The sequence below is a fragment of the Gemmatimonadaceae bacterium genome (genome assembly GCA_036496605.1).
Classification (GTDB): domain Bacteria; phylum Gemmatimonadota; class Gemmatimonadetes; order Gemmatimonadales; family Gemmatimonadaceae; genus AG2.
In genome coordinates, this window is sequence record DASXKV010000050.1 from 1 (window position 1) to 57,671 (window position 57,671).

The following is a 57,671-nucleotide window of genomic DNA, read 5'->3' on the forward strand; positions in this document are numbered from 1 at the left end:
CGGCCGTCGCCGTGACACCGGCATTTCCGGTGGCGACGGCCGTCACCGAGCCGGTGGCCGAGACGGTGGCCACGACGGTATTCGTGCTCGCCCAGGTGATCGTGCGCCCGGTGAGCACATTTCCGCTCGCGTCCTTCAGCACCGCTGTGGCCTGCGTGGTTTGCCCCACGATCAGATTACTCGTGCCTAACGACACGCTCACCGTCGCCACGGCGGCCAGGGTCACGCTCAGGCTGGCCTGGCCGGTGATGCCGCCACTTGTCGCAACAATGTTCGCGCTGCCGGCACCGACCGCCGTCACGAGACCCGAGCTGTTGACCGTCGCAACGGCGCTGTTCGAGCTACTCCAGGTGATCGTGCGCCCAGTCAGCACGTTGCCAGTCGCGTCCTTCAACACAGCCGTGGCCTGGGTCGTCTGTCCGACGGTGAGGCTGCCCGAGCCCAACGACACGCTCACAGAGGCTACGGTCACCAGCGTCACAGTCAGGCTGGCTTGTCCGGAAACGCCTCCGCTCGTGGCGACGATGTTCGCGCTACCCGCGCCCATCGCCGTCACCACACCCGTGCTGTTGACGGTCGCAACGGCCGTGTTCGAGCTCGCCCATGTGACCGTTCGCCCGGTCAACACGTTGCCACCGGTGTCCTTCAACACCGCCGTCGCCTGCGTCGTCAGTCCGACAGTTAGGCTGCCCGAGGCTAACGACACGCTCACCGAGGCCACCGGCACGACAGTGACGGTCAGGCTCGCCTGTCCGGTGACGCCTTCACTCGTGGCCACGATGCTCGCGCTACCCGTGCCGACCGCTGTCACGACTCCCGTGTTGTTCACGGTCGCAACAGCCATGTTCGAGCTGCTCCAGCTGATCGTTCGCCCCGTGAGCACGTTGCCAATGGCGTCTTTCAGCACCGCCGTGGCTTGCGTCGTCTGACCCACCGCGAGGCTGCCGGCGCCTAACGCTACGCTCACTGATGCCACTGGCGCAAGCGTGACGGTGAGGCTGGCCTGTCCGGTGACGCCTTCACTCGTGGCGACGATATTCGCGCTACCCGCGCCCGTCGCCGTCACGACTCCCGTGCTGTTCACGGTCGCAACGGCTGTGTTCGAGCTTGTCCACGTAATCGTGCGCCCGCTCAACACGTTGCCATTCGCGTCCTTCAACACCGCCGTCGCCTGCGTCGTCTGCCCAATAGTGAGGCTGCCAGAGCCTAACGACACGCTCACGGACGCCACGGGCGGCGGAGGAACAGCGACAACAGCGACGGTCGCCTGTCCGGTGACGCCCTCACTCGTAGCAACGATGTTCGAACTGCCGATACTGACCGCCGTTACGACTCCACTGCCATTCACGGTCGCAACGGCCGTATTCGAGCTACTCCAACTGATCGCCCGACCCGTCAGCACGTTGCCGCTGGCATCTTTCAGCACTGCCGTGGCCTGCGTAGTCTGCCCCACACCGAGGCTGCCCGTCAACGACACGGTCACCGATGCGACAGATGCCGGGCCCGCGGCAACAATACCAACCGTCGCCTGGCCCGAGACGCCCTCACTCGTGGCAACGATCGTCGCGCTACCCGCACTCACGGCCGTGACGACTCCGGCGCTGGTCACGGTGGCAACAGCCGTGTTCAGGCTGCTCCAGCCGATAGTGCGACCCGTCAGCACGTTGCCGCTTCCGTCTTTCAAGACGGCCGTAGCCTGTGTCGTCTGGCCGACGTTCAAGCTCGACGAGCCTAACGAGACGCTCACCGATGCCACCGGTGCGGGAGGCGAGACGATGACACCGACGTCCGCAGATCCCGTGACGCCCTCACTCGTTGCGATGATGCTCGCGCTACCTGGGCCGAGCGCTGTCACGCGACCCGTACTGTTTACGGTCGCAACGGCAGCATTCGAGCTACTCCAGCTGACCGTGGGTCCGGTCAATGTGCTTCCACTTGCGTCTTTGAGTACGGCGGTCGCCTGAACCGACCCGCCAATCTGTACTGATGACGCGCTGAGTGACACGACAACGGAAGCGACCGCCACCGGGGTTTCGATGGGGCCATTATTCGTATAAGTGACGGAGCTCTTGTTTGCTTCGGAGCACGCGGTGATGACCGCGAAACCGAGGAGCAACATCCGGGGGGTTCGCATAAACCGACCTCCTCTCAGCTGTAGTTCGGCGGCCCGACTAGCTTGGCGCGATTCATCGCGCTGTAGCCTCGTAGCTTTGCGTCGCCGGCTTTCGCCGGGTTTGCCCTTGTCGCTCACCTCGAGTTGAGGCCGTGCGATCCTGCCGTTCGGCTCGTGAATCCTTCACCCGCTTTGGCGCGGGGGGCTCACGGTCAACCTTCCTCAAGTGGGAGTTTGAGTCCCGGGATTTCGTCCACCTGTAACTCAGGTGACTTGGCTTACTGAACAAAGAGGCTGACCATTTTGGCTATTTCGTAAATCCCACGACTGCTGCGTGGATGCCATATACAGTCATGCCGATGTTTTGCGCTGTGACCTGACTCGCACTCGTTGTACAAGAAATCTCACGAAGCCAGCAGAGACATTTGTTCTGATTGGATCTGTGACCAATCGCCCATTGTGTTCTCGCGAAGCGGATGAGATTGCAGAGGTGACGAGTCTTCGAGAAACGTGTGATCGCGCTTTCCTGATCAGCGCATCTCGTATAGCTGTTCGTACTCGCCGATCGTTGCACGTAGATCAAATGCAGTCTCCACACGCATGCGCGCCAACACTGCATCATCGCGACGACGCACCGGGTCGCATAGCGCCTCGCGCCAGGCGGTGCTGAGGACCCGCGCATCACCGGCAGGAACCAGGCGATGCGTGAGTTGATCACCGAGCACAGCACGGTTGCCGCCGACGTCGGTTACTACGGGGCACAAACCACTGCTCATGGCTTCGAGGAGACTGATCGAAGTGCCTTCGCTCCGCGAAGACATGGTGAACAGCGTGAACGTCGATAGCAGAGACTGGATGTCGTTGCGCCAACCCAGGAAATACACGCGACCGCGCAGCCCGCGATCCTCAATCGCGTGTTCGAGAGCCTCTCGCTCTGATCCATCTCCCGCAACCACCAGCACGGGCGGCTCGTCGGCGTGCCATTCAGCAACGAGAGTCGCGAAGGCGTCGACCATGATGTCATAGCCCTTGATCGGCTCGAGTCGCCCGATGCTACCCAGCACCGCAACATGCGATGATATCCCAAGCTCACGGCGAAGCGCACCGTCATCCATTCGGGGCCGGAGCACGCTCGTCTCTACGCCGTTGGGAATGACGCGCACTCGGGTGGCCGGCGCAATGTGGGTTGCAACAATTTGCTGAGCGAGACGCTCTGAGACTGCAACGATGACATCCGTGCGCCGAGCGGCGAGCGCGTCAATTGCGCGATCCATCAGTGGATCGGGCTGCGCGCGCCCATGCTCTGTATGGATGATTCTCCTTACCCCCGCCATCCTTGCCGCGAGACTGGCCTTGAACCAGACGCCACTGTGCGTGTGAACCACGTCCGGTTCAATGCTCGCGATCTGCCGCGCAAGCGAGCTTGGTCGAATCATGGACCAGCGCGACATCGGCTTGGCTAGATGAAGTTGAGCCACCTCTCGCAAGCCGTCGGCGAAGCGCCCGAGGTACTGGAGCGCTAGCACGTGGGCGTCAAACCGAGCGCGGTCGAGGCCTCGTACAATGTCGGCGAGGAGACGCTCCATGCCGCCGTAATTCAAATTCTGAATGATATGGAGCACTCGCGTGCGGCTGAGTGCCGACTGGCTCGAGTTCATGTCGGTCAGATTACTCCACCACCACCACTAGTTATGCAGTACCAAACGCGCATTGGCCATCTCGGCATAGTTCGAGGTCGCGCAACTTAGAAGAAGGAAAGGAAATCGCCAGGCTTACACGAAACGTGAGCGACGTCTCGATAAGACCGCCAGAGGTCATCCTGTTGTGACAGCGCAACAGCTCACCCGGAGATCGTGTCACTGGAGCTCATCGTAGGCCGCCACAGGCCGATTCGTGTCACGCAAGTTGCGTCGCAGTATAAACTTGACAGCGTTGTGATCAGCCAAGGCACCGGCCTGGGAGTTGCTTCCGAGGCGCACGCGGCGCGCCCTCGAGAAGGACGAGCCCTCCCTCATACTGCCTCAATTAGTTGTGACCGATTCCTCGGGATCAAAGCAATTTCAGATGGGCCGCGTCGGCCGCCACACGCTGGTCTACGGCGCGGGCATGATGCTCACAAGGGCGGTGAGCTTCATCATGCTTCCCGTCTACACGCGTTTCCTCACACCTGCGGATTACGGTGTGATGGAGTTGATCGGGATGACGCTCGATATCATCTCGATCGTCGCCGGGGCGAAGCTCGCCCTCGGGATATTTCGGTACTACCACAAGGCTGAAGGGGAGCGCGAAAGAAACGCAGTCGTTTCGACCGCACTCGTCGCGCTTGGCTCAAGCTATGGCGTCATCGGGGCCATCACCTATGTGATCGCGAAGCCCCTCTCCTTACTGGTTTTCACCTCTCCGCAGTACGCGCCCCTCATACAGCTCGCCGCCATCACGCTTGCGCTGCAAAGCCTCCAGTTGGTGCCGTTGTCGTATGCGCGTTTACGAGAACGCTCAGGCCTCTTCGTGATCGCCAATGCGCTCAAATTGGCTATGCAGCTCGGCTTCAACATCTACTTCGTGGTCTATCACGGGATGGGCGTGCGCGGCGTCTTCCTCGGCAATTTGGCGGCTTCTGCCATAGTCGGCGCCTGGCTCTGCGCCTATGTAGTCCGCGACGTTGGATTGCGTCTCTCGCCGGTCGCGACTAGGCAGTTACTTCGTTATGGAGTACCGCTCATCGGGACGCAATTCGCAACCTTCATCGTGACCTTTGGCGACAGATACTTCCTCCAGCGCGCGGGCACCATGGGCGACGTGGGTCTTTATTCTCTCGCCTATCAATTTGGATTCCTCCTGGCAGCCATCGGCTACATCCCGTTCGAGATGGTCTGGGAGCCGATGCGCTTCGAGATCGCCAAGCGCGGCGATCGCGACGACGTGTTCGCGCGTGGCTTCCTGTACATGAACCTCGTGCTGCTCACAACGGCGGTAGGCCTCTCGCTATTCGTTCCCGATGTATTGCGCATCATGACGACTCCTGCGTTTTACAGCGCGGCGGACCTGGTGCCGGTAATCCTGATCGCGTACGTGTTGCAAGGCTGGGCACAGATCCAGGACATTGGCATTCTGATGAGCGAGAAGACGGTGTACTCTACTCTCGCGAATTGGGCGGCCGCGCTCGTTGCCCTCGCCGCTTATGCACTGCTGATCCCACGGTATCACGGAATGGGTGCGGCGGTGGCCACCGCTATCGCGTTCGCGACGCGTTACGGTTGGATCTATTTCTTCTCACAGCGCCTGTGGCGTGTGGAGTACAACTGGTCGCCTGTCGTGCGTCTCTGCGCGGTCAGCGTCGTCGTCTGCATAGCGGGCGCCCTGCTCCCGCGCGCCAGCCTCGTTACGTCGTTAGGCCTGCGGATGGGCCTTCTCGCCGTGTATTTCTTCGCGGTCTGGCACGCGAGCGTGCTCTCAAACGACGATCGTCTCCTCGTCCGCCGATGGATTCTTTCCCCGCGACTCGCGCTCACGATGCTGCGCGCATGAGTTTCGCGCTCTCGTCCTGAGCGGCAATCCCAGCATGCTGACACTCGTCATGTACCACTATGTGCGGGATCTACCGCGCTCGCGGTACCCGGCGATCAAGGGACGTCGTACCGACGAGTTCGAGGCGCAACTGGACTATATCCAGCGCCACCATTCGGTCGTGAGGATCCAGGATGTCCTCGCGGCGGCGCGCGGCGAGCGTTCGCTGCCGGAGTTACCCTGCGTACTCACGTTCGACGATGGATTGAGCGATCATTTCGAAACCGTCTTTCCGCGTCTGATGGAGCGCGGCATTCCGGGCGCCTTTTTCCCGTCGGCGCGGCCGATTCGTGATCAGGTCGTCCTGGATGTTCACAAGATTCATTTCGTGCTCGCCTCGACGGCTGACCACGATCTCCTGTTGCGCGACGTCTCGCAGCTCATCGCCTCTTTGCGGCGCGAGCACGATCTGCCGAGCGAGAAGGAGCTCATCGCGCGATATCGGCTGCCTAACAAGTATGATTCGACGACGACCGCCTTTCTCAAACGACTATTGCAACACGCGCTGCCGAGCATCGTTCGCGAGCGCGTCGTCGATGAGCTTTTCCGCCGTCACGTCGCGGTGGACGAGGCGACGTTCTCACGTGAGCTCTACATGGACAGGAGCCAGCTACGCTGTCTCCTGAAGAGCGGCATGGAAATCGGCGGGCACGGCGATCATCACGAGCATATGGGTCTCTTGTCGCCCGAGCGACAGGTCGCGGAGTTGTGCGCGAGCCGCGCCTTCCTGAACGACGTGTACGACGAATCCGTAAGTGAATGGATCATGTGCTTTCCTTATGGAAGCTTTTCAGCGGACACGCTCGACCTCGCCGCTCATCAAGGATGTCGAGTCGCGTTGAGCTGCAAGGCAGAGCTCGTGGCTCTGCCGCTAAACTCGATTAGCACGTCGGTGCTCGTTCTCGACCGGCTCGACACGAACGATATCCCCTGCAGCGCAACCGCCTCGCCGTGCGAATGGACACTCCGCGCACGGCGTGAGCGTTAGGCTAAATCGCTTGCAGTCGCCCGCGGTCCGGTAAGACCGGCGATGCCGCAACGGGGATGCCACTGCCGTTGCCGCCAACCTGAGTCAGCGCGCCGATGGCGGCACCGAGTGTGAAGTCTCGAAATTGCTTCTGGCATGGAGTCGACCACGTGTCGGAGTCCTCGAGCCGCTCCATGAACAATCGCGCGCTCTGACCAGTTCCGAAGTGCAACGACGGCACAGCCGTCGGCAGATCTGACAGCGCCGCGACTATTTGCTCCTCATCCTCCGAGACGTCGATGATGCTCTGGTAGCGAAAGCGATTGAGCTGACGGGTACCGATATTGACGGTCGGGACGCCGTACACTGGCGCTTCGTGCACACCGGAGCTCGAGTTGCCGACGATTGCCTGCGCGTGGCGCAGAAGGGTCAGATAGTACTCGAATCGCATCGATGGCAACAACGTGAAGCGCGGATGCCCGCGTACCGATTCCAGGACTTCCATGATCGATTCGGTCCCGCTGTCATTGTTCGGATAGATAACGACATAGTTGAGTCCCGACCGTATCGCGCCTGTCACCACCGCCTGGGCGTGCGTGCGAATTCTTTCGACCTCGGTTGTGACGGGATGGTAGACCAGCAGCGCGTACTCGTCGTGCGGGATATCGTAGCGCTGCTTCACCTCGGTCAGCGTCGGCAACGTGTCTGACAGCATGATGTCGATGTTCGGCGATCCGATGACGTGCACGGATGTGTCGAGTTCGCCCATCTGAATCAGGCGTCGTCTCGCTTGTTCATTCGACACAAAATGCAAATGTGACAATTTCGAGATGGCGTGACGCAGGAGCTCGTCGATCGTGCCCGATATTTCGCCGCCTTCGACGTGTGCGACGAGAATATTGTGCAGGGAGCCCACGATCGCGCCGCCGAGCGCTTCGACGCGATCACCGTGAACGACGATCATGTCGGGCCGAAACTCACGCACATAGTGTCCGAGGCCGCGAATGGTGTTCGCCAGCACCACGTCCATCCCGCGCTCGGTGCTGTCTTGATTGATAAAGGTAAATATGTTCGTGATGCCGGCATTACGGATTTCGTTCACCGTCAATCCGTAGCGCTTGAGCATGTGCATACCGGTCACGAATACTTCGCAGATGAATCCGGGCTCATTCTGCACGGCACGCATGAGCGGCTTCATTTTTCCGAAGTCGGCCCGAGTGCCCGTGAGAAAAAGGATCCGTCGCTGTGGACCGAGTTGGTCCGAATGAGAACCAAAGAAATCAGCCGACATCGGCCCACGCGAGCTGAGTATTCGACGGAATCGCCGCGCGGCTCCGGCGGCCGATGAGATCGTCGAAATGTCGAGCCTTGATCTGGCCAGTGCCGGGTCGCTTCACCCAGATGTTGCTCTCCGTGAATTCCTCTCCTTCGGCGATCGCGCGAATCGAGACGACGGACGCGTACGCGAAGTCGATCGTTGGTTGCTCTTCCGGGAGGATGCTCTTGTCGCCGCCGAGCGCCTCGAAGATCGCCCGCGATCCGCTTACAAGATCGCGCAGCTCGTCTGGATCGAGCGAGATCGGAACGTCTGGACCGGGCCAATCCTTGCGCGACGTGAAGTGCTTCTCGAGAATGCGAGCCCCCAGTGGGATCGCGGCAAAGCAGGTGTAGCTGCCTAACGAATGGTCGCTCAATCCAACGACCGCGTCGGGAAACGCAGTCGCGAGATCGGTGATGCCGCCCAATCGGACTTTGGCGTAGGGGGTCGGATACATCGACGTGCAGTGCAGCAGCGCGAATGGCACACGCGCGGCTCGGAGGATGTCGACCGCCGGTTCGATCGACGCGAGGTTGTTCATTCCCGTACTCAGGATGACGGGTTTCCCAAACCCGGCGATGTGCTTGATGAGTGGATAGTTATTGCACTCACCCGAGCCGATCTTGAACGCGGGGACATGCATGCGCTCCAGGCGATCTGCCGCCGCGCGTGAGAAGGGCGTGCTGAGATACATCAGACCCTTGCTCTCAGCGTACCGCTTGGTCTCGATCTCCTCCGCCTCCGTGAGTGCGCAGCGCGACATGATGTTCCAAATGCTCTCGCGCGCATTTCCCGGTATCACATCATTCGGAATCATCTCGTCTTCAATGACGTGTGACTGAAACTTCACGCATTCGCACCCAGCGGTGTGCGCGTCGTCAATCATCTGGAGCGCCCGTTCGAGGCTCCCTTCGTGATTGATGCCGATTTCCGCGATAACGAGCGGCGGATGATCGAGGCCGATCATGCGGCCGGCGAAGTTGAACTCGGTCTTCATATCGTGACGGCGTTTACGGAGCGAGTTTTGAGAAGTGCTTCAGCAATTGCGAAATCGAGGACGCTGTCGATGTCGACGGATGACTCGGCGTCCATGAGATAGGGACGCGCGCGCCCACCCCAAATCGAGCGTTGGTCGACGAGTACGTCGCGCCAGGTGACGTAGACGGCGCCGTTCTCGCGGTACGCGGCGGGGAGCCGTTGTCGCGGCGTACCGGGCGGCGTGCCGGGAATGAGCGGCGACAATTCTTCGCCGCGTACATTGAACATTTTGTACGGCGAGTGCTCGGCGAGACAGACGCCAATGACGGAGTCGAAGGTCGCCGTCAGCCGCTCGATCGCCGCCGCAAGATCTTCCGATCGGCGAAGGGGCGATGTGGGCTGCAGCGTAACGACTCGACTGGGAAGATGTTCTGAGTCGAGTTGTTTCAGAACGTGCAAGAGCACCGGGAGTGTCGGCGTGTCGTCTCGAGCGAGCGACAGCGGTCGTTCCATGACCTCCGCGCCAGCAGCTCTGGCAAGGCTCGCGATCTCCGGATCGTCCGTCGAGACGATGACGGAGTCGATTTGCGAGGTAGCCTGCGCCTGCTCAATGGAATGCACGAGCAACGGCTTCCCGGCGAGCTCGCGGACATTCTTTCGGGGAACACCCTTCGATCCACCACGCGCAGGGATAATCGCGAGTGTACGACCGTCGGTGTCTCGCGATGGACGATGCGTCACGTGATGCTGAATCCTGTATCTCGAAAAGGAAGCGACAGCTGGAGGTTCGTTCTGCGTGGCTGTCAATTACGGCCCGGCCACAGCAACGCGGCACGCCGCGTCTAGATCTGTCTGTGGAGGAAGCAAGATCCGGAGCCGCTGGGGGGGCAGCGTTCTTGACCGGACATCTTGTTGTCAGATCACGGGATGGGCGTTACGCCGGCATGACCCGCTTTCGTACTGCGGCGATCAACTGTGGCGCTGATGCAACGACCGAACGATGGCCGCTACAACCGAGGCAGTCGCTCGCAATCTCTTCCTGCGCTGCGATCAACTCACACGGCCGGCGGCGGATGCTCGGGCTCACCAACCGCTTGCCAGCCGGCGCGACCCTGCCTGAGATAGGAGTTTACGCGATCGAGGCCGGTGACGATTGCGACGAACTGCGCGCGGTTGGTTGGATAACCGAATCGTGGCACGTTGAAGCGCGCGTCGGATGCACCAGCGCGCGCGACACTTCTGGCAGCATAAGACGGTCTCGTTGTGACAGCTGCGACGAGATCGGTGGCGCGCAGGATACGCACGTCGCGCGATGAGAACACGCCGTTCGGGTAGCAGAAGACAGGAACTGTCGCCTCGCACTCCGCGCGGAGACGCTTCCAGCTTTCCGATATCTCCCACTCGGCTTGGCTCTCGGAGATCTGCGAAAGCATCGGGTGTGTCACGGTATGTGGCCCGAACTTGACGCCGCGGCTCGCGCAATTCCGCACATCGGTCCACGACATGGCGGCATAACGCGGCGGCGGTGTACTTGGAAGACGCACTTCCAATCGGTCGGCCAGGAGCGCGAGCGCGTCCAGCTTCGCCTCGTTTGGGATGGCTTTTAACATCTCTACGATCTCCGACGCCGCCACCGCTCGCTCGGACGGTGAACTCCAGCTTCGCGCAACCTCGTCGTCACCCAGCTCGACGCTGAGACTGCCCCGCTTTGTGGCGTTCATCGCGTACTCGACTTTGTCCCACCAAAACCACGAGGGCTTGTCGATGGGCCCCGTAGTCAGAAATACGGTTACGGGACAATCGAACTCCGCGAAGACCGGCGCCGCAACAGTGGCAAATTCTGCATGCCCGTCATCGACGGTGAAGAGCACGAGCGGTGTTTTTCCGCTGCTTGCGAGCTGTGAGCCGGACAGGAGTTCGCCAAAGGATGTCAGGCGAAAACGATGGCGCCGCAGGAATGCGAGGCTTTCGCGAAGGTTTTCCGGCGTCACGCCCGCTACGCCGCGATCGGCGTCCGCGAATCGGTGAAGCATGAAGACGATCGCCACGTCGCGAACGAACATCCGCCAATATGGAACGCGAACAGTGCTTGCGATGAGCGCGAGTGCGGCGCGCTTGGCGTGCACCGTCATGTCAGGTATCCATTGCGGGTTCTTGCTCGGGAGCGCCCAGCAGTAGTGCGAAGCACGTGCCAATGATTTTGCTGCCTAGCGACGTTGGCCAGGAGCCGCGCCTGTGTGGCTCGCATGCCACGAGTTGTCGCGAGCGTCTTTGTGCCGAACGATTGAGCCAATCGATAGATGCTCGCATGGCAATCAATTGGTTCGTTCGTCAGAGTGAGCATTGACTAATCTTTCTTAGTAATCGATCGGCACGACAATCGCGCAAAACGCATGTCTAGGCCAACCCCTAGGCCTGAAAGAGCGAGTGTAGGTCTCCCCTCCACTGCCCCTTACCAGGACCGCTGACCAGGCCATGGTCAATCAGTTCTTGGGACCCCTTGCGCCGCCGTCCCGCCCAGATGTGAATCGGTCGAGGTTCAGTCACGTTGCGCGTGTAAACTCGATCGATGTGGCCCGCGGCGCGGCGATGTTCTTCGTCTGTCTATCGCATTTTACTGGCGCTTACCTCTGGCAGACCGGGATGAGGGCCAACGATTTCCTGGTGACGGTGAGCATGATCGCGTCGCCGAGCTTCGTTCTCATCAGCGGAATGATGTTCGGCTTTCTTCGCGTCTTGAATCCAGTGGATCTGCCGCATCTGCGAATTCGTCTTCTGGATCGTGGCGTTTTCCTGTTAGTGATTGGGCATTTTCTACTCGCGGTGTCCCAGCTTCGGCGGAGTACGATGACCGAGGCGTATTACGGGAGCTTTCTGACTGATGCTCTGGCCGTGGCAATCATGCTTGGGCCGCGCATAGTCGACGTAAGTCGCGGACCGCTTCGAATCGCCATCGCGATATCGCTCTATTGCGCATCCTGGCTCATGCTGGCTCGCTGGCACCCGAGCGGGTCGGGTGCTTTGCTCATTCAGCGGTACGTCATCGGTTCACTGCCTTCCGAAATCGCGGCTCCGCGAACACTGGTTTTCCCCCTGCTGCCATGGCTGTCAGTCTATCTACTGGGCACGGTACTCGGCGAGCACGTTGGATATTTCTATCGCCGTCGTGAAGCGCATCGGGCACGACGCCTGTTCTTGCTGGTCGGTAGTGGGTGCATGCTCCTCGGTACAATCACCTATGTCGTCACCCGATACCTCGGGCCAGTTCACTCGTTGGTGTCGCGCTCAATGCTCGCAGTACTGTTGACGAGTCCAACTCTGAAGTTCCCACCCGGTCCGGCGTACATCGCCTATTTCGGCGGTTCTGGGCTGGTGTTCATGTGGCTGGTGCTCGAGCTGGAAGCACGCCGACGACTACCGTTGCTGACGGAGTGGCTGCGCCGCGTCGGTTACGCTTCTCTCCCCGTGTTCTTACTGCAGGGCTTTGTGTACTCCGCAGTCGTTCGATCCGCGAATCTGCCCTACAGCGCGTGGTGGCCACTGCTCTTTCTGTTCTCGCTCGTACCGATGTGGGCGCTCGCTAGCGTATGGTCTCGTGCGGATGCGAATCGACTGCTGACGGTAGGTATCACTGCCTGGCTCGAACGTCAGTCGCACCCGGCGGTCGTTCGAGCTTCTCGTTTGGCCCGAGTTTCCCGCCCTGGACTCAAGGCAATCAGCAGTCTAACGGCCTACGTTCGCGCGCGATCCTAGTGGCTAAGGGAGCATAAGGGGTAATCGTGCTCCTCTCAGCGATTCGTAGTCCCCGACTGGCGTTCGCACACGGCGAGTCGCAGACGCTATTTACCGTGGCCACGATCGATAATTGAAGACGGCGGAGCGCTCCGCTGGTTCATCCTCGGCAGTCGTGAGCATGTCGTCCTCGTCGTGTATCGCGTATCCGGGAAGATACGCATACTCCGTATTCAGGCCGCCAGCGGGCTGTATGTCGTTGATCACTGCACCGACTACGTTCACGGGGAATCGTTCGAGCGATTCAAGTCTCTGTCGAGCAATCTCGCCGTCGGTTTTCGCGAGGCGGACGACAAACAGGGCGTTTCCCGTCGACACACAGAGGGCGTAAGGATCCATCCCGGCAGCCAAAGGCGGGCTATCGATCAAGATGACATCATAGTCCGCCTGCAACGTCTTCATGAGCTGTTGGAATGCCACCGATGTGAGAAGCTCCGGCGCCGAGGTAAGCCGCGAGCCGCTAGGCAGAAGCGTTAGGCTCGGCTCAGACGTCGGGCGAAGGCATTCGTTCAGCGGGACAGTGCCGCGCAGTACGTCCACAAGACCAGGTCGCCGATCGGTCGCGAATGTCGTGTGCAGACGGCCGCGTCGGAGATCTCCATCGACGAGCAGTGTTCTGAACCCGCCGCCAGCGAAGGAGAGCGCGAGGTTGGCGCTCACGAGAGATTTTCCCTCTCCCGGGCCAGCGCTCGTGACGGTCAGCATCAGCTGACGGTCATTCGTCGCTGCGTAGCTGACGTTCAAGCGTAGCAGTCGAAAGGACTCGATCAGCTGCATCACGTCGAGTGGCTTCGGAGTGCGTCGCTGCGCGGCGTGCGGCACCGCACCAATGACGTTCAAGCGCAGATTCTGAGTGACCTGATGGGTGTAACGAATACGCTTATCGAGCCGATCTAGCACGAGGGCAAGAAGGACCGCCGCAAGCAATCCGCCGGCGATGACCATCAAGCCCAATTGTCGGCCGCGGTTCAGGATCGGGAATTCGGGCATGGCTGCTGAGTCCAAGACGGCAAGATCCGGCTCGACGCTCAGCTCCGCGAGATGCGCTTCTTCATAGCGCCCTTGGAGCATTCCATACAGCTGCCCTCGGGCCTCGGCGTTACGCGTCAGCCGAACCTCTTCGATGGTGCGCGACGGAATCTCTTTCAGACTGGCGGACCCGGTGCCGACCTCGCTGGCGAGATCGGTTTCTCGCCGCCGCAGCTGGTCGACGACCGTTGTCACTGCACGAGGGATCTCGCGGTCCTTGAGCTGAGCGATGGCTGCACGAGCGTCCTTCACACCCTGGTAGCTGTCGGTAAATGCCGCCTGCGCATTGCGAAGCTCGGTGCTGCGTTTTGTGTACTCCTGAAGGAGACTGCTGATTTCCTGTGTATTAATGTCCGTCGGCAGCACCTGCCACATGGCAGATACGTCGACACGGCCTGCTTTGACATCGTTGAGCGTTTCCTCTAGTACGCCGCGCTCATGGGACGTGTTCTCGAGCGTGAGCTTGAGATTGAAGTAATTGGTAATTGCCGGATTGCGCGTGATGGCCACGCCACCATTGATTGGCGTTCCTGCCTCCGACGGAAGCGTGATCGTCTCCATTCGGAAGCGCTCGAGTGCATCGTCCGCGGTTTGCAGTGCCTTGCCTGCATACGCCAACTGCGTTTCAAGAGCCTCACGCACGTCCGTCAGATTTCGGCGCTTCAACTCCCCGGCCGTCAGGACAAGATGGCGAACGACGGAGTTGAGCGTTCTCGTTACGAGCCAGGCGTCCGGACCCGCAACATAGACATGCATGATGTTCCCCTCTCGTGGGACCACCGAGCGAATCTGCTCACGGAGTTGTTGCGATGCCTGGCGCGGGGTATACAGAGCAAAGCTGACCGTTCCAGCGTTCAGGAGGGCTGTCGTGTCGGGAGACCAACGAAGGCCAACCGCTCCACCGATGGAGTCCGCTATCGTTCCGCGCTCCACGATTTGCTCGTGCCCTGCTTTTGTGATGCTCAGGGTGTAGCGTCTCGTGACGCTATCGACGTTCAACGTATACAGGCCGGGACGCACCACGTCGTTGACGTCCACGATCGAGAAGAGCGAGTTGTTTCGTGGATCGAGAGGTCGGACGTACGTGTGCAGTTCGCGGACAACCTGTCCGAGTACGGCATAGCTAGTCAAAAGATCTCCCCAGGAACTCGAGGGCAGCAGCGCGGCAGCGCGCACGGGCCCGGCGCGTTGCTGGCCATCTTCCGACGGTGAAATCCAGACCTTCGCTTCTGGCTCATAAACGGCCGAAAACCGGCCGTGGATCGCGAAGGCAGTTATTCCAGAGACGATAGCAATCGAGAGCAAGAGCCATTTGTATCGCAGCATCGCTGCGACTGAACGGCGGAGGGCAAGTCGCAAATCATTGCTAGGATCCTCTGCGTCCGGCCCAGCGTAGGCCGGCTCCATCGATCGTTGAGCAGGAGGGACAGCCCGTTGTATCGAATTGTCTTTCCGATGTGGCGCTTCTGAATTGAGCATTTCCAGTCCAACGTCAGTATGGCGAGCGCGCGCTGTCTGGCCGCGCGAACCTCGTGATGCATAGTTCGACGATGGGACAGGCAAGACTCAGCCCGCGCTCCAAGGTGTTGTCGCCCTTGGCCAAGCGCCCTGGCCAACGGTGACAGTGTAGTTCCGACGCGACAGCCTTGTCGCGCATTCGCCGCTTCTGGCTATTCACCGAATGGCGGTTATTGAACGGTGTACCGGTTCTAGCGAGAAAACGATTGATTTGGACGCTTCAGCGCTAGGCACACCTTTCGCGAACGCAGAGCCCGCTCTCCGCTTCTTCACGCGGATTTTCGTAGGCGCACACCAAGCACGGCCCACTACTAGTAACCAATCAAACTTTGTTACTTGATCGAGCTTTTCCGGCTACCCATCTCAACCGAGCGGAACTCAGCGCCGATCGCACGCACCGCGTCGGCCACGATCTCGCTGCGTCTCGACGCCGTCCAGCAACTCGGCTGCACTGCCAGCTAATCAGCGACGCGCAGAGCTGGGATTTGTACCGGGCGCAGATCGATGACCTGCTTTCGACCACGTCTCTCTCGAATGCCCATTCCACCACTGCCTGGCATCGCGCCTGGTGGCAGTCATTTGCCGGTGATCGTTCCTTACACATAGGCTTGTGGTGGCAGGGGGCGGAGCTCGTCGGATACGCGCCGCTCATGCTCACGACCGAGCATCTATGGGGCGTCCCCCGCCAAGTCCTCCGGTTCGTAGGGGAGGGCATATCGGACTATGCGGATCTCTACAGCAGAGACGATCGACGAGACGTCACCGTCGCGATGGTGAAGGATATCGTCGAAACCTGGGACTGGGACGAGCTGCAACTTTCCAACGTGCGCGCCGGGTCGAGAACGATTCCCGCATTCGAACAGTGCCAGTCTCGTCGATACTTCGCACGCGTTGGTCCGGTTGAGCGTTGTCTATACATCGATCTTCGAAACCGAACCTTTGACCAGTACTACCGAGGCCTCAGTCGAAATCATCGACGCGAGCTGCAGAAGCGTCGACACAAGCTCGATGCGCTCGGGAAGTGGTCCGTACATTTCGAGCAGAACGCGCCGGCGGAAGCGTTGTTCGAAGAATTCCGCGCGCTACATACCGCGCGCAGCGAAGCAATGGGGTGGACATCGCTGTACGATCTCGCCGGATTTCGCGAGTTCTTTGTTGAGCTCATGCAATCAAAGCGACAGGACATCGAGGTACTCTGCTCGACGCTACGACACGAACAGAAGTTGATGTCGTACACACTGGGCTTTGTTCACAGGGGCGTCTACCACCACTGGAACATTGGTTTCGATGCAGCCTACGAAGCCATTGCGCCCAATAAGCTCCATCACCAGTTCCTCATCGAGGAGTGCTTTTGTCGGCGCTATGTGGAGTTCGATTTCATGCGCGGCGCGTACGAGTACAAGTACAAATGGACCGACGCTGTCCGCGAGAACTACGGCATCCGGTTCTTGCGGCGGCATGGATGGCGACGTGTCATGAACTCCGTTCTCTGGCTCCAGGAGCGCACGCCAGACTCTCTTGCCTCACGGCTCATTGATGGGACTCGAGCGGCCTTGCAAACGCTGAGAGTTGGCGACGCAAAAAGCGCGAAAGTGACAGCGCCAGCAGGCGTACGGGGAGTGCAAACGTAGAAGAACCCAACTGAGTTGTGGTGCGGGCGCGTGCGAATTGTGGGGGCTGATCCACATCAGGTAGTCGCGATATCGCCAGCGGTCGGTTCTCGAGACGCAGAAGCGACGACCTTGCAAAGAGTTATGCGTCGAGCGACGACCGGTGGGATGCGAGCATGCGGAGTGCAGAGGGAGCGGCCGAGCAACTCTCTGTCCGCCCCGCTACTTGAGGCACATGGAAGCCGAAGCCGCCTTCGCCTCCGCATCTGCTGAGCCGTTCGTCCCGCACTATACACCGATTCTCGCGACGCGACAACGCAGGAGCGCACGCGAGCCGGCGGCCCTGTGCATGCCCAGGCGGCGAGTCGAATGGGCGAATCGGGCAGTCAATATCTTGCTCGCCGTGCTTGCGCTCATCGTGCTGAGCCCACTGATAGCTCTCATCGCCGCCCTTATCAGACTGACGTCGCCGGGTCCGGTGATTTACACCCAGGATCGGGTGGGTGTGAATCGCAGACGCCGCCGCACGCAGGCTCTTTACGATCGCCGAGGAGTGGACGCGGGAGGCCTCGTCTTTACGATTTACAAGTTCCGCACGATGCGTAACGATGCGGAGCGGTGTTCTGGAGCCGTGTGGGCGACGGCCAATGACCCCCGCATAACCAGGATTGGTCGGATCCTGCGTCAATATCGCATCGACGAACTTCCCCAGCTGCTCAATGTCATTCGCGGTGACATGAACATTGTCGGACCGCGACCCGAGCGGCCAACAATTTTTGCAGATTTGCGAGCGCGAATCACGGACTATCAACAGCGTCAGCGTGCGCGTCCGGGCATTACCGGCTGGGCCCAAGTCAACAGCGCGTATGACGCCTCTCTGGACGACGTTCGCGCGAAAGTGCGTTACGATCTGGAATACCTGGAGCGCCAGTCGCTCGCCGAGGACGTCAAGATCATGCTACGTACCGTCCCGGTGATGTTGTTCAAGCGCGGGGGCTTGTAGTCCGCGCCATCGCTCGATCGTGGGCAAGTGGCGATCGCAATCGTCGATCGCCTCGCTCGGTGATCAGGAAGCGAACGAGGACGTCGGCGACTCTATCTGCAGTCGGCTATGTCCTTCTGCGAGCCGCGCCGCAATTGAGGTAAATCTGAACTCGCGAAGCAATCGGTCGAGGCGAGCCTGAGTGCCCTTGAGTCCGCGATAGTGTCGGAGCTGGCTCAGCGGACCTACACGAACGCGTGGCTGTTCCGCGTCGAGCTCCCACGGGTGAATGTAGAACACGCCCGGAACGCCTTGGGTATCGTGCTCCCGAAAGGCGCGCTGCACAATCGAGTAAGGAAACTGGCGAAAGTATCCGCCGCCGGCGGCGGGGATGCGGAACGATCCCCATAGGCTCGTCGCGAGTGGAAACTCGATCAGGGTTCCGCTGGCACAGTGCAACAAGTGTGGAATCGGCGGAGCACCGGGCCAACCATAATTAGAGCGGCGAATCGGGAAGATGCTCGAGTCGTAGACGTATCCCTCCTCGAGCAGCACGTCGAGCGCAAACTGCGAATCAGGAGTGATCGAGAAGCTCGGCGCTCGGTAGCCTGTCACCGGGCGTCCGCAGATGTCCTCGAGGAGACTCTTCGAAGCACGGATGTCTTCGCGGAATTCCTCAGGCTCGAGTGAAGTCACTCGATAATGCCACCAACCATGTGACGCGACTTCGTGCCCTGCCTCTGCAATGCGTCGCACGACGTGAGGATGGCGATCAGCGACCCACCCCAGTATGAAGAACGTCGCCGAGGCTCCGTGTTCGCTCAACAACTCCAAGACAGAATCAACATTCCGAGCAACTCGGCTCGGTAGGTCTTGCCACTCGGTACGACGGATCACGCCTTCGAACGCGTGGACCTGGAAATACTCTTCGACATCAACTGTGAAGATGTGCGCCGTCGACATGTGTAATCGGGAGTCGTGCTGCGATCACGATGGGCCTGAGGACGCCCGGCACTTTTGCACAATGACGGCCAAGCCAGGTCGCGCGGCTTTCGATGTGCGTCGATGTGCTATCTCGATAGGCTGCAATCACTAGCGCACAGAGTCGCGAAGGGCCGGTCCCACATCTCACATGGAGTGTTGTGGCAATCCAACAGCGAATTGGCGGACGGATACCGCGGCCTCGACACGGCCAGAAGCTGTCGGAGCGCAGAGCGCATCGGAGATTCTCTTACGCGATTATCTCGGACAGGTAACGCCCCGTTCGTCGAAGCTGCAGGAGCGCGGATTCCGGTGACCCATCCTCGGCGAGACGCGTTTTCTCGTGAAAGGCAGACAAAAGCTCCAATGACACGAGCCAAGGACGAACAGCACCATGGCCGCAGCGCTCTGGCTGCATAGCCATTGTCCAAAGTGCCCGATTGAGTCGCGCTGAGGGACAGCCGGCGTCATTGCGCGCCAGTTCCCTCACGAAATGCCGCGTCAGAGAGCGTCGCACGAGTTCCGGCAAACGAGGCCGCAATTGATGCAAGACTCCGTCTGGTACTGGTAGCGCCGATAACTCACGACCGAGCCGTAGAGTCCAGTAACAGCACGTTGAAGCACCCCAGCGCGACGCAGTCCGTGCAAAATCGGACCAGTCGAGCACTCCTTTGGTCGCGAGAGCCGCCAGATCCCGGAACGCATGCCATGCCCCCAGGTTCAGCATGTGGCCCCACGCGAAGTGAATTGCAATGTGGACGGCATGATGCGATGGGTGCATAACGAGGGCATGACCGGCACCCACCTGCACGCGACGGGCGGCACTCCATAGTTCGTCGCGTGTGAATCGAAAAGGATGGCCGGCAGCCATGAGCGCGCGATGAATCTCGAGACGCAGGCCGCTCGAGACCGCGTCCCTCAACGGCGGCAGATGATGATGCGCGTCGTAGCTCCGGTCACCCGGCAGTTCCGGATCGAGCTGCCATCCCGACTGGAGCATGATCGAGCGCGCGTCGTCAGCGCGATCGGGCGGCACGAGCAAGTCGATATCTCGCATGGGCCGCGCAGCGAAGGAGCAATAAACGGTGTACGCCAGCGCTCCGCCTTTCAGGAGTAGCGGCTCGATGCCGGCTCGGTTCAAAGCAACGACCGACTGCTCCAGTCGCTCCTGCAGACGTCGCATGCGGAACTCGCGATCGAGCGAAAGAATCGCCACTTGGCGCTCGACGTTGACCGGAATCGTCTTGCCGGCATCGCCGGCAAGACACTTCCGGAGCGCGATGAGCGCATTTTCCTCCGACGCAAACTGGACGAGCCGGTTCCAGTCTCCTACGCTGCCGAAATCGATCGAACGGCGTGTTCCTCGGCCAGGCTGAGCGAGTCGGAAAACGAGATCCGACTCGACGTCCTCGGCTCCGGCAGGCGTCAGCTGCCCCGCGATGTCAGGGTCGTTAGCCTTGCGAATCCAAGGGAAGCGGCGGGTCATCTCGAAGGACGCGAGAGCGGATTGAGTGGGAGCGCGCATCGCGGTGCGTTGCGAGTCTGCCGGGGGGATGGCAGCAACGGTGCCGGTGGTCGGTCAGGCGTGTTGCCTTGAGCCTAACGGCGAATGATATCGAGAAGACGTTGCGCACTGATGAGTTGACGACCACGTCCACCAACCCGGAGAGCAGATGGCGCAATGGAGGGCAGTTCGAACTGTGGCAACACCGCAACGCATCCAGCAGCGATCGCAACGGTCATTTCGAGAGCGCTCGCCGCACAGACCGCGTCATACAAGGTCAACCAGCTTGAGGGATATCATCTCGCCTAAGAAGGCGAGAACGGCGCTTTCGCACTCGGGCTCGTGGATGTCGCAGTATTCGGCGAGCAGCGCGTCGCGCACCTCGAGCACCGTGCACGGCGCCTGAATAGTTCTCCAGATGTTGGCTGCGACTTCATTTAGGCCATAGTACTCTCCGTCCCGCATACTCAGGAGGACAGCCTCGTCCGCCACGTTGCAGAAAACCTGCTGCGGCGACGCGCGCACCACCGTCTCGAGACCGAGACCAAGGCTCTGCATGCTGCTCACTATGCTCATTCTACGCTGCTCCACTCGATGATCTGGCTCACAAGCGGACCCAATCGGGCGACATCTCGCACGGGATACAGCGTCCATACTGGCACGGTTGCGGCCAACGCTGCGGAGGCAGCGAGCTGAGTGCCCGCGCCGCGAAGTCCGACGAGAGAGGGCGGCAACTTTGTCTGATGGGCCAACGCGATCGTCGCTTCACTAGGCGAAAGCAAGTTGCGACGCACGGTTGGAACGTCGGGCGCGCCCTGGACGGGTGAGAGAGCGTATATCGCGCGAAGTGGGGTCGGTTCGGCCGCCACGGCATGGCCGGCAAAGCCAGTTGCCGTGGTCTTCACGCCAGGAATGAGCGTTTCGCAGATCGCACCTAACGGCAACGCGGTCGTCATATCCGCCCAGAGGCGTACGCTCGCGACGCCAGGGCGAATGGTCGCGGGTGGACCGGCGCTCACGACAAGCAAATCGTCACCGATGAGTCGAGCGCCAGCGGCTGTCAGGGCGACCGCGAGCGTGGATTTGCCAAAGTGCTTCGGGCCGACGAACGCCACGGCCGAATCGCCAATCGCGACTGCGCTTCCGTGCAAGCACAGGAAGCCCGCAAGCTCCAGCGCAAGGGAAATTGCGGGACCGATGATGATGCTCCGCACCAACTCGGGTAACGCGTCGGCACGATAGTACCAGACGATTCTCGACCCGTCGCGAGCGATGTCGAACGTCCCGGCGTGCGAGTACACGAGTCGCAGCCCGTTGCACGAACGCCAGAGCTCATATCGCTCTTCGCGAATCTGTCGTTCACCGACTAGAACCCATTCCTCAGTGGACGGTGCGCGGTCGTCCACGACAACCGACCAGTCGGGCAACCCGCCAATCGTCGAGATCGACAGTTCGGGAAATTCGATCTCGGAGCGCAGTGTTCCGCCAAACACTGAATAGTCGCGGATGCCGGCAGGCTCGCGAATCGTGGAGGCGTCAACTGGAGGCAAGATGGCGGCAGTCGTCACAGCTCAGCGGAGTTCAGCGTGTGATAGGGAGTGTACGTTCGCGTCGCTCGGAAGCTCTGGAAGACGCACGAGAGAATGAATGCCCTCCCCGCCGAGGATAGCTTTGCCGTCCCGCTCGACCCATGCATGCGCGCGCAGCGCTCCGTCAGTGGTGCGCGCGACGCCGAGGCAGAGTTGGACGTGGTCGCCAATGCAACCGAGTAGGAGCTTCGCGGCGATCGCCTGCGTGAGACAGGTCGCGCGCGGAATTCGCCGAGCGACAGCTTCGACAGCCCAAATCATCGCCGAGTCGCTCGTTATGCGCGTCGACACTCGAGAGCCAGATTGACGCCCGAGCCGGCCAACCAGGCGGACGATTACTGCCGGGGGCAGAACCCAGAGCGCGATTCGGATGGCCGCAACCAGAGGCGCGGCAAGCATCAGTGCGCCCCACTGCCGCAACTCGAGCTGCCTTATAGTTCGCAATCGAAGCATCGCGCTGATGTGCGATCTGTAGAGTCCCATCACGAGGGGGGCCGCTTCTCACCGTTACGGCGCTGTGCGCGCCATAACGGTGAGTGCGTTGCTATCGGTGTTCGAGGTCGGCTACGACGCGGAGCAGACGATTGCCTGCCCCTCGAACGTGAAGCCGTCAGACGTGCCAAAGGTCTTGTCGCAGCCTCCTTGGGTCGCTGACTCGAACGTGCCGAACCGTCGGACCTCAGGTGAGGCCCATTTTCTTTTTCCTGCTGCTGCCATTGTTACCCTCCGTCAGGGGTGGATGTGACCGCAACGCGTGCGGTTATTACGCGTGACGAACGGACGGCAACGCGAGCCCACGGCCGCATCGTCCTCGCCCACTGACACGCGTCCTGTTGGTCCCCGAGTCGACGGCAGCGCATTCTCATGCGGCTTCCGGCGAAAGCGCCCCGACGTCGGAGCGCGCCCGGTGACTGCGGTCTGCGAACTGCGACAACCATTCTCCAAGCACTATGGTGCGGAAGAGCGTCAGATCCTGCGCATTCCTGGCGTCTTGCGCGTTCGCCGCCTGATATTGGCTACGGAGCGCGCACAGCCGATCGATGCGTACGTATGGCGCGAGTGCGGCCTCGTCGAGCATTTCAGACATACTTGCGTCGACCGCACGGAACTGTCGATGAAAATTCGGGGAGAGGTTCGACTTCGTCGTTCGCCACTGTATGGCGGGCGGCAGAACTCCATTCATGGCTCTGCGAAAGAGCAGCCGCGGCCAACCTCCGCCGAACTTCTGCTCCTCTGGCAGACCAACACAGAACTCGATGAGGCGCCGGTCGAAGAAGGGGTAACGCGGCTCAACGCCAAATGCCGCAGCCGATTTATCCGCGATCTCCAGTGTCAGCTGATACAGCGGCTGCGAGAGCCCCTCGACATGGGCTTCTCGCTCTGAACGAATCGCGGGGCGGGCGCGCCCTAACGAGCGCGAAAGCATTGGCCGAATACCGCGTGTCAGGGCGAGATTAGCGCGGGACAAACCAAAGCGTCGGCCGACGTTCCGCGCGGCCTCGAGCCAAGACACATAGTGTCCCTCCCTCGCCAAGTCCTCCAGGTGAGGCAGGACATAGTTATCGACGGCACGTTGCGCGGACTTGCCGTGGTGGGCGCTGAAAGCGAGAAGCTCGGCCTCGAGCGCGTCCCATTGGCGGGCACGTGCCAGCCCCGTTAGGCGGCCAAATCCATGGCCGACGGCGGAGTCCCCATCGAAGCCATCGAGAAGCACGCGAACGCCGGTCTCGCCGGCGGCTTCGTACATCCCCCAGTGCAGGTACAGATTCGGCGCGAAATATGGCTCGTCCAGATGCCAGATGATTTTGCGCAGATCGCGCAATGGGCTGATTTGGTCGCCGCGCACGAAATGCGGACGCACGCCCCCAGACTGTACGACTGAGTCGACGAATGAGCGCTCATCGATGAGACGAAGCTCTCGCTCGGGTAAAGTCGGAAAGATGACCGAGAAGGTCTGCAGTGGCGGCGCCGTGCGCGATCGGAGGTGCCGTGCCATGCACACCACCGACGAGGAGTCCAACCCACCGCTGAGCGTGGCGCCGATAGCTTTCGCGCATCGCGATCTGGCGCTTACCGCTCTTGCGAATATGTCGCGGAACGCTTCCGCAAATTCCTCGTCAGTGCGATAACGCACGTCAGCCGCGGATTCGGGACTCCAGAACCGTCGCACGATCACGCGATCGCGCGTGACGACCATCGTGTGCGCCGCCGGCAGCCGCATGAGATCACGATACATCGTTCGCGTTCGCTCTTCGTGCCGACCGCTCATGAAGAGAGACACTTCGTCGGGATCGATTGTCGGCGTTACGTCAGCGAGAGTGAACAAGGATTTCAGCTCAGTCGCGAACGCAAATACCCGATCGTTTCGGAAGTAGTAAAAGGGCTTGACGCCCATTGGATCGCGCGCGCAGAAGAGCGTGTCCGCGCGGCTATCCCAAATGGCGAACGCAAAGTCTCCGATGAGACGATCGACGCACTCGCAGCCCCACCGTTCGTATGCAGCGAGGATGATCTCGCTGTCGCTCGCGCGATACGACAGTGAAGGTCGGAGCGTCGAAAGCAGCTCGTCCCGATTGTCAATTCTGGCGTCGGCGACCAGAACGAATTGGCCCGGGGAGCGCACCACGGGCTGAACTTCAGTCACCGATTCGAGTGTCGTAACGAGTAATCGATGGGCGACGGCCACGTCGTTTCCAGACCACAGGCCATCTCGATCGGGTCCCCGGTGCGCGAGCGCGGCCGACATCGCTGCGATCTTGTCGCGCGCTGCCGGCTGACCATCGAGGTGGAAGATCCCGCAGATGGCGCTCATGGTGGTCTTGCTCGAGGATGCTCGTTACGCATATGCCGATGAACCGTGACTCTCGGGCCGACGCGGCGCACCGCGCGGGTGCCACGCAAGTGAGAAACCATCCAGAGTCGGATCGCTATGCGCTTTCAGGGTTTGGAGTTGGAGCAGGCGCGACGTTCCGGCCGCAAACAAATGAGGCGCGATCGCAACAGTGACTGTCGAAGCGGGGCTGCGATCGATCCTCTATACTTCGCGCGAATGAACGCTCTTTTGACCGATTTCGATCTGGTCGTCCACGGTCTCCGGCTGGCGATCTTCGCGGCAGCTGTAGCCATGGGTGTGATCGCACTCGTCGATTGGCTGGTGCGGACGCGTCGAATCAGTCCGTTCAACGGCGTCGCTCGCTTTTTTCGACGAAGCGTGGATCCGCTGATGGTGCCAGTCGAGCGGATGGTCCTGCGCGCGGGCGGTCAGCCGGCGTCAGCACCCTGGTGGTCTCTAGTGACCGTGGTCCTTGGGGGGATCGTTCTCCTCTTCCTACTCGGCATCGTTCGGACGCTCCTTGGTCAGCTGGCCAGCGCGGTCGGCGATCCGCGCTTGCTGCCGGTCATGATCGTGGCCTGGGCGTTCAAGCTGGTCGAGTTGGCGCTCATCGTCAGAGTGTTGTCATCCTGGTTGCCCATCTCGCCATACTCGCGGTGGGTCCGCTGGACGTATGCTCTTACCGATTGGATGCTTGTGCCGCTGCGACGGATCATTCCGACACTCGGAATGGTGGACATCACGCCAATCGTCGCCTACCTGGTCCTCGCGTGGATCCTCGAGCCAGCGGTGATTCGCATTGTCGCCAGCGTCATGGGGCTCTGATCACGAATGCCCCGCTTGGCATTGCGAACCGATCGATGCGACGGCGCCGTGCGATTCGCAGTTCACGTTCAACCGCGCGCTTCACGTAGCGAGATCAGCGGCCTGCACGGCGACGCGCTCAAAGTGCGACTCGCGGCGCCTCCCGTTGATGGAGCGGCTAACGACGCACTCGTTGAGCTCATCGCGGCCGCGCTCGGCGTGCCTCGACGAAACGTGCAGATCGTTAGCGGCCAACACGCACGAAGCAAAGTGGTCGAGGTCGCTAATGTCAGCGTCGAGGATGTACAGCGACTAGTCACGAGCCGGGAGACGTGATAGACTCGTCGCCGATGAATGCCGAACCAATCTGTCTGCTGCTCGTTGGATCGGACGGCGCGCTGCTCGAGGGGCTATCGCAGTCGCTCGGCGCCCTTGGCTATGCGACGATGGCGACGCATGAATTGCGAGACGCACGCGATCTGGCGACGACGCGCGCGCCGTTGATCGCCGTGGTCGAATCGAACCTGGCGGCGGCGTCGTATGCGGACGCTCTTGGAATTCCGCTTGCTGCCGGTGGCGCGCTGGTTCTCTACAACGTAACAGGCATGGGTCAACCGCCCGTGCTGTCGCCGACACTACAGCGCGCGGTGCTCGCGAACATCACGCTTCCGCTCGAGCGACAGCGGCTCGTCGCGTTGGTGCAGCATGTCGCCGAGCGCGTGCGTGCGACGGGGCGGCGGAGAAACACTCCGCCGGAGCGCACGGCACCCTAACCCGCATTGGCGCGGGGATTGCCTGCACAACGACGGCCTACAATATTGAAAGAGCTGCTACAACTGAACTCGTGGCGATTTAACGGCAACTTGCGGCCACGTTAAAGAATCGCTAAAGCGCCTGCCCGGCGCACAGCGTTTGGGCCTTTTTCTTTCCGTCTCATGTCCGACACCAAGCTGCATCCATATCTCAAAGCATTGAGCGAGCGAGTTCTCATCTTCGACGGTGCGATGGGAACGAACATACAATTGCACCATCCGACCACGGAAGACTTTGGCGGGAGGTCGTTGGAAGGGTGCAACGATCATCTGGTCCTTACGCGGCCAGACATCATCCAGAGCATCCACGAGTCATTCTTGGAGGTCGGGTGCGACGTCGTGGAGACTTGCACCTTCCAGTCGACGCCTCACCGGTTGCGTGAGTGGGGAATCGAGCACAAGACGCGTGACCTGAATGTCGCAGCGGCGCGCATCGCGCGTGCTGCGTGCGTGAAGTTCGGCACTCCGGAGCGCCCGCGATTCGTGGCTGGCTCGATTGGCCCGACCGGGATGCTGCCATCGAGCAGTGATCCCGTGCTCTCGAACATCACCTTCGCGCAACTCGCGGACACCTACTACGCCCAAGCGAAGTATCTCGTCGAAGGTGGCGTGGACGTTCTGCTCGTCGAGACGGCGCAGGACATTCTCGAGGTCAAAGCAGCGCTCGCGGGATTCGAGCGTTTGTTCGTGGAGCTCGGCCGCCGCGTGCCGGTACAGGCGCAGGTGACGCTCGACACGAGTGGCCGGATGCTGCTGGGCACCGATATCGCCAGTGCCCTAACGACGCTCGAGTCGCTTCCAGTAGACGTGATCGGGCTGAATTGCTCCACCGGGCCGGAGCACATGCGGGAGCCGATCAGGTTCCTAACGACTCACGCGTTGCGGCCGATATCGTGCATTCCGAACGCGGGACTTCCGTTGAATACGGGGACGGGTGACGCAGTCTATCCGCTCGAACCGGGACCAATGGCAGAGATGCTCGGAGAGTTCGTCGAGAAGTTCGGCGTCCGCGTTATAGGCGGCTGTTGCGGGACTCGACCTGAACACTTGCACGCAATCGTCGAGCGGGTGCGCTCGGCAGAGGGTGGAGGACAGCGGGCATTGGGTCCGAGAGCGACGTCTTCACCCTCCGCCCACAGCCCCCTACACTCTGCCCGCGTAAGCAGCGCCATGCGCGCCACCGACCTGCGCCAGGATCCGCCGCCGCTCTTGATCGGAGAACGAGTTAACTCGCAGGGCTCGAGGAAGGTTAAGCGTTTGCTCCTGGCCGACGACTACGAGGGGATCGTCGACGTCGCGCGCGAGCAGGTGGACTCGGGAGCTCACGTGCTCGACGTTTGCGTGGCACTCACGGAGCGCGCGGACGAGGCCGAGCAGATGGCCAAGGTCGTGAAACTCCTCTCGATGAGCGTCGAGACGCCGATCATGGTCGATTCCACCGAGGCGAATGTGATCGAGGGCGCGCTCGAGCACATTCCCGGACGCGCCATTATCAACTCGATCAACATGGAGAATGGCCGTCAGCGCATCGATGCGGTGGTGCCGCTCGCCAAGAAACATGGCGCGGCACTGGTCGCACTCACCATCGACGACATCGGCATGGCGAAAACGCGCGACCGAAAGCTGGAGGTCGCGCAGAAGATCTACGACATCGTTGTCGGCGAATACGGCATGCAGGCGGAGGACCTGATTTATGACGATCTGACCTTCACGCTCGCGACGGGCGATCCCGAGATGGCGAATTCCGCAGTCGAGACGATCGAAGGAATTCGGCTGATCAAGCGGGAGCTGCCGGGGGTTTTTACTTCGTTAGGCGTCTCGAATGTGAGCTTTGGGCTGGCGCCCGAGGCACGAGCCGTCGTCAATTCGGTGTTCCTGCATCATTGCGTCGAGGCCGGGCTCGACATGGCGATCGTCAACCCCGCGCATGTGAAGCCGTACGCCGAGATCGAGGCGAGCGAGCGCGCGCTCGCGGACGATCTGATCTTCAACCGGCGTCTCGACGCGTTGCAACGGCTGATCGAGGGGCTGGGGACCATCGGCCAGGGGCTCGGGACAGCGGCGGTAGTCGAAGATCCGACTTCCGACATGTCACCGGAGCAGCGTGTGCACTATATGGTGGTGCATCGTAAGAAGGACGGAATCGAGGAGGCACTCGATGCCGCGGGCGTACGCGCGAACCCCGTGCGTGTGCTCAACGATGTTCTGTTGCCGGCGATGAAGGAAGTCGGCGACAAGTTCGGCGCTGGGGAGCTGATTCTGCCGTTCGTGCTCCAGAGTGCGGAGGTCATGAAGCGAGCGGTTAAGCATCTCGAGCAATTTCTCGAAAAAGCAGAAGGCTATACGAAGGGCAGAGTCGTACTCGCGACGGTGTATGGCGACGTTCACGACATCGGCAAGTCGCTGGTGAACACGATCCTCTCGAACAACGGCTACACCGTGTACGACCTGGGCAAGCAGGTGCCCGTGAATACGATCATCGAGAAGGCGATCGAGGTCGACGCGGATGCGATTGGGTTGTCGGCTCTGCTCGTCTCGACGTCGAAGCAGATGCCGCTTTGCGTTCAGGAGCTCGACAAGCGCGGACTCGATATCCCAGTACTGATCGGCGGCGCGGCGATCAATCGACGCTTCGGACGGCGTGCGTTGTTCGTCGACGGGGAGCGGGCGTACAGTCCAGGCGTCTTCTACTGCAAGGATGCGTTCGAGGGGCTCGAGACGATGGACGTTCTTCAAAACGACGACGCAGCGCGCCGCGCCGCGTTTGTCACGAAACTTCTCGACGACGCTCGGAACGACGTCTTCCTGCGGACGACGGTTGGCAAGGACGTCGCAGCCGGCGACCAGGGGGGAGCGCGGAGCAACGTCTCCCAGGATCACCCTGTACCGAAGGCTCCCTTCCTGGGCGTTCGGACACTTCGCCAGGGGGACATCCCACTCGACGAGGTCTTCGCGCTGCTCGATCTCGACGAGCTGTATCGGCTGCAGTGGGGAGCCCGCGGCTCCGGTGCGCAGTATGAAGCGACCGTACGGAACGAGTTCGAGCCGGTGCTGTCGCGCCTAACGGCTGAAGCGAAGAGGGAGGGATGGCTCGAGCCAGAGGCGGTGTACGGGCTTTTCCCGGCGCAGTCGCGAGGGAACGACCTCCTGATTTACGATGCCGCCTCGTATGCGCGCGACGGCGCGACGCGCGAGATCGCCCGCTTCCATTTCCCGCGTCAGGAGGGGCGTGAGCGTTTGTGCATCGCCGACTACTTTCGATCGACTGACTCGTCGGACGTGGATGTCGTCGGACTGCAGGTCGTGACGGTCGGCGACGAAGCGAGTCGCAGATTCCACGCGCTTCAAGCGGCTGGAGAATACGCCGAGGCATTTTACGTCCACGGCCTCGCCGTCGAGACGGCGGAGGCGCTCGCCGAATGGCTCCATCGGCGATTACGCCGTGAGCTGGCAATTCCTGGTGGCCGGGGCAAGCGATACTCGTGGGGTTACGGCGCCTGTCCCGATCTCGATGACCACGCGACAGTCTTCAAACTTCTCCCTGCCGCCGAGGAGCTTGGCATAGAGCTGACGAGCGCGTTTCAATTCGTTCCGGAGCAGAGCACGGCCGCCATCATCGTGCACCATCCCGAGGCGAAGTACTACGCGGTCCGCGCCGTGGCCGGCGAGGGCTCCGAGCGGCGCGAGCTCTCCACCCTCTCGAGCAAATGACCCAGCGTTCGTTGCTCGATCGATTGGTTGATCCGGAGCGCATCGTGCTCTTCGACGGCGCGATGGGGACGATGCTGTATCAAAAGGGCGTCTTCATCAATCAGTGTTACGACGAGTTGAGCGTTCGCTCACCGGATCTCGTCGCCGAGATTCATCGCCAGTATGTGAAGGCAGGCGCCGAGGTGCTGGAGACGAACAGCTTCGGGGCAAATCGCGTGAAACTTGCGCAGTACGGCCTGGAAGCGCAGGTACACGCGATCAATCGCGGCGCGGCCGCAATCGCGCGAGTCGTCGCCGACGAGGCGGGTCATCCGGTGCTCGTCGCGGGTGCAGTTGGCCCACTCGGCGTGCGCCTCGAGCCGTACGGTCCGACCAGCGAAGACGAGGCACGCTCCGTGTTCCGCGAGCAGCTCGCCGCGCTGAAGGAGGGGGGCGCCGATCTCTTCATTCTGGAAACGTTCAGCGACCTTCACGAGATCAAGGAAGCAATCCGCGCGGCGCGCGAGGTCGACCCGGCGATCCCGATCGTGGCACAGATGACGATCGGCGCCGATCATCACACGTCGTACGGCGCGACCGCCGAGGACGTCGCGCGAACGCTCGATCAGTGGGGAGCAGACGTGATCGGGCTGAACTGCTCTGTCGGTCCGCAAATCATTCTCGAGTGCATCGAACGAATGGCGCCGGTGACGCGACGGAAGCTCAGCGCGCAGCCTAACGCTGGAATGCCGCGGGATGTCGGCGGCCGCAGCATGTACATGGCAAGCCCGGAGTACATGGCGACGTATGCGCGGCATCTCATCCATGCCGGCGCCAAAGTGCTCGGCGGCTGTTGCGGGACGACGCCGGAGCACATCAAAGCGATCTGTGAGGGGATACGGCCCCTGAACCCAAGGCTGGGTGCAGAAGGTGGAGGGCAGAGGGTACAGAGCGCACAGCAGAGAGCCGAACGAACGCAGAACGCGCAACCCTCTGCCCTCCACCCTCTGCACTCTACCGCATTCGCCGACCGCTCCCGGTTCGCGTCACGCATCGCAGCACACGAGTTCGTGACCTCGGTCGAGATCGTGCCGCCGCGTGGCGTCGATGCGAGCCGAATGATCGCTGACGTCCACAAGCTGAAAGTGGCGGGCGTCGATGCGGTCAATGTACCGGACGGGCCGCGTGCGCAGAGTCGCATGGGTGCGCTCCTGACGAGCGTGCTGATCGAACAACAGGTCGGCATCGAGACAGTGACTCACTACGCCTGCCGCGACCGCAATCTTCTCGGCATGCTCAGCGACTTGTTAGGCGCCGCCGCGATCGGACTCCGCAATCTGCTCATCATCACCGGCGATCCGCCGAAGATGGGCCCGTATCCGGATGCGACGGCAGTGTTCGATATCGATTCGATCGGCCTAACGAACCTCGTGCGTAATCTCAACCGCGGCCTCGATCCGGGCGGCAACGCGATCGGCCAGCCGACACGGTTCGTGATCGGCGTCGGCGTCAATCCAGCGGCGCTCGACGCGCCGCACGAGATCCGCCGCTTCGAGTGGAAAGTCGACGCGGGGGCGGAGTTCGCGATCACCCAGCCGGTGTTTGACGCCGCGCAGCTGGAGAAGTTCCTGAGCGCCGTGTCGCACGTGCGCATCCCCGTCATCGCGGGAATCTGGCCGCTGGTCTCACTTCGGAACGCAGAGTTTCTCGCGAACGAGGTGCCGGGCGTGTCCGTGCCGGAGGGCGTGATCGCGCGGATGCGCCGAGCAAGCGAGAAATCGAAGGAGCATGCGACGATGGAGGGAATCGCGATCGCGCGCGAGATGCTCGAGCGCGTACGGGGCGTCGTTCAGGGTGTACAGGTATCGGCACCGTTCGGGAAGGTGGAGCTGGCTCTGCAGGTTTTCGATGGACTGACGGCGGCGCCTCCTTCGCCGTTCCCGGCGTACAGTCCTTAGAGTACAATTGACTGAAATGCGTGCCATTCTCCTCATCGATCACGGCTCGGTCAAAGCCGAGGCCAACCAGATGCTCGACTGCGTCGCCAACATGCTGCAGTCGATGGTTGGGCCAGACGTCATCGTGCGCGCAGCGCACATGGAGCTCGCGGAGCCGCTGATTCCACAAGGCGTCGATGCCTGCGTCGAAGCGGGTGCGACGGACTTGGTCGTATTCCCGTACATGCTGTCACCCGGAAAGCACTCAACGCGCGACATTCCCCGAATCGCTGCCGAAGCGACGCGCAAGCATCCAGGATTACGAGTGCGCGTGTCGCCCGCCTTCGGAGTCCACGCGAAGCTCGCCGAAGTGATCGCCGAGCGTGCCGGCGTCGACATCGTGTCCGAGGCTGACTGCACGCACTGTTGGAATCCCGATGGGCAGGTCGGCACGTGCGGTGACGCGTGCTGCGCGCGAGCGGCGGCTCGCGAAAGCGTCAGCGTCGAAGGGGCGAGCGCGCGATCCTAACTGCCAAGCGCGCAATGGCGGGCGCGCTCGTAGGCGACGGCCTCGCCGATGAGGCGGAAGGTTCGTTCGTCCTGCCAGGTCCACGACGCGGGCCTCGCAAAACCGGCGTATCGCCAATGGCTGCTCGCCGCCACGTCGTATGCGTCGGCGATCGTCGCCCTGCCCCACCCCTTGCTGACATTCCCCTCGAGCCGCACAGCGGCGCTATCGGACGCGTGAACGAGGCGCGCGAGGGTCCCAGCATGTGAGCGGTCGCTGAACGCCGCCGTCGTGAGCACCATCGGTACGAGCGACCAGAGATCGGGGTTGGCGCTCGCGGTGAAGCTCAGCGTGAAGGAACGGCGCGCAAGGTCGACGATGTCGGGATCGATCTGGCCCGCGCTGTCGGCGGCGAGGACGCGTGTCATCTCGCGGCGTGCGTCCTCCGGCGTTAGGCGGAGCATCATGGCGTGCGTCCCCTCGTGCAGCAGCGTGCTGCCATCGAGCGTGTCGCTGACATAGATCACGCCGCCGGTACCGTCGATGGCGAATGCGGCAATCGCTTCGCCAAGTCGATTGTCCGAATGGGTGAACCGAATCGGCTCGCTCCACTCGGTCGGCGATGCATTCTCGAGGCGGCCGAGGATGGCGGTTCCGAGCAGCGTGCTCTCGTCGAGGTTCGTCGCGATCTGGCGACAGAGCCACGCATCGCTCGGAATGACGTCGACGCGCGGCGGCGCCTGAGTGACGTACGCCAATTGTGCCGAAGCGCTCGTTGCTGCGGTGAGCAGCACGAGGGTGCCGAGTGCGAGGGGTCTCATGGGTACCGCGATTCACGCCGGCTCTTGATCCCGCGCTTGACCCGTCGGGAGGGAGGACGGGAGTCGTTCGGGCCTCCGGCGCGAGCTGGAGGGCGCGACGCAGTGACGCGCCGCACCACGACACAGGGCAACATCGAGACCGCGCGCGACGGGTACTCACACGAGGCGGTGGGCGGTGCCTAACGACTTGCCTCGCTGGAGCTTATCGGTGGATCATGCGTCTGCGCCGTCGCGCTGTGGAAGCCGCGTTTTGCGACGCATTGACGCACGTTGCGATGGCGGACAGAACGACCGGTCGACGGTGGTCGCCCAAGCGGCCCCTCGCCGCTCGTTTGGCTGCTGGATAGAGTACAGCAATCGCGGGGTGTGAACGCCCCGCTCGAAACACGAGCGATCACTATGACAATCGACACGTCGGCGCTGCGATCTCCGTTGACCATGCTTTCAGACGAGGAGACGATGTTCCGCGATGCCGTTGCCGGCTTCGCGGAAGAAGAAGTACGTCCGCGCGTGCAGCAAATGGAGCGCGACGGCAAGATCGATCCGCCACTCATCCGAAAGTTCTTCGAGATGGGCTTGATGGGCGTCGAGGTCGCGGAAGGGTTCGGCGGCTCCGATGGATCCTTGATGATGGTGGCACTCGCGGTCGAAGAGATCAGCAAGATCGATCCGGCGGCCGCCATCCTCATGGACGTACAGAACACTCTGGTGAACTATCCCATTCGCATGTACGGCAGCGACTATATCAAGTCCACCTATCTTCCGCAGCTCGCGACTGAGAAAGTTGGCGCGTATGCGCTATCGGAGCCTGCGTCGGGGTCGGATGCGTTCGGGATGCAGTCGCGCGCCGAGCAGCAGGGCGGCGACTGGATCCTCACCGGGAGAAAGCTCTGGATCACGAATGGCGCGGAAGCAGAGATCTACGTGGTCTTCGCCAACGCGAATCCTGCCGTCGGATACAAGGGAATCACGGCGTTCGTCGTCGAGCGTGGCTTTCCCGGGTTCGGCGTCGGCAAGAAGGAGGACAAGCTCGGTATTCGGGCATCGAGCACGACGGAGCTGATCCTCGACGGTGTGGCCGTGCCTAACGAAAACGTGCTCGGGCCAGTGGGACAGGGCTACAAGATCGCGATCGACACGTTGAATGGCGGTCGTGTGGGTATCGGAGCGCAGATGATCGGCGTTGCCCAGGGCGCACTGCGTGCCGCGCTCGACTACGTGAAGGAGCGCCGCCAGTTCGGCAAGGCGATCGCCGATTTCCAGGCGGTTCAATTCCAGCTTGCGCAGGCACGCGCGGAGCTCGAAGGCGCGCGGCTGCTCGTGTACAATGCAGCGCGCCTCAAGGACGCGGGGCAGGACATCGCGATGGAGGGTGCGATGGCGAAGCTCATCTCGTCGCAGGTCGCGGAACGCGTCACCTCGCTCGCGCTCGAGCTGCACGGCGGCTATGGCTACACGAAGGACTATCCGGTGGAGAAGTTCTACCGTGACGCCAAGATCGGGACGATCTACGAAGGGACGTCGAACATGCAGCTGCAGACGATAGCGAAGGGGCTGGTGCGGTGATTGGTCGTTGGTGGTTGCTGATTGGTGATTCGGATCGCTACCGAATCGGGCCCCGACGTTGTAGCTACCAATCGCAGGCGACCAACCACGAACGACGAGCATGAACTCCATCAGCGTACACAAGACCGGTGGGCCGGACGTGCTCCGCATCGAGGAGTTGCCGGATCCCGTGCCGGGACCGGGCGAGCTGGTCGTCAACATCGAGGCGATCGGCGTCAACTTCATCGAGATCTATCAGCGCGAAGGGTTGTACACGATGCAGCGGCCCTTCACGCCCGGCAGCGAAGCAGCGGGCACGGTTCGCGCGTTAGGCAGCGGCGTCACCGACTTTCGGGTCGGCGATCGCGTGGTGTCCCAGGCGATGCGTGGCTCATACTCCTCGCGTGCGTTGGTCGCCGCGGATCGCGTCGTGAAGATCCCCGATGGCGTGAGTACCAAGGTGGCGGCGGCCGTCTTTCTCCAAGGGCTCACGGCGCATTATCTCACGTCGTCGACGTTTCCCCTCAAGCACGGCGATAGTTGTCTGGTGCACGCAGCAGCCGGCGGCGTCGGTCTCCTGCTCTGTCAGATCGCGAAGAAGCGGGGCGCCTTTGTGATCGGAACGGCGTCGACGCAGGAAAAGCTCGACCTGGCCCGAGAGGCTGGCGCGGATGAAACGATCAACTACTCGACGCGGGACTTCGTCACGGAAGTGAAACGCGTCACCGGCGACGCGGGCGTCGCGGTCGTCTACGATTCCGTGGGCCGTACGACGTTCGAGGGCTCGCTCAACGCGTTGCGGCGCCGCGGCATGATGGCGCTCTTCGGTCAGTCGAGCGGAACCGTGCCCGCTTTCGATCCACAAATACTCAACCGCAAGGGTTCCCTCTTTCTCACACGGCCGACGCTGAACGATTACGTCGCGACGCGCGACGAGCTCGTGCAACGGTCGAACGAGCTGCTGGGCTGGGTGAAGGATGGCTCGCTCAGGGTTCGCATCGGTGCGGAGTTTCCCCTCGTCCGCGCCGCGGACGCGCATCGCGCACTCTCGAGCAGGAAGACGACGGGCAAGATCGTGCTGGTCCCGTAGCAAACGCGTTGAAGAGCGAATCGAGAACGTACTCACACAATCGACTACGACCACAATCATGTCACAGATAGCGCGACCAGGATCGGTCCCACTGGTTCTCCTCTGCGTGTTCGCCGCGACCGCTCGCGGGCAACGCACATCTCCAGTCAAGCAGAGTGCCGACTCGACCGGCGTGCTTGCGTCGCGCATCCAGCAGGTGATGGATCGGCCAGAGTTCAAGCACGCGATGTTCGGCATCGCGCTGTATTCCCTTGGTGACGGGCGCATGATGTGGTCGCAGAACGCGGACAAGCTCTTCGTCTCCGCATCGACCACGAAGCTCCTCACCGAGGGAACGGCGCTTCAGCTCCTCGGCGCCGACCATCGTTTTCACACGCGCGTGTATCGAGCGGGACGAATGAACGGCAGCACAGTGGAGGGCGATCTCGTGCTCGTCGGCAGCGGCGACCCGAATCTCTCGGGGCGCATCCAACCCGGCGATCAGCTCGCGTTCGAGAACGTCGATCACGCGTACGACGCGAGCCCCGATACGCGCGCCGTACCGGGTGATCCGCTGGCAGTCATACGTGAGCTCGCGTCGCAGGTCGCGGCAAAGGGAATCAGGCGCGTGAGCGGCCGGGTGCTCGTCGACGTGTCGCTTTTCAAGGAGGGCGAGCGCGAGCTGGGTACGGGCGTGGTGATTTCGCCGATCGTCGTCAACGATAATCTGGTGGACCTAACGATTGGCGCCGGTCCACAAGGCGGCGCGCCGACCACGGTTCAGGTGAGTCCGGCGACGCCGTACGTAAAATTTGTCAACAAGTCGACGACCGGGCCTGCTGGCGCCCGACCAACGATCAGCTGGTCGTCCGACGTGACAGATCCTGATGGCGCACACACCGTCACGATCTCCGGCACCTTCCCCGCTGATAAGGCTCCGATCCTCTTCAGCTACGCGGTGCCGGAGCCAAGCCGCTTCGCGGAGGTCGCGTTCGCCGATGCGTTACGGTCGCAGGGTATCACCGTGAATCTCGCGTCTGCAGCGGCGCAGCGTGAGTACCGCGGCACGCCCGCGGCCTACACGGCGGAGAATCTCGTCGCCGAGCATGTGTCTCCTCCGCTCAGCGAGGATGTGAAGGTCACGCTCAAGGTGAGCCAGAATCTCCACGCGAGCATGACGCCCTTCATCGTCAAATCGGTTCTTGCGCGCGGCGACAGCACGAAGACCGGATTCGACCTGGAGCACGACTTCCTTCAACGTGCAGGCCTGGATCTTGGCGGCGCGCAACAGACGGATGGCGCCGGTGGGGATGCACGATTCTCACCGAGCTTCATGGTGCACTACCTGGAGTACATGTCGAAGCAGCCGAACTTCGAGGCCTTTCTGCGCGCGCTGCCAGTGTTGGGCAAGGACGGCACGTTGTGGAACATCCAGACAACGTCTCCCGCCGCAGGGCACGTCTTCGCGAAGACCGGGACACTGGGCGGTTACGATGCGCTCAATCGACGCATGCTGCTGTCGGCGAAAGGACTCGCGGGTTACCTGACGACGCCGAGCGGGAAACGATACGCGATCGCGTTGTATGTGAACAACGTGTCGGTGGGCCTGGATCCAGAGGACGTGACGCGCGTCGCCGGCCAAGCGTTAGGCGATATTGCGACTATCGCGTACCAGAGTTTACCGTGAGGACGGCGCGCTGCGCACGCGCCCCCGCGGCTGTTGGCAAATGCGGCGTGGATGCGTGACTCGCAACGCGTTTACGAGGCATAGGTGAGGATCGTCTCTGGAGTGCGAACGCGGCGCATTCTGCGCCGCGCATTCCCCTCACCGTCGTGGGTCGTATGCTGTCACGAAGAGTCTGCATGCTCGTGCTGGTCGTCGCGCCTGGAGTGGTTCTGGCCCAAGCGCCGACACAAAGTGAGCTCGATGCCATCAGCGCGCGCGGGCGCGCGTTAGCAGGATATCAACGCGCGTCGTGGACGGCGAGCATGCAACTGCTCGCGAAGAATACAGACCCGTGGAAGGTCCAACGATACGTCGCATATCACGCAGATAGCGGCTGGGTTGTCGCATTCGGCCGATTGAACGCGAGCCGCGACACGTTCTACGTGAGCCACATCGGCATTCCCGCCGCAGTGAACGGCACGCGCGTGGACTCGCTGTTCGAGTTCGAGACTTTCGCCGAGCCCGGACCGGACACCGATTTTCTCGTGCGCGCGGCGAAGGCGATGGACAACGCGGTGCTGGCGCTCGGCGCGACCGCTCGGCCCTACAGCGCGGCGGCGATTCCGGCCGACAATGATGATTGGTTCGTCTATCTCACGCCGGCTGCCGACGCGGCAAACGTGTGGCCACACGGCGACGATGTCCGTTATCGCGTCTCGGCGGATGGCGAGCGCATCCTCGAGACGAGGCGGATGCACAAGGGTCTGATCGAGGAAGCAGTCACTGCGCGCAGCGATGAAGCACGACTGGCAGTCGGACGTTATCGCACCGCATTGCGCGATGAGCCCGAGGACTCGGATGTATTCCATGTGCTCGTGCGACATCCGCGGGCGCCTCAGGTCGTCGTCACGCGGCACTTCCAGTATCTGATTGGCGTCGACGGCTCGATCAGGCTCGCACAGGGCAAGGAGACCGTCGTCGGGGTGAATCGTTAGGCGTCGACAGCTGGGCCGGTCAGACCTCGCCCCAGCTAAAGCCGACGCCACCGAACTCACCCGTGGCCCAGAACTCCTCGACGGCGCGTAGCGCGACGTCGAGCGGATGGATCCAGTTGCGCGGGTAGAGGCCCTCTTGACCGCCAACGCGGAGCGGCTGCTTCGGCAACTGCGGCCGCGAGGGATCGATTAGCGTTGGAAAGCGATCGCCGGGCAACACGCCGGTGAGGAGGTAGCGCCCGGCGCCTCCCCCGACGCACAAGTACGGGTGAGAGCTGCCAGGCTTCGGATAGAGGTACAGGTCGTTGTGAGCAGCGCCGTCCAATGCCCGCACGGCCGCCAGAACGGTTTTGAGCGGCGGCCGCGGAATGATCTGTTCGGCGCGACCTGTCCCCTTCCATTCGAAAACTCTCAACTCGGCAAGAGGCATAAGCGTAGACCATGAGCGCAGCGCATTGAGGCGCAATCGTTCACCAACAATCAGCCGCAGTGCCGTTCCGTGCTGTTACGGGCGTCACGCTCCGCGCGTAACGCCCAGCGCTCGGCGCCGGGCACGTCTACCCAAAAGCGCACCGACGCAGTATCGATACGAGCCATGCCGATCGCCGAATCGATACGTCTAAAAGAAGACGCCACTCGGGAACTGAATTGGAAGCGGTGGGGACCATACCTCTCCGAGCGCCAGTGGGGAACGGTGCGCGAAGACTACTCGGCCACCGGCGAGGTCTGGGATGCCTTCACCCACGACATGGCGCGCAGTCGCGTCTATCGCTGGGGAGAAGATGGACTCCTCGGCATCACCGACCGGGAGTGCAGACTCTGCTTCGCCATCGCTCTCTGGAACGGTCGTGATCCGATTCTCAAGGAGCGGCTGTTCGGTCTCACCGGACACGAGGGCAATCACAGCGAGGACGTGAAGGAATGCTATTACTACCTCGATAGCGCTCCGACGCACTCCTACATGAAGGCCTTGTACAAGTACCCGCAGATCGAGTTTCCCTACGAGGATCTCGTGGCGGAGAATCGCCGGCGCACGCGTCTCGATCCGGAATACGAGCTCGTCGACACGAACGTCTTCGATGAGGATCGCTATTTCGACGTCTTTGCCGAGTATGCGAAGGGCTCACCGAATGACATTCTGATTCGAATCACGGCGACGAATCACGGTCCCGCCGAGGCGCCGCTCGCGGTCCTCCCCACGCTCTGGTTCCGGAATTACTGGTCGTGGGGCCGAAGCGATGAGCCGGCCCCGCGGATCTTCGCCGAGGGCTCGCGAACGCTGGTCGCCGAGCACCCGAGCCTTGGCGTGTTCCGACTGCAGACAGCACGCAATGGCTTCGACCTGAACCGCGCGCCGCCGGAAACGATCTTCACCGACAACGACACGAATCGAAAACGGCTGTGGGACGTCGACAACCACACACCGTACGTGAAGGACGCGTTTCATCGCTACGTCGTGAATCGCGACGTCGATGCGGTGAACCCACGTCGCGTCGGCACCAAGGCTGCGTTTCTCTACAAGTGGCTCGTCCCGGCAGGTGGCAGCGTGCGGATCGAGCTGCGGCTGTCGTCGGACGAAGAGGCTCCCGCAGACTCATTTGGCGAGGAGTTCGACGCGACGTTCGAGCTCCGCGAACGCGAAACCGACGAGTTCTATCGCGGGCTCACGGCGGGCGCGTCGACAGAGGAGGCGCGCGTCGCGCGACAAGCGTACGCCGGGCTCCTGTGGACCAAACAGTACTACAACTACGTCGTTCGCGAGTGGCTCGAGGGAGATCCCGCATCGCCGCCGCCACCGGCCGTGCGCTGGCAGGGACGCAACGCCGATTGGCAGCACATCTACAATCGGGACATCATCTCGATGCCGGATAAGTGGGAATATCCCTGGTATGCGGCGTGGGACCTGGCGTTCCAGATGATCCCGTTTGCCCGTCTCGATCATCACTTCGCGAAGGAGCAACTGATCCTGCTGTTACGCGAGTGGTACATGCACGCGAACGGGCAACTGCCGGCGTACGAATTCGCATTCTCCGACGTGAATCCGCCGGTGCATGCGTGGAGCGCCTGGCGTGTCTACAAGATGACCGGCCCGAAGGGAGCACGCGACCACACGTTCCTCGAGCGTGTTTTTCACAAGTTGCTCATCAACTTCTCGTGGTGGGTCAACCGCAAGGACCCCGACGGAAACCATCTCTTCAGCGGCGGATTTCTCGGGCTCGACAACATCGGCGTCTTCGACCGCAACAAGCCGCTGCCTAACGGGCAGTATCTCGAGCAGGCGGACGGTACGGCGTGGATGGCGTTCTACTGCTCGATCATGCTGTCGATCACTCTCGAGCTGGCGATGATCGACCGATCGTACGAGGACATGGCGACCACGTTTTTCGAGCATTTCGTGTCGATCGCCGACGCCATGAACTCGCTGGGAGGGACCGGCCTCTGGGACGAGGAGGACGGCTTCTACTACGATCAGCTGTGCGTCGACGGGCAGAAGACGCCGATGCGCATTCGCTCGATCGTTGGACTGGTACCGCTGTTCGCGTGCGAGTGCATCGACCAGGAGACGATCGACCGCCTGCCCGGCTTCAAGAAGCGCATGCAGTGGTTTCTCAACAATCGCCACGACCTCGCCGCGCATATCTCGTACATGCGGGAGCGAGAAGACTCTCGACACTCGCGGCGGCTGTTGGCAATGCCGGCGCGACACCGGCTCGTACGCGTGTTGCGCTATGTGCTCGACGAGAACGAGTTTCTCTCGCCCTTCGGCATCCGGTCGCTATCGCGCGTGCACCGTGACCACCCTTTCACGCTCCGCGTCGGTGACGACGAGTACACGGTGCGCTACTCGCCCGCCGAGTCCGACACGTACATCTTTGGCGGCAATTCAAATTGGCGGGGCCCGATCTGGTTCCCGATCAACTATCTCGTGATCGAGGCACTGGAGCGATATCACCATTTCTACGGCGACTCGCTGACCGTCGAATGTCCTACGGGATCGGGGCGCATGATGACCCTCGGCGCAGTGGCCCACGAGCTGGCAACGCGGCTCACGCGATTGTTCGTGCCGGACGCGCACGGCAATCGGCCGTGCCACGGCGGCGACCCTCGTTATGCGCGAAGTGCTGGCTGGCGCGACCTCGTGCTTTTTTACGAGCACTTCCATCCCGAGACGGGACGCGGACTTGGAGCGAGTCATCAGACGGGATGGACGGCACTCATCACGCGGTGCCTCGAGAAGACCGCAGGGAGGGTGAGTATATCGCGGCCGTCGGAGCAGATGGAGGCCATTGTCGACTGACTCCGCGTAATGGCTGACCGACGGGAGTGGTTGGTTGCGGATGGACTCGGCGGCTACGCGATGGGCCGCGCCGACGGTATTCGCTCGCGGCGCTACCATGCGTTCCTGATCGCTGCCGCACCGCGGGACGAGCGACGATTCGCGCTCCTGAACGACATCGAGGTCTGGATCGACACACCGACCGGCGCTATAGCGCTCAGCAGTCATCGCTATGCACCGGACGTCGTCCACCCCGATGGTGCAACACGTTTGGCAAGCTTCGATGCCGAACCATGGCCGACGTGGCGCTTCGAGCTCGATGCGGGACTCACGATCGTTCAGCAGCTCTTCGCGCCACGGACCACGGGACGCTGCGCAATGATCCTACGGTGGCGCGTCGTCGCGGGCGGAGACGCCCGCGCGGGCCTGAGGCTACGCGCACGGCCGCTCATGTCAGGCCGCGACTTTCACGCGCTGCACCACCAGAATCCGGATTTCCGATTCTCACCCGAACAACTTGGCAAGGAGAGCTTGCTCTGGCGGCCATATGCCGGCGTGCCGCCGATTCTTCTCCGCGCCAACGCCGTGTATCGGCACGAGCCGCTCTGGTTTCGCAATTTCTTATATCTGGACGAGCGCGACCGTGGTCTCGACGATGTCGAGGATCTCGCGTCGCCAGGTGAGTTGAGTTGGTCATTGAGCGGAAACGAGAGCTCGGAAGCTGTTCTCATGATGACGATCCCCGAGGAGTGGGGCGGCTATGAGACGGCAGGAAACGTGGTTGCCGAGAGCCAGGCGCTGGCGAGCAGCGAGCGAGCACGCATCGGTGCCTTTCGGACGCGTTTGCACCATTCCGCGGACGAGTACCTCGTTAGGCGCGGCGAACGCGACACGATCATTGCCGGCTATCCGTGGTTCACCGACTGGGGCCGGGACACGTTCATCGCGGTGCGCGGGCTGTGCCTCGAGACAAGCCGGCTGGAGGAGGCCGAGCGCATTCTGCTGTCATGGTGCGCAACGTTGTCCGACGGCATGATGCCGAACACCTTTCCCGCTGGCGATGCGGAAGCGCGCTACAACTCGGTCGACGCGTCGCTGTGGTTCGTGATCGCTGCGCAGGCATTCCTCGATGCCAGCGCTCGCCGCGGGCGGTGGCTCGAACCGAATGTCGCCAAACGCCTCACGGACACGTCACAGGAAATACTCGAGTCATACACCCGCGGCACGCGCTACGGCATTCACATGGATGGCGACGCGCTCCTTGCCGCGGGCGAGCCCGGTATGGCGCTCACGTGGATGGATGCCGTGGTCGATGGCACGGCGGTCACGCCGCGGATCGGCAAGCCGGTGGAGGTCCAGGCCCTCTGGGTGAATGCCCTGGTGATCGGCTCGCGCTGGAACGAGCGCTGGGGCGATCTCGCAGACGAAGCGTCGGAGAGCTTCAGAGATCGATTCTGGAATCCCAGACGCGGTTGTCTGTACGACGTGGTCGACGTTGACCATGTCGGCGGGACGGTAGACGACCGGCTTCGGCCAAATCAGATCATGGCGGTCGGCGGCCTGCGGATCGCGTTGCTGGCTGGCGAGCAGGCGCGTCAGGTAGTCGAGGTCGTGGAGAATGAGCTTTGGACACCGATGGGACTGCGCACGCTGGCGCGCGGTGAGCCGGACTACGCGACTGCTTGCGCCGGTGCCGTGACGACGCGGGATCGGGCCTATCACAACGGGCCGGCGTGGCCATGGCTCATGGGGCCGTTCGTCGACGCGTGGGTTCGGTCGCGCGCAGCGGGTGGTGGTCCGTGGGCGGCAAAGGCGGTGCGTGCGGAAGCAAAGCGCCGGTTCCTCGGCGGTCTGGCGAGGCACCTCGACGAAGCGGGTATCGGCCACGTCTCCGAACTTGCGGACGCCGATGAGCCGTGGAAGCCGAGGGGCTGTCCGTTTCAAGGGTGGTCGGTGAGCGAGTTGTTACGGCTCCTTGCGGAGTAGCTGCTCGGCACGCAGGCTGTGTGCGTGCAGAGAGTAACGAAGGTCGAGACCAGAGCCTGGGAGAGCGTGAATGGCCGAGAAGTCGAAACCGCGTGTAGCGTCCACCGCGGCAGCCAGCGCCGGCGGAGCTGCGTCGGCGCCGCCGGAAGACCGGCGCAAGCGTGTCGCCTTACGCCGACTGATCGACGAGATGCTCTTGGAGATCCGTGCCGCGGCGAGCGAGGAGAACTGGACGTCCGAGGCGCGCACGCAAGCGGAGTCGGACCTGGCGCGGATCATGGACCAGGTGCGACACGAAGCCATGCGCGCCGAGCCGAGAGTGAAGGCCAAGCGCGCGAAGCCTCGATGAGCGTCTGCTAATTAGCGGACGCTGACGTGCGACAATCCGGACTGGTTCTCGATCGTCCAGATCGCGATGCCACCGCTCGGAAACATGAACTGTTCGGATTTGAACGATTGTCCGGCGAGCGGATGCGCGACCAGATACGTGCTTCGCCCATCAGCCATGAAGCCGAGCCGCTGAATCGGGAATTCCGAACGGGTGAGCGCACCCACATCACCGAGGCGCCAGAGCTGATCACCCCGAGAGATGTACACGGTGACGCGATCCCAGCTGTTGTTCTCGATGACGACGCTGGTCGGAGACGCGTCGTACTGCTGCGCACGTGCGCCGACACCACCTGATGCGCACGCCGACATGCCGGCGGCGCCAACCAGGATCGCTGCTACGATAACATGCCTGCCCAGCTCTGCGCGCAGGCGAGCGCGTTGCACGATAGTGCTCATCATCATCCCCTCCCCCCTAACCGCCGTCCCCGCCACGCACCCTGCGCTCGTGAGACCTGCGGTTGGACCTAATGCGGAGAGTGTGCCAGCGGCGCGGCGAGCGTCGGAGAGACGTTCGCGGCCCAACTCGAATTGCCACTTTCTCAGCATTCACCGCGAGCGCAAACGGGCACCGCGACGTGGACGGACCGTTTGACGTGACCAAGCTCACAAGGAGATTCAAAGAGACATAACGTCGTCGTCGTAGGATGACTGCCCTTTCCGAGTTTGCGTAACGAGGGCCAGAGCGACTGACGGATGAGAAGAGCATTTCCTAAATGCGGTTGCGGTGCGCCAGCGAGGGCAGTCAAGCACGCATGACGGACACGACGCTCAGTGCGCCGGGAAGAAAAACAACTGATGGATACGCGCGGCTGGGGTTCACGGTCGTGCTCGCGCTGTATGCGATCCCGCTGATGCGGCATCCCGAGTCCGGCAGCTTTCTCGACAGCCTCGACCTCGCCATTCATGAGACCGGCCATTTGGTCTTTGGTCCACTTGGCGAGGTGATCGGCTTCGCGGGTGGTACACTGTTCCAGCTGATCGTGCCGGCGACGTTCCTCTGGTACTTCGCGAAGCGTGGCGATCGCCACGCGGCCACCGTGCCGCTGTGGTGGCTCGCGCAGAACCTTTGGAACATCTCCGTGTACGTGCGAGATGCGCGGACACAGGAGCTTCCCCTCGTCGGCGGCGGTGAACACGACTGGGCATACCTGCTCGGCCGATTCGGATTGCTCGCGCACGATCAAGGCATTGGCCGCGGCGTCTGGGCGCTCGGAACGATCGTGTACATTGCCGCGGTCGTGGGTGGGATGATGTTCGCGACCGCCAACAACGCGCAAAGCGAACCAACGAGTGGACAAAGAGCGCTTTCATCTCGGTGACGAGCCGGTCGTCGTTAGGCGACTCGAGCGCGACGACGAGGCACGCGCGTGCGCGCGCCTGATGTCCGACACCGAGCCGTGGCTGACGCTGGGACGCGGCGGAGCACGACGCCTGGAAGGCGCGGCTGATCGACGACGCACAGTTGCGTCGTTCCGCAAGCGCTTGTTAGCCTTCGACCGCGGCAGGCAAGCGCCGGCCGCGGGGCGACCTACACACGGAGCAGACGACATGGGCAGAGGCGACAAGCGCTCACGGAAGGGCAAGATCTATCGCGGTTCGTACGGCAAGACGCGTCCCGGCAAGGTGAAGAAGAAGGCACGAAAGGCCGCGAAGCGGAGCGCCTGACGGCTCTACTCACGGAGACTGCGGGCGGAGCTCCCAGAGCACGTTGACGATCACCCAGCGGCCATTCCACTTCGCGAGTTGCAGGTAGTCCACCCAATCGCCTGCATCGACGCGCGCAACGGCCGCGTTCTCGTAGATGTCAAGCAACCGATAATCGGTGCGGCGGTGGCTCGCGGGCGTATTCGAGCCGCCGCCCGCTTTTGTGCTGTTGACCAGTGTGAGCGCGCCCATCGTGCCGAACATGCTGTGACCGGTCTTGGGATCGGTGCGCACGATGCGTTTCGCAAGCTCCGGATGCAGCGCCCGCTGCATCCGGTCGGCATTCCCCTCGTACCAGCCCTGGATGTAATCCATGGCGGCATCGCGAATGCCGGTGCTGTCGGCCGCGGTCGCGATGTGCTCGACGGTGGCGCTCTGCTGAGTGGCAATCTGTGCACGAGCAGTGAGAGCTGACGCGGCAACGGCGACAATCGCCCAAGCAGCGCGGCGGGAAGTCCAAGTAGTCATGAATTCTCCGATGGGTAGCGGACTCCCCACGCTGCCTCCGGCGCTTCCACCTTGGCAAAATCGAAGTGACGATCTCGCCGTCCCACGGGATGACTCTGCTCAGCGCTCCAGCAGTCCTCGCAGACCCGCACTATGCGCGCGGCTGGACGTGAGCCGCGTTCCGTCGCGCATCGTAACGACATATTCGCCGTGCACGTATGGCTCGATCTGCGCTACGCGATCGATGTTCACGATCGCCGAACGGTGAATGCGCACGAACCGCCGCGCGTCCAGTCGAAGCTCGAACGCCTTCATCGTTTCGCGGTAGAGGTGGGTGCGCCCACTGGCGTGCAGTCGTACGTAGTTGCCCGCGGCGTCCGCCCATTCGATGTCGTTGGCGGGCAGGAAATACATACGGTGGCCGCTGCGAATGAGGAAACGCTCGTCACGGCGCTCTCGCGAACGGAGCAGCGTCAGCAGTTCGCATACGCCGGGATCCACGGCTCCGGGTGGACCCTTGTCTGTCCACGCCGCGCGCCGAAGCGACGCGCTCTCGAGGGCGCGATCCAGGCGAGCCCGATCGAATGGCTTGAGCAGATAGTCCAGCGCACGGACCTCGAATGCCTTGACGGCGAACTCGCCGAACGCGGTGACGAAGATGATTGCTGGAGCCGGCCCCGCCGACGCGTCGGATTCGCCCATCGCCTCGAGCGCGGCAACGACCTCGAATCCATCGAGCTCCGGCATCTTCACGTCCAGGAATACGATGTCGGGCCGCTCCCGCAGAATCATGTCGACCGCTTCGGCGCCGTCGCCTGCCTCGCCGACGATCGCCACATCGCCGCGGTTATCGAGGAAGCTACGAGTGCGCTGTCGCGCGAGCGGCTCGTCGTCCGCGATCACGACGCGCGTCGAGCGTCGTGCAGGACGCAACGCACCAAGGCCCTCAGACATTCGCGGTCACACGTGAAACTGGCCCTTCCCGCTCGGAAGCAACCTCACCGCGCAGAGGGATCGTGATCGTGACGAGAGTGCCGCCATCTTCACGAGCCCGAATCGCGAGCGATTGTGCATCTCCATATAGCTGGTGCAATCGAAGCCGCGTGTTGCCAAGCCCGACGCCCTCGTCAGGCGGGAACGACCCGTTCGCTCGATATGGGATGCCGCAGCCATCGTCGCCGACGCGGAGTTGCAGCGTGTCGCCCACGTCGTCCGCCTCGATCACGATGCAGCCCGCGCCAGAACGTCGCGCGACACCATGCTCGATCGCGTTCTCCACGAGGGGCTGCAAGATGAAATGGGGCACCACGGCCGAACGGACACGAGGCGCGACGCGTATCGAGACCGTGAGCCGATCGGCGTGTCGCGCGCGCATGATGTCGATGTAACGCTCGAGAAGCCCGAGCTCTTCGGCGAGCGGAATCTCGTGCGTTCCAGACGTTTCGAGCGATACGCGGAGTAGGTCGGCCAACTGAACGACCATGCGATCCGCCGATGCCGGATCGCTATGAATGAGGGTGGAGATGCTGTTGAGCGTATTGAAAAGAAAATGCGGGCGGAGCTGCCCCCTCAACACTTCGAGCTGCGCTTCGGAAAGGCGGCCGCGGAGCTCAGCGGCGAGCCACTCGCGTTCCTGCCATCGCCGATAGAACACAATGCCATGCGCGATCCCGATGACCGCCCAGAAGATCATCGACTCGATGATGAAATTCGAAGCGAGCGCGCGCGAGAGCGTCGTCCGCCTGTCAAGGCTGATCACGTGCCAGATCTCGACGAGTACGGCGTATTTGACCACGACGGCAACGCTGCTGCCCGCGAGCTGGACGAGGATATTCGTGCGCCAATGCCGCCGATCGACCGGAAAGCGCTCGGCCATCCAGAGAAAAAGCGGAGTGAATGCGCCGCACGTGTACCAGTCGAGCATACGCGCGCCAAACGAGCCCCAAGTCATGCGCTGGCCCACCTGCGCAAGAAAGAGGCTGGCCTGCGCGCACGACAGGAGCCCGAGCGTCGTCCAGACGCCGAAGATCGAGAGTGCGTTGAGAACGGTGCGTCGTCGAGAGGAGGAAGACGTAGGGCTTGGGCTAGAGGGTAACGAGAATGTACGCTGATTGATCGACGTTGTAGCCACGCGGCGGGACCGACACGCCTCCTTCGGGGATCACTCGACCTTCTAGCAGGATAAGAACGGGGTATGGTTATCGTTCATTGCGTTCCGATCGACATCTTCCCACACCGAGGCGTCTGTCTGTGAGTCTGTTCGAACCAGCTCGTGAGCGATGGACCGGTACGGTACTCAGTGTGTTGCGCATTGTTGCGGCGTTGATCTTCATGCAGCACGGAAGTCAGAAGCTGTTTCACTATCCGCCAGCCGGTGCGCCGGGACCGGTCGCTCCATTCACCTTGTTTTCGCAGACTGGCATTGCGGGGATTCTCGAGTTCTTTGGCGGCTTCCTGCTGCTCATCGGCCTAGTCACTCGACCGGTAGCGTTCATCGTCTGTGGCGAGATGGCGGTGGCGTACTTCAAGACCCATGCGCCGCGCGGATTCCTGCCGATCGTAAATCGCGGCGAGCTCGCGGTGGTTCTGTGTTTCGTCTTCCTGTATCTCGCCTTCGCCGGTGGAGGTTCGTGGAGCGTCGACGCACTGATCGGCGGGCGACGTAGCATGAACCGTTAGGCAATACCTCGGGCCCACGATCATGACGACACGCCCCTTCATACTGTCCGAGACAACCTGGAAGACCGTCGACCCGACGCATTACGAGCTCGCGATCCTGCCATGGGGCGCGACGGAAGCGCACAATCTCCACTTGCCGTACGCAACCGACACGATTCTGTCGGTGGGCGTCGCGGCAGCCGCAGCGCAGCGCGCGTGGGCGGCGGGCGCGCGCGTGCTCGTCTTGCCGGCGGTACCGTTCGGCGTGCAGACGACCCAAATCGAGATCAAGGGGTGCATCAACATGAACCCCAGCACCCAGGCGTTACTGCTCGCTGATGTCGCCAACTCGCTCGAGCGTCAGGGAATTCTGAAGCTGTGCATCCTGAACGGGCACGGTGCGAACGACTTTCGACAGATGATTCGCGAGCTACAGCCGAAGACGAAGGTGTTCCTGACGACCGTGAACTGGTACAAGGTCGTGAACCCGAAGGACCACTTCGAGGATCTCGGCGATCATGCCGGAGAGGTCGAGACGAGCGTGATGATGCACCTCGCACCAGAGGCCGTGCTGCCACTGAGCGAGGCGGGTGAGGGGAAGGAACGCCGCTTTCGAATCGGCGGCTTACGAGAGGGTTGGGCGTGGGCGCCGCGCGACTGGAAGCAGATCACCTCCGATACCGGCGTCGGCAATCCGAAGAAGTCGACGGCCGAGAAGGGACGGAGTTATCTCGAGATTGTCGAACAGCAGATCTCGCAGTATTTCATCGAGCTGGCGAAGGTGGATCTCGGCAAGCTGTACGAGTGATTGTGGGAGTTGGTGATTGGTGATTCGTTGTTGGGGATGAGCGAATTCCAACCACCAACCACCAGCAACCAACCACGTTCCTTATTCCCCGCTCGGGAAGGTCTCCGGGACCTCGCCGACTCTCACCGGCAGATGCAGCGGCGATAGGGCGTGGGTCTCGTCGACGAAGATGAACGCGTCGTACCGGCGAGGGACGATCGTCGGCACGTAGTTGCCCCAGCGTTCGTGATCCGGATCGTAGACGACGCCAATGGCGCGATGGGCGATCGGCTCGTCGAGTCCGGGTAAGCCGCCATCGTTGGCGTCGTCGAAGACGAGAAGCGCGGCGCCGGTCGCGTCATCGCTATTCGCCACGGCGTTGTGCATGACGTCCTCCCAGCTCCCGGCGCGTGCCTCGGGAACGCGCATCCGTTCCATTGGTGCGCCCCACTCCTCGCCCGCGATCACGCTTCCGCGATGCGAGCCGAGGCCCACGAGCACGACGCCTTGGCCATCGTGCGCCTGCCTCACGAGTTGGCCAACATTCACCATCCCGGCCGTCGCCATGTTGGTGAATCGCGCATCACCGATGTGCGTGTTGTGCTCCCAGACGATCGCCTTTGCGTCCGGATTCACCGCTCGATGGTAGGTCATCAGACGGTCCAGCGTGTCGACCATGTGATGATCGCGGACATTCCACGATTGCGATCCGCCCCGGACCATGGTGCGATAGTACAGCTCGGCGTTCTTCGCGACGAGCGCATTCTGCTCGGCGTTGAACTGGGCCTCGCGGCCATCGCCATCATACTCGGCTGGCCGAGCTCGCAGCGAACGAAGAACGGAGACGGCCTCGTCCTCGCACGACGTCGGCACGAGGTAGGTCGCTCGAGCGTACTCCTGTTCGTCTTCGCCATAGGGCTCGAAGCAGCGATACGCCCGCTTGGCGCCTGCAGCGAGCTTCGGATCGATACGCTCGAGATAGTCGACGACCGCTCGCATCGAGTCCCACAGCGAATACACGTCGAGCCCGTAGAAACCGACTTTTCGATCGTCGCTCAGCCGACGCTGACCGTTGTAGCGCCGCAGCCATTCGACGAGATCGACGATCTCATCATTGGCCCACATCCACGTCGGCCAGCGCTCGAAGGCGTGCAAGACGTCGCGTGCGCTCGCGCCAGAGGCTGGATAGCTCTTCGCATAGCGATTGACGCGATAGCAGTCGGGCCAGTCGCCCTCGACAGCGATGAACGAGAAGCCCTTCTCGCGAACGAGCCGCTTCGAGAGCTCCGCACGCCACGTGTAATACTCCGAGGTGCCGTGAGACGCCTCGCCGAGGAGGACGTATTGCGCGTCGCCGATGCGGTCGAGCAGCGGGTCGAGATCCGCCGCCGTGCGGAGCGGCTGAGCGCGTTGCCGCAGCTCGGCCGCAAGGGCACCGCCCTTTCCGCCGTCGTCCGATATGTTGCCGCGTGATCGGAACATCGCTCGTCCCATGAGATGCCTCCCAACCGCGATGCAAATTGGGGGCGCGCATACTGGACGAGCACGGGTTTCCGAGACATCCTCTGTGCGTCGTCCCTCAGGCACGGCGACGGCAAGCCTAACGAATCTCCCTCCCCGCCAAACGACATGCGCATCAAATCTTCGATCGTCTTCATTGCCATCCTCGCTGCTTGCTCGGTACGCCCCGAGCCACAGGCCCGGCAGCAGGGCGGCGCTCAGCAGTACGACCTGGTTATCACGAACGGCAAGATCGTCGACGGCACGGGCAATCCGTGGTTCTACGGCGACGTTGCCATCAGCGGCGACCACATCGCGCGAATCGCCCCGGCCGGCATGCTCGCGGACGCCGGTGCGAAGGAGAAGATCGACGCGAAGGGACTCGTCGTCGCACCGGGCGTCATCGATATACAGGCGCAGTCATACCCGGAGCTCCTCACTGGAGACAGCCGCGTCGTCAGCATGATCACGCAGGGCGTGACGACGATGATCCTCGGCGAAGGCGACACGCCGGCGCCAGCCAACGACAAGATCTTCCAGTCGTCGGCCGCGATCGCAATGGATACGTCGCTGCAGCGCGTCCTGAAGGGCTTCACTGGTCCGCGTGGTTTCGACGCATGGCTCCGCGCAATGGAAAAGCACACGATGTCCGTCAACGTCGGCTCATTCGTCGGCGCCGGGACTGTGCGCGCTTACTCGAAAGGAATGACAGAGGGCCCAGCGAACGCGGCGGAATTGGACACGATGCGGCTCGTCGTTCGCGACGCGATGCTCGATGGCGCGTTCGGCGTCGGCAGCGCGCTCATCTACCCACCCGGGAGCTACGCGTCGACGACGGAGCTCATCGAGGAGGCGAAGGCAATGGCGCCCCTCGGCGGCGTGTACATCACGCACATGCGGTCCGAAGGCGATCGCTTGGTCGAAGCCGTGGATGAGGCGATCAAGATTGGCCACGACGGTGGTGTCCCGGTAGAGATCTACCATCTGAAGGCCGCGGGCGTACGCAACTGGCCGAAAGCGAAGCAGGTCGTCGCCAAGATCGACTCGGCGCGCGCCGCAGGACAGGACGTCGCTACCGATCAGTATCCGTATGTCGCAGGGCAGAACAACCTTTCGTCGTGCATCCCGCCGTGGGCGCACGCCGACGGCAAGCTCATCGACCGTCTCCACGACGCGCCGACGCGCGCGAAGATCAAGGCGGAGATGACGAGCGAGCACGCGTCGTTCGAGAGTCTGTGCATGGCGGCGACCCCGAAGGGCGTCGAGGTGGTCGGCTTCACTGTGGATTCGCTCAAGAAATACGAAGGAAAACGACTCAATGAGATCGCCCAGGCGATGCACAAGGACTGGTCGGAGGCGCTGATGGACCTAACGATCGCCGAGCAAAATCGGCTTGGTCAGGTCATCTTCATCGCATCCGACTCGAACGTGGCGATGCAGGTGCGACAGCCGTGGATGAAGTTCGGGACGGACGCCGAGGCGTTTGATCCGGACAGCGCGAAGATCTCGACGCACCCACGGGCCTACGGGACGTATCCGCGCATCCTCGGCCGCTTCGTACGGGATCAGCGAATCCTGACGCTCGAGGATGCCGTACGAAAGATGACCAGCGCCGTCGCCGACCGGCTGAGTATTCGCGACCGCGGCGAGCTGCGCGAAGGGATGTACGCCGATGTAATGGTGTTCGACCCCAACACGATCATCGACCGCGCGACGTACGAGAAGCCGCACCAGCTGTCGGTGGGGATGAAGTACGTGATCGTAAACGGTGTGGCCGTGGTGAGTGACGGAAAGGTGACGGGGGCGAAGCCGGGAAAGCTCGTTAGGGGACCGGCGTACCGGGGAGAATAGCTTCGAGGAAGGCGATAAGACTACGCATGCAAACGTTGTCCGCACATGAGCCACTGAGTCGCTCGCTAGCGCCGTCGCTTCTTTCGCCTGACGAGCGGACCACGCTTCTCTGGGTGTGCGGAACGCTGTTCCCTCGGCTCGATCCGGCGCCGGGTGACGAGCCCGAGCTCTTCACCGCCGACGGTGTTTCGTTAGGCGTTCCAGCGGCAATCGAGGAAGCCCTGGCGGCGGTGCCGGCGGAGCAGGTGCAAGACTTTCGGCTCCTGCTCCGCGCGCTCGACCACCCTCTCTTCATGCTCGGACTCGCCGGCAAGCCGCGGTCCTTCCGTTCGCTGCGCGCAGAAGAACGGGAGCGCGTACTGCTCTCGATGGCGACGAGCTCCGTCCCGCTGGCACGTAAGGGATTCCAGGCGGTGAAGCGGCTGGCCTCGTTCCTGTTTTACTCGCTCATGGACGAACGGCGTGCCAATCCAACATGGAATGGAATTGGTTACGTGCCGCTGCCTAACGCAGCGGCGCGTGATACCTCGCTCCGACTGACGAACGTCGATGGTCCGGTCCAGCTGGAGGCCGACGCGTGCATCATCGGCTCGGGCGCCGGCGGCGGAGTCGTCGCGGCCGAGCTCGCACGCGCTGGACTGCGGGTTGTCCTGCTCGAGCAGGGTCCGGGCGATCAAGCAGCACAGTTCGATCAACGCGAGATCGTCGGTATGCAGCGGCTCTACCTCGATCGCGCAACGACGTCGTCGCGTGATCTGGGCGTCACGATCCTTGCTGGGGCGTGTGTCGGCGGTGGAACATCCCTGAACTGGCAAACGTCGCTGCCATTGCCGGACGCGATTCGCGACGAGTGGGCGGCGGTTTCCGGCGTGGCGATGTTCACGGACTCGCGCTTCACGGAGGCGCTGGACGCCGTGTGTGAGCGGCTCAACGTCGGCACGGTCGAGAGCGTGATCAATGCGAACAACGAGGCGTTGCGGCGCGGCTGTACGGCGTTAGGCTGGTCCTGGCGTCACGTTCCGCGGAATGCGCATGGTTGCGACCCAACGCAGTGCGGGTCGTGCATGTACGGTTGCCGCCATGGCGGCAAGCAGGGGACGGCGGTCACGTTCCTTGCCGACGCGCAGCGGCTCGGCGACGTGACGATCATGCCGAACTGTCGCGTCACACGCGTGACTCACTATCGTGGCCGCGTGGCCGGGGTGCACGCGGTCGCGCGGGATGCCGATTCGTCCATGGGACGGGAGTTTGCGATTGGCGTGCGTGCGCCGATCGTCGTCGCCGCCGCGGGCGGTCTCGAGACGCCGGCGCTCCTGCTCCGCTCGGGAATGCGGCATGCATCGTTAGGCAGGAATCTCTTCCTCCACCCCGCGAGCGCGGTGTTCGGCATGTACGCCGAGCCGATACGACCGTGGGATGGCCCGCCGCAAACCATAATGTCCGAGGAACACGCGGCGCTCGACGGGAATTTCGGAGTCCGTCTCGAGCTCGCCGACGCACACCCCGGGATGTTGGCACTCTCGATGCCATGGCTTGGCGCGCGCGACCACCGGCGGCGCATGCAGCGTGCGGCGCACGTCAGCGCGACCGTCGTACTCGTCCGGGATGGCGAAGGGGGCCGCATTCGCGTTCGGCGCGAGAGTCGCGCGATCGAGTACCGACCGGGCGGGCGCGAGCTGTCGCACCTCAAGCGCGGGATTGCGGCCGCGGTGCGCGCGCACATCGCGGCGGGCGCGGAAGAGATCATCACCCTCCACTCGCGGCCGCACGTCTTGCAGGCGAAGCAGGCGTCGAAGGCAGCTGTCGACCAGTTCTCCACGCGCGTTCTCACCAGTGCGGTCGACCGCAACTGGTCGACGCTGTTCAGTGCGCATCAGATGGGGGCGTGCCGCCTGGGCGCCGATCCCCGCACTGCAGTGTGCGACGAGCGAGGTGCCGTTCGGGGAATCACCGGTCTATTCGTCGCCGACGCGAGTCTCTTCCCCGCGTCCTCCGGCGTGAACCCGATGATTACAATCATGGGACTGGCAAAAATCATCGGAGCGGGGATAGCAGATCGGGGCTAGGGGCAAGCGACCGGGGGCAAGGGAATTCGGATGCACGCGATGGTGCTGGAGCGGCCGCGGTCGGAGTTGATAGAACGTGAAATTCCGCGGCCGGCGCCGGCGTCGGGACAGGTATTGATTCGCGTCCGCGCATGCGCGGTCTGTCGTACGGACCTCCACATCATCGACGGAGAGCTCACGCAGCCAAAGCTGCCACTCGTCCTTGGGCACGAGATCGTCGGCGTCGTGGACGAGGCGCCCGGTGACAGCCGATTCCATCGCGGCGATCGCGTCGGCGTACCGTGGCTGGGCTGGACGTGTGGCGTCTGCGTCTACTGCACTACCGGACGCGAGAACCTCTGCGATCGCGCGCGTTTCACCGGCTATGACATCGATGGCGGATATGCGGAGTATTGCGTGGCCGACGCGCGATACTGTTTTCCGATCGTGGGTGAGTACGACGACGCACACGCCGCGCCGCTACTCTGCGCGGGACTGATCGGTTATCGGTCGCTGCGGCTCGCGGGCGATCCCGCGATCGCGAAGCGCCTCGGTATTTACGGCTTCGGCGCGGCCGCGCACCTGATTACTCAGGTGGCCGTCGCCCGGGGCCAGCGAGTATTCGCGTTCACACGGCGGGGCGACGACGCATCACAAGGCTTCGCCCGCTCGATGGGAGCGGAATGGGCAGGAGCGACTGACGAGCATCCCGAACCGCTCGACGCAGCAATCATCTTCGCCCCGGCAGGTGAGCTCGTGCCGACGGCGCTACGCGCGACGGCGAAGGGCGGTGTTGTCGTCTGCGCGGGCATTCACATGAGCGATATCCCAGCATTCCCTTACGACATTCTTTGGGGAGAGCGAACCATCCGGTCCGTGGCCAATCTCACTCGGCAGGATGCCGACGAGTTTCTCACACTGGCACCGAGGGTGCCTCTACACACGGAGGTTCAGTGTTTTGCGCTGAACGCAGCGAATGAGGCCGTGAAGGCGCACCGATCGGGACGTCTTCGTGGTGCCGCCGTGCTCGTGCCGTAGCTGGTTGCTGGTTGCTGGTTGCTAGTCGACTTCGCCAACCACCAACCACCAACCAGCAGCTACTCTCTCAACTCCATCCCCCTCGATCGCCCAATGCACGTTCAATACGTCGCCCTTTGCGATACGGTCATTCTCGGCAACGACGGCCGGCCCTCGTTGATCGGTGTCTTCAACGATCTCCAGGTTCCAACGATCCCCTTCACGCTGCCGCGTTTGGCGTTCGCGGCGCGCATTCTCTTCACTCGCGAGGAGGTTGGGCAAAGCCACCGGGTCGAAGTGGCGATGAGCGATCCGTCGGGGAAGGAAATCGGACGGCCGGGCGGCGAGGTGTCGCTGCCGGCAATGCCCACGGGTCTCGAGTCCGTCTCCGTGGATCTGCCGCTCGTGTTCGATCTCTTCAATGTCGCGACGGCGGGACGGTACACGTTTCTGCTTCACGTCGACGGTACGCCGACGGCGGCCGTGCAGCTGAGCATCCGCCAAGCGGCAAATGCGTGAGGTTGGTAGAGGGTAGAGGTGGGTAGGCAACCAACTACCAGCAACCAACTACCACCTAGTCCGCCTGCGATGATCTCGGTCCTGGCGGGAGCAACGAGTACGTCGAAACCACCGCCTCGCTTCGCTCGAGGAGTTGACGCGCGACGTCTGGTGCGCGGCCCTGGGCGAGCGCGACGAGGCGCGCCAGGTAATCCATCAAGGCGTTCGCGCGAAGGCCGCCCACGCCATCACGCCAGAGCGTGATGTTCCGCCATGCTCCGCGCCACGTTCGATTTGTCAGAACTTTGATCTGGCCATGCTCGTCGAGCACGAGAGCGCCATGGAGATTCCGAATCGCAAGGGTTTCGGCATCCTCGATCGAGCGACCGGTGAGCGCCCAATGCTCCATTCGAGACTGACGCAGTGGCAGGCGGTCGCTCGGGATCGTTGCGAGCTCGAGGACCTGCCGCATGGTAACGATCGCGGACGCAAGCGCCGCGACGCGCGATTCTTCGGCGGCGGTGAGCTCGGTAGAGTATCGTGTCATCTCGCTGCACCTCGCAACGAGGTCAGCCAGCGCTGCCGGAGTTGGGACTTCCGTCGGATTGGGCATCAAAGAACAGCGAAGACTCGGCTACAGTATGCAGGGCAGCGAGAATGGTGCCTGTGCACCGGCAAGAGTAATGATTGCACGAAATCGTGTCGTGACGTGCATCACACTGCGCTGCACCGGTTTCCAGCGTTTCTGCCTAACGTCAGACGAATTTGGACGCTCGGTTATCATCGATTTCGAGTGTGAGGAGACCAGGAAATGACGCGCTCGGAGCAGGCAGTTCAGGTCTGGCAGGTGCTCGTGAGTGCCGCCTTCTACCGTCAGACACTC

48 protein-coding genes and 2 riboswitches (1 of these 50 running past the window's edge) are annotated in these 57,671 nt (G+C 62.4%); of the genes, 27 read left to right on the forward strand and 21 right to left on the reverse strand.

Annotation, left to right across the window (positions count from 1 at the left end; translation table 11 throughout):
* Both VGH98_18600 and VGH98_18605 read right to left on the reverse strand, forming a co-directional pair.
* The coding region (locus VGH98_18600; protein ID HEY2377991.1) for an Ig-like domain-containing protein at positions 1-2,134 on the reverse strand (2,134 nt) is incomplete at its 3' end.
* A 24-nt stretch (positions 2,135-2,158) separates the two neighbouring features.
* Positions 2,159-2,249: riboswitch (cyclic di-GMP riboswitch) on the reverse strand.
* Between the two features lie 394 nt (positions 2,250-2,643).
* Positions 2,644-3,771, reverse strand: a complete 1,128-nt coding sequence (locus tag VGH98_18605) for a glycosyltransferase (protein HEY2377992.1) — start codon at positions 3,769-3,771, stop codon at positions 2,644-2,646.
* Between the two features lie 373 nt (positions 3,772-4,144).
* On the opposite strand from VGH98_18605, the gene VGH98_18610 reads away from it, so the two are divergent.
* Positions 4,145-5,641, forward strand: coding sequence for a lipopolysaccharide biosynthesis protein (locus VGH98_18610; protein ID HEY2377993.1), 1,497 nt, complete (start codon positions 4,145-4,147; stop codon positions 5,639-5,641).
* Between the two features lie 34 nt (positions 5,642-5,675).
* Positions 5,676-6,668: a polysaccharide deacetylase family protein gene (locus VGH98_18615; protein HEY2377994.1), complete on the forward strand. Its 993-nt coding sequence runs from the start codon at positions 5,676-5,678 to the stop codon at positions 6,666-6,668.
* Position 6,669: 1 nt separating this feature from the next.
* Here VGH98_18615 and neuC read toward each other — a convergent pair whose 3' ends face one another.
* From neuC to VGH98_18635, 4 genes are all read right to left on the reverse strand, one after another.
* On the reverse strand, positions 6,670-7,938 hold the full coding sequence (gene neuC, locus VGH98_18620; GenBank protein HEY2377995.1) for a UDP-N-acetylglucosamine 2-epimerase: 1,269 nt from the start codon (positions 7,936-7,938) through the stop codon (positions 6,670-6,672).
* Positions 7,928-8,962: an N-acetylneuraminate synthase family protein gene (locus VGH98_18625; GenBank protein ID HEY2377996.1), complete on the reverse strand. Its 1,035-nt coding sequence runs from the start codon at positions 8,960-8,962 to the stop codon at positions 7,928-7,930. The genes neuC and VGH98_18625 overlap by 11 nt, the downstream gene beginning before the upstream one ends.
* A complete protein-coding gene (locus tag VGH98_18630; GenBank protein ID HEY2377997.1) occupies positions 8,959-9,684 on the reverse strand; it encodes an acylneuraminate cytidylyltransferase family protein in 726 nt (241 codons plus the stop codon). Before VGH98_18630 ends, VGH98_18625 begins: the two co-directional genes overlap by 4 nt.
* 314 nt (positions 9,685-9,998) lie before the next feature.
* On the reverse strand, positions 9,999-11,075 hold the full coding sequence (locus VGH98_18635) for a polysaccharide deacetylase family protein (GenBank protein ID HEY2377998.1): 1,077 nt from the start codon (positions 11,073-11,075) through the stop codon (positions 9,999-10,001).
* Positions 11,076-11,466: 391 nt separating this feature from the next.
* Here VGH98_18635 and VGH98_18640 point away from each other — a divergent pair, with 391 nt between their 5' ends.
* Complete coding sequence (locus VGH98_18640; protein HEY2377999.1) at positions 11,467-12,696, forward strand: heparan-alpha-glucosaminide N-acetyltransferase domain-containing protein; 1,230 nt, start codon at positions 11,467-11,469, stop codon at positions 12,694-12,696.
* 90 nt (positions 12,697-12,786) lie between these two features.
* On the opposite strand, the gene VGH98_18645 is transcribed toward VGH98_18640, so the two are convergent.
* Positions 12,787-15,090: a polysaccharide biosynthesis tyrosine autokinase gene (locus VGH98_18645; protein HEY2378000.1), complete on the reverse strand. Its 2,304-nt coding sequence runs from the start codon at positions 15,088-15,090 to the stop codon at positions 12,787-12,789.
* An 842-nt stretch (positions 15,091-15,932) separates the two neighbouring features.
* On the opposite strand from VGH98_18645, the gene VGH98_18650 reads away from it, so the two are divergent.
* Both VGH98_18650 and VGH98_18655 read left to right on the forward strand, forming a co-directional pair.
* A complete protein-coding gene (locus tag VGH98_18650) occupies positions 15,933-16,913 on the forward strand; it encodes a GNAT family N-acetyltransferase (GenBank protein HEY2378001.1) in 981 nt (326 codons plus the stop codon).
* 214 nt (positions 16,914-17,127) lie between these two features.
* Positions 17,128-17,895: a sugar transferase gene (locus tag VGH98_18655; protein HEY2378002.1), complete on the forward strand. Its 768-nt coding sequence runs from the start codon at positions 17,128-17,130 to the stop codon at positions 17,893-17,895.
* 63 nt (positions 17,896-17,958) lie between these two features.
* Here VGH98_18655 and VGH98_18660 read toward each other — a convergent pair whose 3' ends face one another.
* From VGH98_18660 to VGH98_18685, 6 genes are all read right to left on the reverse strand, one after another.
* The gene (locus VGH98_18660; GenBank protein ID HEY2378003.1) at positions 17,959-18,837 is read right to left on the reverse strand and encodes an XrtA system polysaccharide deacetylase; all 879 of its coding nucleotides are present in this window, start codon (positions 18,835-18,837) and stop codon (positions 17,959-17,961) included.
* A 268-nt stretch (positions 18,838-19,105) separates the two neighbouring features.
* On the reverse strand, positions 19,106-20,380 hold the full coding sequence (locus tag VGH98_18665) for a nucleotidyltransferase family protein (protein ID HEY2378004.1): 1,275 nt from the start codon (positions 20,378-20,380) through the stop codon (positions 19,106-19,108).
* Between the two features lie 246 nt (positions 20,381-20,626).
* Positions 20,627-20,935, reverse strand: a complete 309-nt coding sequence (locus tag VGH98_18670) for a PqqD family protein (GenBank protein HEY2378005.1) — start codon at positions 20,933-20,935, stop codon at positions 20,627-20,629.
* The gene (locus VGH98_18675) at positions 20,932-21,927 is read right to left on the reverse strand and encodes a hypothetical protein (protein ID HEY2378006.1); all 996 of its coding nucleotides are present in this window, start codon (positions 21,925-21,927) and stop codon (positions 20,932-20,934) included. The genes VGH98_18670 and VGH98_18675 overlap by 4 nt, the downstream gene beginning before the upstream one ends.
* A gap of 3 nt (positions 21,928-21,930) precedes the next feature.
* Entirely contained in the window at positions 21,931-22,431 is a 501-nt protein-coding gene (locus VGH98_18680) for a lasso peptide biosynthesis B2 protein (GenBank protein ID HEY2378007.1), read from the reverse strand.
* 379 nt (positions 22,432-22,810) lie between these two features.
* Positions 22,811-24,760, reverse strand: a complete 1,950-nt coding sequence (locus tag VGH98_18685; GenBank protein ID HEY2378008.1) for a lasso peptide isopeptide bond-forming cyclase — start codon at positions 24,758-24,760, stop codon at positions 22,811-22,813.
* A gap of 237 nt (positions 24,761-24,997) precedes the next feature.
* Between VGH98_18685 and VGH98_18690 the strand changes: the two genes are divergently transcribed.
* The 6 genes from VGH98_18690 (at position 24,998) to VGH98_18715 (ending at position 32,553) form a co-directional block, all read left to right on the forward strand.
* Positions 24,998-25,606: a YggT family protein gene (locus tag VGH98_18690; GenBank protein HEY2378009.1), complete on the forward strand. Its 609-nt coding sequence runs from the start codon at positions 24,998-25,000 to the stop codon at positions 25,604-25,606.
* 48 nt (positions 25,607-25,654) lie between these two features.
* Positions 25,655-25,921 (forward strand): DUF167 domain-containing protein, encoded by a 267-nt coding sequence (locus VGH98_18695; protein HEY2378010.1) that lies wholly within the window; start codon positions 25,655-25,657, stop codon positions 25,919-25,921.
* On the forward strand, positions 25,918-26,358 hold the full coding sequence (locus VGH98_18700) for a hypothetical protein (protein ID HEY2378011.1): 441 nt from the start codon (positions 25,918-25,920) through the stop codon (positions 26,356-26,358). Before VGH98_18695 ends, VGH98_18700 begins: the two co-directional genes overlap by 4 nt.
* A gap of 61 nt (positions 26,359-26,419) precedes the next feature.
* A riboswitch (SAM riboswitch) is annotated at positions 26,420-26,494 on the forward strand.
* A 26-nt stretch (positions 26,495-26,520) separates the two neighbouring features.
* Positions 26,521-30,108, forward strand: a complete 3,588-nt coding sequence (gene metH / locus VGH98_18705; protein ID HEY2378012.1) for a methionine synthase — start codon at positions 26,521-26,523, stop codon at positions 30,106-30,108.
* Positions 30,105-32,045 (forward strand): bifunctional homocysteine S-methyltransferase/methylenetetrahydrofolate reductase, encoded by a 1,941-nt coding sequence (locus VGH98_18710; protein ID HEY2378013.1) that lies wholly within the window; start codon positions 30,105-30,107, stop codon positions 32,043-32,045. The genes metH and VGH98_18710 overlap by 4 nt, the downstream gene beginning before the upstream one ends.
* A gap of 16 nt (positions 32,046-32,061) precedes the next feature.
* Positions 32,062-32,553, forward strand: coding sequence for a CbiX/SirB N-terminal domain-containing protein (locus tag VGH98_18715; protein ID HEY2378014.1), 492 nt, complete (start codon positions 32,062-32,064; stop codon positions 32,551-32,553).
* Here the strand turns inward: VGH98_18715 and VGH98_18720 are convergent.
* Positions 32,550-33,353, reverse strand: coding sequence for a hypothetical protein (locus VGH98_18720; protein HEY2378015.1), 804 nt, complete (start codon positions 33,351-33,353; stop codon positions 32,550-32,552). The genes VGH98_18715 and VGH98_18720 overlap by 4 nt on opposite strands.
* Positions 33,354-33,752: 399 nt before the next feature.
* Between VGH98_18720 and VGH98_18725 the strand changes: the two genes are divergently transcribed.
* From VGH98_18725 to VGH98_18740, 4 genes are all read left to right on the forward strand, one after another.
* Entirely contained in the window at positions 33,753-34,919 is a 1,167-nt protein-coding gene (locus tag VGH98_18725) for an acyl-CoA dehydrogenase family protein (protein ID HEY2378016.1), read from the forward strand.
* Between the two features lie 100 nt (positions 34,920-35,019).
* A complete protein-coding gene (locus VGH98_18730; GenBank protein ID HEY2378017.1) occupies positions 35,020-35,988 on the forward strand; it encodes a quinone oxidoreductase in 969 nt (322 codons plus the stop codon).
* A 58-nt stretch (positions 35,989-36,046) separates the two neighbouring features.
* Positions 36,047-37,654: a D-alanyl-D-alanine carboxypeptidase/D-alanyl-D-alanine-endopeptidase gene (gene dacB / locus VGH98_18735; GenBank protein HEY2378018.1), complete on the forward strand. Its 1,608-nt coding sequence runs from the start codon at positions 36,047-36,049 to the stop codon at positions 37,652-37,654.
* A gap of 155 nt (positions 37,655-37,809) precedes the next feature.
* Positions 37,810-38,628 carry a hypothetical protein gene (locus tag VGH98_18740; GenBank protein ID HEY2378019.1) on the forward strand — a complete coding sequence of 273 codons (819 nt, stop codon included), beginning with the start codon at positions 37,810-37,812 and terminating at the stop codon, positions 38,626-38,628.
* A gap of 19 nt (positions 38,629-38,647) precedes the next feature.
* On the opposite strand, the gene VGH98_18745 is transcribed toward VGH98_18740, so the two are convergent.
* Complete coding sequence (locus tag VGH98_18745) at positions 38,648-39,043, reverse strand: hypothetical protein (GenBank protein ID HEY2378020.1); 396 nt, start codon at positions 39,041-39,043, stop codon at positions 38,648-38,650.
* Positions 39,044-39,223: 180 nt separating this feature from the next.
* On the opposite strand from VGH98_18745, the gene VGH98_18750 reads away from it, so the two are divergent.
* The 3 genes from VGH98_18750 (at position 39,224) to VGH98_18760 (ending at position 44,240) form a co-directional block, all read left to right on the forward strand.
* Positions 39,224-41,926 (forward strand): hypothetical protein, encoded by a 2,703-nt coding sequence (locus VGH98_18750; GenBank protein HEY2378021.1) that lies wholly within the window; start codon positions 39,224-39,226, stop codon positions 41,924-41,926.
* 9 nt (positions 41,927-41,935) lie between these two features.
* Complete coding sequence (locus VGH98_18755) at positions 41,936-43,891, forward strand: amylo-alpha-1,6-glucosidase (protein HEY2378022.1); 1,956 nt, start codon at positions 41,936-41,938, stop codon at positions 43,889-43,891.
* 70 nt (positions 43,892-43,961) lie between these two features.
* Positions 43,962-44,240 (forward strand): hypothetical protein, encoded by a 279-nt coding sequence (locus VGH98_18760; protein HEY2378023.1) that lies wholly within the window; start codon positions 43,962-43,964, stop codon positions 44,238-44,240.
* Positions 44,241-44,251: 11 nt separating this feature from the next.
* Here the strand turns inward: VGH98_18760 and VGH98_18765 are convergent, their stop codons facing one another.
* A complete protein-coding gene (locus VGH98_18765; GenBank protein HEY2378024.1) occupies positions 44,252-44,665 on the reverse strand; it encodes a hypothetical protein in 414 nt (137 codons plus the stop codon).
* 368 nt (positions 44,666-45,033) lie between these two features.
* Between VGH98_18765 and VGH98_18770 the strand changes: the two genes are divergently transcribed.
* On the forward strand, positions 45,034-45,600 hold the full coding sequence (locus VGH98_18770; GenBank protein ID HEY2378025.1) for a hypothetical protein: 567 nt from the start codon (positions 45,034-45,036) through the stop codon (positions 45,598-45,600).
* Positions 45,572-45,946 (forward strand): 30S ribosomal protein THX, encoded by a 375-nt coding sequence (locus VGH98_18775; protein ID HEY2378026.1) that lies wholly within the window; start codon positions 45,572-45,574, stop codon positions 45,944-45,946. Before VGH98_18770 ends, VGH98_18775 begins: the two co-directional genes overlap by 29 nt.
* A gap of 9 nt (positions 45,947-45,955) precedes the next feature.
* Here the strand turns inward: VGH98_18775 and VGH98_18780 are convergent, their stop codons facing one another.
* The 3 genes from VGH98_18780 to VGH98_18790 all read right to left on the reverse strand — a co-directional run bounded on the left by VGH98_18780 (position 45,956) and on the right by VGH98_18790 (position 48,383).
* Complete coding sequence (locus tag VGH98_18780) at positions 45,956-46,453, reverse strand: nuclear transport factor 2 family protein (GenBank protein HEY2378027.1); 498 nt, start codon at positions 46,451-46,453, stop codon at positions 45,956-45,958.
* A 99-nt stretch (positions 46,454-46,552) separates the two neighbouring features.
* A complete protein-coding gene (locus tag VGH98_18785) occupies positions 46,553-47,386 on the reverse strand; it encodes a LytTR family DNA-binding domain-containing protein (protein HEY2378028.1) in 834 nt (277 codons plus the stop codon).
* The gene (locus VGH98_18790; GenBank protein ID HEY2378029.1) at positions 47,379-48,383 is read right to left on the reverse strand and encodes a sensor histidine kinase; all 1,005 of its coding nucleotides are present in this window, start codon (positions 48,381-48,383) and stop codon (positions 47,379-47,381) included. The genes VGH98_18785 and VGH98_18790 overlap by 8 nt, the downstream gene beginning before the upstream one ends.
* Before the next feature lie 299 nt (positions 48,384-48,682).
* Between VGH98_18790 and VGH98_18795 the strand changes: the two genes are divergently transcribed.
* Both VGH98_18795 and VGH98_18800 read left to right on the forward strand, forming a co-directional pair.
* Positions 48,683-49,111: a DoxX family protein gene (locus VGH98_18795; protein HEY2378030.1), complete on the forward strand. Its 429-nt coding sequence runs from the start codon at positions 48,683-48,685 to the stop codon at positions 49,109-49,111.
* A 22-nt stretch (positions 49,112-49,133) separates the two neighbouring features.
* Entirely contained in the window at positions 49,134-49,898 is a 765-nt protein-coding gene (locus VGH98_18800) for a creatininase family protein (protein HEY2378031.1), read from the forward strand.
* 81 nt (positions 49,899-49,979) lie between these two features.
* On the opposite strand, the gene VGH98_18805 is transcribed toward VGH98_18800, so the two are convergent.
* Positions 49,980-51,359 carry an erythromycin esterase family protein gene (locus tag VGH98_18805; GenBank protein HEY2378032.1) on the reverse strand — a complete coding sequence of 460 codons (1,380 nt, stop codon included), beginning with the start codon at positions 51,357-51,359 and terminating at the stop codon, positions 49,980-49,982.
* Positions 51,360-51,506: 147 nt separating this feature from the next.
* On the opposite strand from VGH98_18805, the gene VGH98_18810 reads away from it, so the two are divergent.
* From VGH98_18810 to VGH98_18825, 4 genes are all read left to right on the forward strand, one after another.
* Positions 51,507-53,228 carry a D-aminoacylase gene (locus VGH98_18810; GenBank protein HEY2378033.1) on the forward strand — a complete coding sequence of 574 codons (1,722 nt, stop codon included), beginning with the start codon at positions 51,507-51,509 and terminating at the stop codon, positions 53,226-53,228.
* 26 nt (positions 53,229-53,254) lie between these two features.
* On the forward strand, positions 53,255-55,294 hold the full coding sequence (locus tag VGH98_18815; protein ID HEY2378034.1) for a GMC family oxidoreductase: 2,040 nt from the start codon (positions 53,255-53,257) through the stop codon (positions 55,292-55,294).
* 30 nt (positions 55,295-55,324) lie between these two features.
* Positions 55,325-56,311 (forward strand): zinc-dependent alcohol dehydrogenase family protein, encoded by a 987-nt coding sequence (locus VGH98_18820; protein ID HEY2378035.1) that lies wholly within the window; start codon positions 55,325-55,327, stop codon positions 56,309-56,311.
* A 93-nt stretch (positions 56,312-56,404) separates the two neighbouring features.
* On the forward strand, positions 56,405-56,809 hold the full coding sequence (locus tag VGH98_18825) for a hypothetical protein (GenBank protein HEY2378036.1): 405 nt from the start codon (positions 56,405-56,407) through the stop codon (positions 56,807-56,809).
* Between the two features lie 55 nt (positions 56,810-56,864).
* Here VGH98_18825 and VGH98_18830 read toward each other — a convergent pair whose 3' ends face one another.
* The gene (locus VGH98_18830) at positions 56,865-57,335 is read right to left on the reverse strand and encodes a hypothetical protein (protein HEY2378037.1); all 471 of its coding nucleotides are present in this window, start codon (positions 57,333-57,335) and stop codon (positions 56,865-56,867) included.
* Between the two features lie 264 nt (positions 57,336-57,599).
* Between VGH98_18830 and VGH98_18835 the strand changes: the two genes are divergently transcribed.
* A protein-coding gene (locus tag VGH98_18835; protein HEY2378038.1) for a hypothetical protein crosses the window boundary here: on the forward strand, positions 57,600-57,671 show its 5' portion. 276 nt of this gene lie beyond the right edge of the window; 72 of the gene's 348 nt are visible here — the first part of the coding sequence; the start codon lies at positions 57,600-57,602; its stop codon lies beyond the right edge, outside the window.

Excerpts from the sequence above, each read along its gene's own strand:
- VGH98_18720 (HEY2378015.1), bottom strand. The coding sequence starts at position 33,353 with ATGAGACCCCTCGCACTCGGCACCCTCGTGCTGCTCACCGCAGCAACG.
- VGH98_18635 (HEY2377998.1), bottom strand. The coding sequence starts at position 11,075 with ATGACGGTGCACGCCAAGCGCGCCGCACTCGCGCTCATCGCAAGCACT.
- metH (HEY2378012.1), top strand. The coding sequence starts at position 26,521 with ATGTCCGACACCAAGCTGCATCCATATCTCAAAGCATTGAGCGAGCGA.
- VGH98_18770 (HEY2378025.1), top strand. The coding sequence starts at position 45,034 with ATGACGGACACGACGCTCAGTGCGCCGGGAAGAAAAACAACTGATGGA.
- VGH98_18650 (HEY2378001.1), top strand. The coding sequence starts at position 15,933 with ATGCTCACGACCGAGCATCTATGGGGCGTCCCCCGCCAAGTCCTCCGG.
- VGH98_18825 (HEY2378036.1), top strand. The coding sequence starts at position 56,405 with ATGCACGTTCAATACGTCGCCCTTTGCGATACGGTCATTCTCGGCAAC.
- VGH98_18760 (HEY2378023.1), top strand. The coding sequence starts at position 43,962 with ATGGCCGAGAAGTCGAAACCGCGTGTAGCGTCCACCGCGGCAGCCAGC.
- VGH98_18820 (HEY2378035.1), top strand. The coding sequence starts at position 55,325 with ATGCACGCGATGGTGCTGGAGCGGCCGCGGTCGGAGTTGATAGAACGT.
- VGH98_18690 (HEY2378009.1), top strand. The coding sequence starts at position 24,998 with ATGAACGCTCTTTTGACCGATTTCGATCTGGTCGTCCACGGTCTCCGG.
- VGH98_18750 (HEY2378021.1), top strand. The coding sequence starts at position 39,224 with ATGCCGATCGCCGAATCGATACGTCTAAAAGAAGACGCCACTCGGGAA.
- VGH98_18605 (HEY2377992.1), bottom strand. The coding sequence starts at position 3,771 with ATGAACTCGAGCCAGTCGGCACTCAGCCGCACGCGAGTGCTCCATATC.
- VGH98_18645 (HEY2378000.1), bottom strand. The coding sequence starts at position 15,090 with ATGCTGCGATACAAATGGCTCTTGCTCTCGATTGCTATCGTCTCTGGA.
- neuC (HEY2377995.1), bottom strand. The coding sequence starts at position 7,938 with ATGTCGGCTGATTTCTTTGGTTCTCATTCGGACCAACTCGGTCCACAG.
- VGH98_18730 (HEY2378017.1), top strand. The coding sequence starts at position 35,020 with ATGAACTCCATCAGCGTACACAAGACCGGTGGGCCGGACGTGCTCCGC.
- VGH98_18780 (HEY2378027.1), bottom strand. The coding sequence starts at position 46,453 with ATGACTACTTGGACTTCCCGCCGCGCTGCTTGGGCGATTGTCGCCGTT.
- VGH98_18740 (HEY2378019.1), top strand. The coding sequence starts at position 37,810 with ATGCTGTCACGAAGAGTCTGCATGCTCGTGCTGGTCGTCGCGCCTGGA.
- VGH98_18805 (HEY2378032.1), bottom strand. The coding sequence starts at position 51,359 with ATGTTCCGATCACGCGGCAACATATCGGACGACGGCGGAAAGGGCGGT.
- VGH98_18665 (HEY2378004.1), bottom strand. The coding sequence starts at position 20,380 with ATGCGCGCTCCCACTCAATCCGCTCTCGCGTCCTTCGAGATGACCCGC.
- dacB (HEY2378018.1), top strand. The coding sequence starts at position 36,047 with ATGTCACAGATAGCGCGACCAGGATCGGTCCCACTGGTTCTCCTCTGC.
- VGH98_18670 (HEY2378005.1), bottom strand. The coding sequence starts at position 20,935 with ATGAGCATAGTGAGCAGCATGCAGAGCCTTGGTCTCGGTCTCGAGACG.
- VGH98_18755 (HEY2378022.1), top strand. The coding sequence starts at position 41,936 with ATGGCTGACCGACGGGAGTGGTTGGTTGCGGATGGACTCGGCGGCTAC.
- VGH98_18615 (HEY2377994.1), top strand. The coding sequence starts at position 5,676 with ATGCTGACACTCGTCATGTACCACTATGTGCGGGATCTACCGCGCTCG.
- VGH98_18790 (HEY2378029.1), bottom strand. The coding sequence starts at position 48,383 with ATGACTTGGGGCTCGTTTGGCGCGCGTATGCTCGACTGGTACACGTGC.
- VGH98_18725 (HEY2378016.1), top strand. The coding sequence starts at position 33,753 with ATGACAATCGACACGTCGGCGCTGCGATCTCCGTTGACCATGCTTTCA.
- VGH98_18710 (HEY2378013.1), top strand. The coding sequence starts at position 30,105 with ATGACCCAGCGTTCGTTGCTCGATCGATTGGTTGATCCGGAGCGCATC.
- VGH98_18810 (HEY2378033.1), top strand. The coding sequence starts at position 51,507 with ATGCGCATCAAATCTTCGATCGTCTTCATTGCCATCCTCGCTGCTTGC.
- VGH98_18625 (HEY2377996.1), bottom strand. The coding sequence starts at position 8,962 with ATGAAGACCGAGTTCAACTTCGCCGGCCGCATGATCGGCCTCGATCAT.
- VGH98_18660 (HEY2378003.1), bottom strand. The coding sequence starts at position 18,837 with ATGTCGACGGCGCACATCTTCACAGTTGATGTCGAAGAGTATTTCCAG.
- VGH98_18785 (HEY2378028.1), bottom strand. The coding sequence starts at position 47,386 with ATGTCTGAGGGCCTTGGTGCGTTGCGTCCTGCACGACGCTCGACGCGC.
- VGH98_18715 (HEY2378014.1), top strand. The coding sequence starts at position 32,062 with ATGCGTGCCATTCTCCTCATCGATCACGGCTCGGTCAAAGCCGAGGCC.
- VGH98_18830 (HEY2378037.1), bottom strand. The coding sequence starts at position 57,335 with ATGACACGATACTCTACCGAGCTCACCGCCGCCGAAGAATCGCGCGTC.
- VGH98_18655 (HEY2378002.1), top strand. The coding sequence starts at position 17,128 with ATGGAAGCCGAAGCCGCCTTCGCCTCCGCATCTGCTGAGCCGTTCGTC.
- VGH98_18685 (HEY2378008.1), bottom strand. The coding sequence starts at position 24,760 with ATGAGCGCCATCTGCGGGATCTTCCACCTCGATGGTCAGCCGGCAGCG.
- VGH98_18800 (HEY2378031.1), top strand. The coding sequence starts at position 49,134 with ATGACGACACGCCCCTTCATACTGTCCGAGACAACCTGGAAGACCGTC.
- VGH98_18815 (HEY2378034.1), top strand. The coding sequence starts at position 53,255 with ATGCAAACGTTGTCCGCACATGAGCCACTGAGTCGCTCGCTAGCGCCG.
- VGH98_18680 (HEY2378007.1), bottom strand. The coding sequence starts at position 22,431 with ATGGGACTCTACAGATCGCACATCAGCGCGATGCTTCGATTGCGAACT.